Annotated in this window: 37 protein-coding genes, 4 tRNA genes and 6 pseudogenes (1 of these 47 cut by a window edge); 18 read left to right on the top strand and 29 right to left on the bottom strand. The window is 61.0% G+C overall.

Annotation, left to right across the window (positions count from 1 at the left end; translation table 11 throughout):
* On the top strand, positions 1 to 109 hold a 109-nt coding region (locus AC19YY_RS26945), incomplete at its 5' end, for an IS3 family transposase (protein ID WP_138762977.1).
* Between the two features lie 244 nt (positions 110 to 353).
* Here the strand turns inward: AC19YY_RS26945 and AC19YY_RS26940 are convergent.
* Positions 354 to 836, bottom strand: a complete 483-nt coding sequence (locus tag AC19YY_RS26940) for a helix-turn-helix domain-containing protein (protein WP_133077466.1) — start codon at positions 834 to 836, stop codon at positions 354 to 356.
* 231 nt (positions 837 to 1,067) lie between these two features.
* On the opposite strand from AC19YY_RS26940, the gene AC19YY_RS26935 reads away from it, so the two are divergent.
* The 4 genes and pseudogenes from AC19YY_RS26935 to AC19YY_RS26920 all read left to right on the top strand — a co-directional run.
* A complete protein-coding gene (locus tag AC19YY_RS26935) occupies positions 1,068 to 1,340 on the top strand; it encodes a DUF6957 family protein (RefSeq protein ID WP_133077465.1) in 273 nt (90 codons plus the stop codon).
* Positions 1,315 to 1,770: pseudogene (locus tag AC19YY_RS26930) on the top strand (IS21 family transposase); the annotation flags it as partial. The gene AC19YY_RS26935 and the pseudogene AC19YY_RS26930, both read left to right, overlap by 26 nt.
* Positions 1,763 to 2,566, top strand: coding sequence for an IS21-like element helper ATPase IstB (istB, locus tag AC19YY_RS26925; RefSeq protein ID WP_010466203.1), 804 nt, complete (start codon positions 1,763 to 1,765; stop codon positions 2,564 to 2,566). The pseudogene AC19YY_RS26930 and the gene istB, both read left to right, overlap by 8 nt.
* 1,013 nt (positions 2,567 to 3,579) lie before the next feature.
* Positions 3,580 to 4,083, top strand: a pseudogene (locus AC19YY_RS26920) (transposase); the annotation flags it as partial.
* Between the two features lie 217 nt (positions 4,084 to 4,300).
* On the opposite strand, the pseudogene AC19YY_RS26915 reads toward AC19YY_RS26920, so the two are convergent.
* The 3 genes and pseudogenes from AC19YY_RS26915 to AC19YY_RS26905 form a co-directional block, all read right to left on the bottom strand.
* Positions 4,301 to 4,603 (bottom strand): annotated as a pseudogene (locus AC19YY_RS26915) (IS21 family transposase); the annotation flags it as partial.
* Between the two features lie 105 nt (positions 4,604 to 4,708).
* The gene (locus tag AC19YY_RS26910; RefSeq protein ID WP_193790947.1) at positions 4,709 to 5,275 is read right to left on the bottom strand and encodes a hypothetical protein; all 567 of its coding nucleotides are present in this window, start codon (positions 5,273 to 5,275) and stop codon (positions 4,709 to 4,711) included.
* A gap of 60 nt (positions 5,276 to 5,335) precedes the next feature.
* Positions 5,336 to 6,247 carry a LysR family transcriptional regulator gene (locus AC19YY_RS26905; RefSeq protein ID WP_197678989.1) on the bottom strand — a complete coding sequence of 304 codons (912 nt, stop codon included), beginning with the start codon at positions 6,245 to 6,247 and terminating at the stop codon, positions 5,336 to 5,338.
* 111 nt (positions 6,248 to 6,358) lie between these two features.
* On the opposite strand from AC19YY_RS26905, the gene AC19YY_RS26900 reads away from it, so the two are divergent.
* Positions 6,359 to 7,147, top strand: a complete 789-nt coding sequence (locus tag AC19YY_RS26900) for an SDR family NAD(P)-dependent oxidoreductase (protein ID WP_057976741.1) — start codon at positions 6,359 to 6,361, stop codon at positions 7,145 to 7,147.
* A gap of 124 nt (positions 7,148 to 7,271) precedes the next feature.
* On the opposite strand, the gene AC19YY_RS26895 is transcribed toward AC19YY_RS26900, so the two are convergent.
* The 7 genes and pseudogenes from AC19YY_RS26895 to AC19YY_RS26865 form a co-directional block, all read right to left on the bottom strand.
* Complete coding sequence (locus AC19YY_RS26895; RefSeq protein WP_255312017.1) at positions 7,272 to 7,400, bottom strand: hypothetical protein; 129 nt, start codon at positions 7,398 to 7,400, stop codon at positions 7,272 to 7,274.
* Positions 7,401 to 7,460: 60 nt separating this feature from the next.
* A pseudogene (locus AC19YY_RS26890) lies at positions 7,461 to 8,159 on the bottom strand (NAD(P)-dependent oxidoreductase); the annotation flags it as partial.
* Positions 8,123 to 9,964 carry an integrase arm-type DNA-binding domain-containing protein gene (locus AC19YY_RS26885; RefSeq protein WP_133077462.1) on the bottom strand — a complete coding sequence of 614 codons (1,842 nt, stop codon included), beginning with the start codon at positions 9,962 to 9,964 and terminating at the stop codon, positions 8,123 to 8,125. The pseudogene AC19YY_RS26890 and the gene AC19YY_RS26885, both read right to left, overlap by 37 nt.
* A 226-nt stretch (positions 9,965 to 10,190) precedes the next feature.
* Positions 10,191 to 10,266 (bottom strand) — tRNA-Gly (locus AC19YY_RS26880).
* A 3-nt stretch (positions 10,267 to 10,269) separates the two neighbouring features.
* Positions 10,270 to 10,345: transfer RNA gene (locus tag AC19YY_RS26875), tRNA-Glu, on the bottom strand.
* Positions 10,346 to 10,450: 105 nt separating this feature from the next.
* Positions 10,451 to 10,526 (bottom strand) — tRNA-Gly (locus AC19YY_RS26870).
* Between the two features lie 2 nt (positions 10,527 to 10,528).
* Positions 10,529 to 10,604: transfer RNA gene (locus tag AC19YY_RS26865), tRNA-Glu, on the bottom strand.
* A gap of 358 nt (positions 10,605 to 10,962) precedes the next feature.
* On the opposite strand from AC19YY_RS26865, the gene AC19YY_RS26860 reads away from it, so the two are divergent.
* Together AC19YY_RS26860 and AC19YY_RS26855 are read left to right on the top strand one after the other, a co-directional pair.
* Positions 10,963 to 11,733, top strand: a complete 771-nt coding sequence (locus AC19YY_RS26860; RefSeq protein WP_092234781.1) for a hypothetical protein — start codon at positions 10,963 to 10,965, stop codon at positions 11,731 to 11,733.
* Between the two features lie 125 nt (positions 11,734 to 11,858).
* Positions 11,859 to 12,671, top strand: coding sequence for an alpha/beta fold hydrolase (locus AC19YY_RS26855; protein WP_169956827.1), 813 nt, complete (start codon positions 11,859 to 11,861; stop codon positions 12,669 to 12,671).
* Between the two features lie 136 nt (positions 12,672 to 12,807).
* On the opposite strand, the gene AC19YY_RS26850 is transcribed toward AC19YY_RS26855, so the two are convergent.
* The 4 genes and pseudogenes from AC19YY_RS26850 to AC19YY_RS26835 all read right to left on the bottom strand — a co-directional run bounded on the left by AC19YY_RS26850 (position 12,808) and on the right by AC19YY_RS26835 (position 17,254).
* Positions 12,808 to 13,512, bottom strand: coding sequence for a methyl-accepting chemotaxis protein (locus tag AC19YY_RS26850; protein WP_371923399.1), 705 nt, complete (start codon positions 13,510 to 13,512; stop codon positions 12,808 to 12,810).
* Between the two features lie 204 nt (positions 13,513 to 13,716).
* Positions 13,717 to 13,893: pseudogene (locus AC19YY_RS26845) on the bottom strand (methyl-accepting chemotaxis protein); the annotation flags it as partial.
* A 969-nt stretch (positions 13,894 to 14,862) separates the two neighbouring features.
* The gene (locus tag AC19YY_RS26840) at positions 14,863 to 16,287 is read right to left on the bottom strand and encodes an aminotransferase-like domain-containing protein (protein WP_170042658.1); all 1,425 of its coding nucleotides are present in this window, start codon (positions 16,285 to 16,287) and stop codon (positions 14,863 to 14,865) included.
* 205 nt (positions 16,288 to 16,492) lie between these two features.
* A complete protein-coding gene (locus AC19YY_RS26835; protein ID WP_170056988.1) occupies positions 16,493 to 17,254 on the bottom strand; it encodes an SDR family oxidoreductase in 762 nt (253 codons plus the stop codon).
* Between the two features lie 226 nt (positions 17,255 to 17,480).
* On the opposite strand from AC19YY_RS26835, the gene AC19YY_RS26830 reads away from it, so the two are divergent.
* On the top strand, positions 17,481 to 18,488 hold the full coding sequence (locus tag AC19YY_RS26830; RefSeq protein WP_169956820.1) for an NADP-dependent oxidoreductase: 1,008 nt from the start codon (positions 17,481 to 17,483) through the stop codon (positions 18,486 to 18,488).
* A gap of 157 nt (positions 18,489 to 18,645) precedes the next feature.
* On the opposite strand, the gene pyrF is transcribed toward AC19YY_RS26830, so the two are convergent.
* Positions 18,646 to 19,344, bottom strand: coding sequence for an orotidine-5'-phosphate decarboxylase (gene pyrF, locus AC19YY_RS26825; RefSeq protein ID WP_029292743.1), 699 nt, complete (start codon positions 19,342 to 19,344; stop codon positions 18,646 to 18,648).
* A 266-nt stretch (positions 19,345 to 19,610) separates the two neighbouring features.
* On the opposite strand from pyrF, the gene AC19YY_RS26820 reads away from it, so the two are divergent.
* A complete protein-coding gene (locus AC19YY_RS26820) occupies positions 19,611 to 20,360 on the top strand; it encodes a response regulator (protein ID WP_169956845.1) in 750 nt (249 codons plus the stop codon).
* Positions 20,360 to 21,400, top strand: coding sequence for a sensor histidine kinase (locus AC19YY_RS26815; RefSeq protein WP_432754447.1), 1,041 nt, complete (start codon positions 20,360 to 20,362; stop codon positions 21,398 to 21,400). The genes AC19YY_RS26820 and AC19YY_RS26815 overlap by 1 nt, the downstream gene beginning before the upstream one ends.
* A 28-nt stretch (positions 21,401 to 21,428) precedes the next feature.
* Here AC19YY_RS26815 and AC19YY_RS26810 read toward each other — a convergent pair whose 3' ends face one another.
* The 9 genes from AC19YY_RS26810 to AC19YY_RS26770 form a co-directional block, all read right to left on the bottom strand.
* On the bottom strand, positions 21,429 to 22,490 hold the full coding sequence (locus tag AC19YY_RS26810) for an AI-2E family transporter (RefSeq protein WP_169956816.1): 1,062 nt from the start codon (positions 22,488 to 22,490) through the stop codon (positions 21,429 to 21,431).
* A 71-nt stretch (positions 22,491 to 22,561) separates the two neighbouring features.
* Positions 22,562 to 23,380, bottom strand: a complete 819-nt coding sequence (locus AC19YY_RS26805; protein ID WP_169956814.1) for a DUF4892 domain-containing protein — start codon at positions 23,378 to 23,380, stop codon at positions 22,562 to 22,564.
* Positions 23,381 to 23,482: 102 nt separating this feature from the next.
* Complete coding sequence (locus AC19YY_RS26800; protein ID WP_492633564.1) at positions 23,483 to 24,337, bottom strand: alpha/beta hydrolase; 855 nt, start codon at positions 24,335 to 24,337, stop codon at positions 23,483 to 23,485.
* Entirely contained in the window at positions 24,334 to 25,137 is an 804-nt protein-coding gene (locus tag AC19YY_RS26795) for an alpha/beta fold hydrolase (protein WP_169956810.1), read from the bottom strand. The genes AC19YY_RS26800 and AC19YY_RS26795 overlap by 4 nt, the downstream gene beginning before the upstream one ends.
* Before the next feature lie 97 nt (positions 25,138 to 25,234).
* Entirely contained in the window at positions 25,235 to 25,678 is a 444-nt protein-coding gene (locus tag AC19YY_RS26790) for a hotdog fold thioesterase (protein ID WP_169956808.1), read from the bottom strand.
* A gap of 30 nt (positions 25,679 to 25,708) precedes the next feature.
* Positions 25,709 to 27,376 (bottom strand): AMP-binding protein, encoded by a 1,668-nt coding sequence (locus AC19YY_RS26785; RefSeq protein ID WP_500605119.1) that lies wholly within the window; start codon positions 27,374 to 27,376, stop codon positions 25,709 to 25,711.
* Between the two features lie 226 nt (positions 27,377 to 27,602).
* Positions 27,603 to 28,052: a phosphohistidine phosphatase SixA gene (gene sixA / locus AC19YY_RS26780; RefSeq protein ID WP_172312806.1), complete on the bottom strand. Its 450-nt coding sequence runs from the start codon at positions 28,050 to 28,052 to the stop codon at positions 27,603 to 27,605.
* Positions 28,049 to 28,396: a DUF4389 domain-containing protein gene (locus AC19YY_RS26775; protein ID WP_038447121.1), complete on the bottom strand. Its 348-nt coding sequence runs from the start codon at positions 28,394 to 28,396 to the stop codon at positions 28,049 to 28,051. The genes sixA and AC19YY_RS26775 overlap by 4 nt, the downstream gene beginning before the upstream one ends.
* Positions 28,397 to 28,406: 10 nt before the next feature.
* Positions 28,407 to 29,432 carry an NAD(P)H-dependent glycerol-3-phosphate dehydrogenase gene (locus AC19YY_RS26770; RefSeq protein WP_169956803.1) on the bottom strand — a complete coding sequence of 342 codons (1,026 nt, stop codon included), beginning with the start codon at positions 29,430 to 29,432 and terminating at the stop codon, positions 28,407 to 28,409.
* A gap of 195 nt (positions 29,433 to 29,627) precedes the next feature.
* Between AC19YY_RS26770 and AC19YY_RS26765 the strand changes: the two genes are divergently transcribed.
* The 5 genes from AC19YY_RS26765 (at position 29,628) to fabB (ending at position 36,576) form a co-directional block, all read left to right on the top strand.
* Entirely contained in the window at positions 29,628 to 31,748 is a 2,121-nt protein-coding gene (locus tag AC19YY_RS26765; protein WP_169956801.1) for a TonB-dependent receptor domain-containing protein, read from the top strand.
* A gap of 1 nt (position 31,749) precedes the next feature.
* The gene (locus AC19YY_RS26760) at positions 31,750 to 32,682 is read left to right on the top strand and encodes an ABC transporter substrate-binding protein (protein ID WP_262381072.1); all 933 of its coding nucleotides are present in this window, start codon (positions 31,750 to 31,752) and stop codon (positions 32,680 to 32,682) included.
* Positions 32,679 to 34,580 (top strand): ATP-binding protein, encoded by a 1,902-nt coding sequence (locus AC19YY_RS26755; RefSeq protein WP_170056985.1) that lies wholly within the window; start codon positions 32,679 to 32,681, stop codon positions 34,578 to 34,580. Before AC19YY_RS26760 ends, AC19YY_RS26755 begins: the two co-directional genes overlap by 4 nt.
* 248 nt (positions 34,581 to 34,828) lie before the next feature.
* Complete coding sequence (gene fabA, locus AC19YY_RS26750; protein WP_003210552.1) at positions 34,829 to 35,344, top strand: 3-hydroxyacyl-[acyl-carrier-protein] dehydratase FabA; 516 nt, start codon at positions 34,829 to 34,831, stop codon at positions 35,342 to 35,344.
* An 11-nt stretch (positions 35,345 to 35,355) separates the two neighbouring features.
* The gene (gene fabB, locus AC19YY_RS26745) at positions 35,356 to 36,576 is read left to right on the top strand and encodes a beta-ketoacyl-ACP synthase I (protein WP_170042649.1); all 1,221 of its coding nucleotides are present in this window, start codon (positions 35,356 to 35,358) and stop codon (positions 36,574 to 36,576) included.
* Between the two features lie 183 nt (positions 36,577 to 36,759).
* Here fabB and AC19YY_RS26740 read toward each other — a convergent pair whose 3' ends face one another.
* The 4 genes and pseudogenes from AC19YY_RS26740 to AC19YY_RS26725 all read right to left on the bottom strand — a co-directional run bounded on the left by AC19YY_RS26740 (position 36,760) and on the right by AC19YY_RS26725 (position 40,061).
* Entirely contained in the window at positions 36,760 to 37,623 is an 864-nt protein-coding gene (locus AC19YY_RS26740; RefSeq protein WP_407073440.1) for a methyl-accepting chemotaxis protein, read from the bottom strand.
* Positions 37,615 to 38,385 (bottom strand): annotated as a pseudogene (locus tag AC19YY_RS26735) (MCP four helix bundle domain-containing protein); the annotation flags it as partial. The gene AC19YY_RS26740 and the pseudogene AC19YY_RS26735, both read right to left, overlap by 9 nt.
* Before the next feature lie 139 nt (positions 38,386 to 38,524).
* Positions 38,525 to 38,989: a DUF3859 domain-containing protein gene (locus AC19YY_RS26730; protein ID WP_169956500.1), complete on the bottom strand. Its 465-nt coding sequence runs from the start codon at positions 38,987 to 38,989 to the stop codon at positions 38,525 to 38,527.
* Between the two features lie 67 nt (positions 38,990 to 39,056).
* Positions 39,057 to 40,061, bottom strand: coding sequence for an amidohydrolase family protein (locus tag AC19YY_RS26725; RefSeq protein ID WP_170056984.1), 1,005 nt, complete (start codon positions 40,059 to 40,061; stop codon positions 39,057 to 39,059).
* A 140-nt stretch (positions 40,062 to 40,201) separates the two neighbouring features.
* On the opposite strand from AC19YY_RS26725, the gene AC19YY_RS26720 reads away from it, so the two are divergent.
* The gene (locus tag AC19YY_RS26720) at positions 40,202 to 40,618 is read left to right on the top strand and encodes an OsmC family protein (RefSeq protein WP_170056983.1); all 417 of its coding nucleotides are present in this window, start codon (positions 40,202 to 40,204) and stop codon (positions 40,616 to 40,618) included.
* 64 nt (positions 40,619 to 40,682) lie between these two features.
* A protein-coding gene (locus AC19YY_RS26715) for a pirin family protein (protein ID WP_169956494.1) crosses the window boundary here: on the top strand, positions 40,683 to 41,474 show its 5' portion. The gene runs 75 nt beyond the window's last position; 792 of the gene's 867 nt are visible here — the first part of the coding sequence; it begins with the start codon at positions 40,683 to 40,685; its stop codon lies beyond the right edge, outside the window.

The following is a 41,474-nucleotide window of genomic DNA, read 5'->3' as shown; positions in this document are numbered from 1 at the left end:
CGATTACATCGAGATGTTTTACAACCCAAAACGACGCCACAGTTTCAACAATCAGCTGTCACCGGTAGAGTTTGAAAAGCGTTACGCAGCGAGCCTTGAGAGTGTCTAGAAAACCCGGGGCGATTCACAGAGCCGCAATGGCTAAGAAAATTTATGGTGCATTTCTGCGCTCGGGAGAAAAACCGGTTGAACAAGCTGGGAGCTGAGTTTCAATCGGCAGAGAGAGAAGGTTCAGTCATGCGAACTTCAGTGGGTTATATGTAGGTTCAGCAAACGCAACCGCCTGGGCCGAGAAAAAACTTAACATTGTGTCTGGGATTAGTTGACCACTACAGGTGCTGGTCATTTAAATGTCACGGCTGTTCGGGCTGGGTTGTTTTCAAATATCTACGAACAGTCGCTTTAGAAAGTCCCAACCTTTCCGCGATCTCAGCGACAGGCATTCCCGACTGCTTCAATCGATTGGCCTCAATGGCATTAATAGCCGCCTCAGGACGAGCTGGTCGACCAGGACGGGGCTTTCCAACCCGAGCCTGCGACTCAATCTCAAGGTCAATCCCTGCCTTTCTGATCCTTACCAGCTGCTTCGAAAGACGTTTTTGACCTTCTTTGAATGATTCGTGATTTTGCATGGAGGTCGCCATAAGCAGGAGCGTAGCCGGATCGAGGTCTAGGATTTCGGCGAGCTTCACCAAGACATCGAGTCCGATACTTACTTCCCCCCGCTCTATTCGGCTGAAATGAGAGCGCCCGAGATTGTTGATGTCCTCTTGGGACAAACCTTGGCCTCTGCGAATCCCACGAACCACGACAGCCAGTGCTTCTGCCGCATCCATCGGTTTTTCCCCTAATCAAATCGGAGGATAAAGCCACACTCGATAGAGTCATAACACGCCCAATTAGGTTCATTATGATTGCCTTCTGGCTTGTGTAGAGGTTTAATGGCTTTGCTCATGCGTCTTGGCCTAGAGAACGCAGCGCTGTTGTGGATCAGACAAGCCGTCGTGAGCAGTAGGTAGCGAGGGTTGGAATTGTCAATTTGATGGTAATTACTGAGGGGATGCCTTATGGCTAGCGTCGTAGAACCCGACTTTATGAAGGGGCCACGTACACCACTGGAAGGCCTGTCGAGCAGCTCTGATGCACGAGCGCTGGCGAACCAACGTTTTCCCGAAAAGCCTTACTGCTTGGTTCGAGACTGGACAATATTTCGCATTGAAGTCACCCGCGACGAACTCTTCAAATGCCATGCAGCGGGCCAGCTCCCGATGATCCTGTTTGCTCACAACGTGGCAGAGGACAGCCAAGGCCGTTTCCCGGGTGGTGGTCATCGCCGATGAAACGACGATTGCCAGCCACGAGCGTCTGTTTGATCGAGATCAGGTCAGTTTTGACTGGCAGCATTACATCCCGCTTATCGAGCGCAAGCCTGGAGCGCTGCGCAATGGCGCTCCGTTTGCTGATCTGCCGAAGCCGTTGCAGCTGCTAAAACGCGGTCTGAGGCGTCACGCCAATGGTGATCGAGTCATGACGCAGGTACTGGCGGCTGTTCCCATCGCCGGGCTCGACGCCATATTGGTGGCTGTGGAGTTGGTACTTGAATCAGGCAGCTTGAGTGCTGAGCACATCCTGAATGTCCTGGCTCGACTGACATCGACAGCAGCCCCTCCGTCCGCCGAAACCAGCCTTCAACTCAAGATAGCGCCTGTCGCCAATACGGCACGCTACGACCGGCTCCGTACCACCGATGAGGAGACTCGCAATGCGTGATCTTATGGCGGAACTCAAAGAACTGCGTCTGCATGGCATGGCCAGCGCCTGGGAAGAACTAGCCTCGCAAGGAGAAGCTTCGACGGCATCCTCGAAATGGCTACTTGAGCATCTTCTCCAACAAGAACATGCGGATCGAGCGGTGCGCTCAGTGAACCACCAGATGAACATGGCCAAACTCCCCATGCATCGTGATTTGGCCGGCTTCGACTTCAGCGCTTCCAGCGCAGATGCCCGCCTGATCAGGGATCTGTCCAACCTGGAGTTCACCGATACCGCGCAGAATGTCGTGTTCATCGGCGGGCCTGGAACAGGCAAAACACACCTCGCCACCGCCTTGGCTGTGTCCGGGATCACGACGCATCACAAACGCGTGCGCTTCTACTCCACGGTGGATCTGGTCAATCTGCTGGAACGCGAAAAGTACGACGGCAAGACGGGCCGCATCGCTCAAGGGCTGCTACGAACAGACCTGGTGATACTCGATGAACTGGGGTATTTGCCCTTCAGCCAGAGCGGTGGTGCCCTGTTATTTCACCTGCTATCCAAGCTGTACGAGCACACCAGCGTGGTGATCACCACCAACCTCAGCTTCTCGGAATGGTCGAGCGTGTTTGGTGACGCCAAGATGACAACGGCGTTGCTGGATCGGCTGACACACCACTGCCACATCGTCGAAACGGGCAACGAGTCCTACCGCCTGCAACACAGCAGCTTGGTCGCCCAGACCAAGATCAAATCACGTGAACGAAAGCGCAAAGACAATGATGGTGCCGAGGACGATGAGCTGTTTTGATCTGCACCAAAAATACCCTGCCGCATGCCCACATGCGGTGGGGCTTTAATGCCTCTTCCACCGGGACACGACTGCTAAGCTTATCCACAATTGCTGATGCCAAAATCAGCAATCCGCCCTGGGTCAATTTTCAATCGGCAGGGTGGGGTCAGTTTTCAATCAGCGCCGACACCCTCTATCGAGATTCTGCCCGTGAGAGTTGGAGTAATCGTGACCTCCGAGCAAATCGCCTTTTAGTGCTTTATCAGAATTCATAACATTTACCAGTTTGCTTATTTGCTGCAGCACACGGTGGTGATTACGGCAAGCTCGCATGACCCATGCCGCCCTCGCCCCCCGCCGCCTGCAAGGTCTCTCGTTTTATCCCAAAAAAAACCTTCAGGACGACCTGAAATTGCTGCGAACGAAGAGATGACGCCGCTTTAATGGAAAAAAAGCCGCTTTCAGACAAATCTCGACGAGTTGACACGCGATAATGCCGTCAGTCAGTTCAGCAGCAGACGGTTAAGCGTCCGATTTCAATGCTGCAAGGCAGGCTTTCATCCTCACTCAGCGGGAATGGCTAAATGACATTCGCGTGGGCAGGACATCGAGCTTTTTTCAGTGAACGATAGGTGTGGCAATGGATGGGCAAACGGTCGTAGAGAAAGGAAATCTAGTTAGAATTGGCACAGTCGCTGCCATCATTACTGTCGGCTTTTGGACGATCTGGATCATAGGAACTCGTCTGGCTATGGGCGGCTCATCCCCGATCGACCCCGTACTTTTGGCATTCATCCGGTTCGGAACTGCCACTGTTGTACTTGCACCGTTCTGGTGGCGCTTGAAAGGTGTTCCTAGCAGCCTGTCGGACTTAATCTGCGGATTCCACGGCCATCCGGCCACTCACTCCACCAACATCCGGCCACCTATTCCACGTTGATCCGGCCACCCCAAAGGCAGGCAGCAACGCAGGATTAATTCACTACCATCGACCTCTTTTATCGAAGCAGAGAGGTCGTCGTGGAGCGGTTACCGACACGCTACTCATAGTGGCGCAGGGCCTCACTCAAGCAGGCAACGACAAGCAACAAGTTGTCCCCATGCTGGCCGAGCTCAAGGCGCTGCCGGCATCGTTGGGCCAGGTGCAGGCGCTGCTCGGGGACTGTGGCTACAGCAGCGAAAGCAACATCGCCGCCTGCGAAGCGGCCGCAATCGAACCCTACCTGGCGGTGGCGCGCGAAGACCACCACCCCGGCTGGCGGGCGCGCTTCGCGGAACCGCCGCCGCTCGACGCCGATGCCACGGCCCAGCAACGCATGGCGCACAAGCTCAAGACTCAGCCGGGGCGCCGCCTCTATGCCCTGCGCAAACAGACGGTGGAGCCGGTGTTCGGCATCATCAAATCGGTCATGGGCTTCCGTCAGTTCCTGTTGCGGGGCAAGGACAAGGTGAGCGGGGAATGGCGCCTGGTCTGTCTGGCCTGGAATTTGAAACGCATGGCCGTTATGCGCCACAAATCCGTCCAATGCGGGTAAGAATGGGTTAAATCCGCTCGCACCCAGAAAGCCTGGGGCAAAAATGCCTGGAAATACCTAAATAGTGAGGCAAATTGCTTCGCCTCACTATTGATGCCCCGCTCATGAATTCAAGTCCGACAGGCTGCTAGGTCAGTGACATCTCGGCACTGGGTCAATTCGGCGTCGGCGCCAACAACCAGCGCAAATAGGCGACGGATTCGTCGGCGCGCTTAGCCTTGAAGGCCGAGCAGCGCGAGCCGGGTAGTTTTTTGAAGGGCCGTTGATTGAGACGATCCAGCAGCACGCCGATCTCCGTATTAAGTTCGCTCAGGGAGAAAAACTGGCGGTTGCGCAGCACCGCGAGGATCCAGCGTTCGACCACCTGCACGCCGACTTCGACCTTGGCTTTATCTCTGGGCTTACGCGCGCGAGCAGGCAGCACGGCGACTCCGTAATGCTCGGCCAGATCGCGGTAGCTGGGGTTAATGTCCGGCTCGTAGCTATGCGCCTTGGTTACGCCACTGCGCAGGTTGTCCGGCTTTTGTTCCCTTCGCCATTATGTGGCACTGGCTCGGCAGCCCCAGGAATGATGGGTGACGCTCGAGCCGAGGGGCACATAAGAATCAAAGGGAATCGAGCCATTTCAGCAAGTCGACGTCCCAGTGCCGAGCGCCTGCTTGGGAGGATGCCGCCGAGGATTGATCGGGTGGAGCGCACAGGGCGATGGCAGCCTTCCTGCTCCAGCCACTTCACGTAGCGCTTGATTGCCGAGCCAAGCCAATTGCCGCGAATCCGATCGACAGTTTGCGGCTTCAAGAAATAACGTTCCAACATGACAACCTCCATTCCATGAAACAGGGTGGAAGGTCATCATCCGACCAGAGTGAAACGTTATGTGGCGTTTACCGGCGCAGTCGCCTTGAAGTACGGCCAAACGCCCGCGCTGGGAACATAACGGCGAAGGGAACAAAAGCCGGATTATGTGGCGCGCCACATAATCCGGCACCAGGATTTCTGACGTCCCGCCGAGAAAAGCGAAGCAACGTACGTGCAAGCCCAGCCAGTCGGGCAGTTTCTGCGACCAGGTGTCGATCATGGTGTGCCAATCATTCAGATCGACGTTCTGCGCCGCGCTGGGCGCCAGAGCTAGACCGACGTTGTTGATCAGTGCCTTCACCGCCTTGAACTGCGGGGGCAACCCTTCGACCACCGCTTTCACCGCCTGATGAAATAGAGATCGCTCGGTTGACCGGTTTCTCGCTCCCCACAATCACCTGTTGGTGCCTCTCCCGCCCGACTGCGGCCCCAGCACTTCGACGATATAGTCCAAAAAACTTTGCAGCTTTTGGGTACGCAGCCGCCCCGGCGCCGTAACCAAATGCACGGGCAGAGCTGGGGCGGCGTAGTCGGGCAGCACGCGCTGCAAGCAACCCGCCCGCAAGTCGTCGGCCACCAGTGCCTCGGGCTGCAAGATGATGCCCATGCCCCCCAACGCCGCCACACGCAGCGCGTGGCCAACGTTGGCAGAGAGCGGCCCATGAATGGCAACTTTTTCGCGGCCATTGGGCCCATCGAAATACCAGACCTCGCGCGGAGACCAGTGGGTGAAGCCAAGGCATTGGTGCTGCGCCAAGTCAGCCGGTGCTTGTGGCGCGCCATGTTCGACTAGATAGGCCGGAGCCGCACAAGCCACCATGCGGTACGGCGCCAAGGGCCGCGCACGTAGGCCTGAGTCGGGCATCGTACCCACGCGAAACACTGCGTCATAGCCACCGGCAATCACGTCCACCACGCTGTCGCTCAACTCCAGCCCAAGTGTGACCTGCGGGTGACTGGAACGGTAACCGGCCAGCACGGGAGCCAAACAATGGGTGCCATAGTTGATGGAAGCGCTGATACGCAAATGGCCTTGCGCCAATTTACGGCTGTCGCGGGCAATGGCATCGGCTGCTTCCACCTCCACCAGCACGATCTTGCAGCGCTCGTAGTAGTTGCGCCCCACTTCCGTCAGGCTTTGGCGGCGGGTGCTGCGGTTGAGCAAAGTCACACCGAGCTGCTGCTCCAACTGGCGCACATGCTTGCCGACCATGGGGGCAGAGAGCTCCAGCGCATCAGCGGCAGCTGCGAAGGAGCCACTCTCTACCGCCTTGACGAAGACCATCATGCTGCTGAACTTGTCCACAGGATTAGAAACCAATAGTTTTTAATCAAAATATTATGCGCGCATTTATCTTTTATCGGGTCGTTTCTACAGTGACTGCATAGCAACCACTCACTGAGAATACTCACCATGCTGAACATCGACTTAAACGGTAAGACTGCCGTCATCACGGGTTCCACTGCTGGCATTGGCTTGGCGATTGCCAAGTCTCTGGCTCAGGCTGGTGCAAACGTTGTGGTCAACGGCCGCACGCAGGCAGCGGTGGACAAGGCTGTAGCCGCCGTGCAGGCCCACGCACCAAGCGTTGAGGTGCAAGGCGTGGTTGCTGACCTGGCCACGGCCGAAGGCTGCCAACAGTTGGCGGTGCAAGCGCCGCACTGCGACGTTCTGATCAATAACCTGGGCATCTATGGCACCGTGCCGTTTTTTGACATCAGCGACGACGAGTGGCAGCGCTACTGGGATGTGAACCTGATGTCTGGCGTTCGCATGTCGCGGGCCTACATGCCGCAGATGCTGGAACGCAACTGGGGCCGCGTGGTCTTCATTGCCTCTGAGTCGGCCTACAACATCCCGGCGGACATGGTGCACTACGGCATGAGCAAGACCGCCATGTTGGGCTTGGCTCGCGGGCTGGCCAAGATGGCCGCAGGCACAGGCGTGACCGTGAACAGCGTATTGCCCGGCCCTACGTTGTCTGAAGGCGCGGCCCAGATGCTGATGGCAAATGCCCCTGCCGACCAGACACTGGAAGAAGCGGGCATTGCATTCGTCCAACAGCACCGTCCCTCCTCGATCATCGGCCGCGCGGCGCAGCTGGACGAAGTGGCGAACATGGTGACCTACGTGGCTTCGCCCCTGTCGTCGGCTACGACGGGCGCGGCACTGCGAGTGGAAGGCGGGATTGTGGACAGCATTTAAGCCTTCATCGCACCTCGTTCTGGTGGTTTGAACAGCCAGAAAACTGATGCCCCATGGTTCAAGAACCATGTTTTTTTGGGGTGCGCCAGGCATGGCGCGTTGCGCGCAAGCGCAACCAGTTTGGCTATGGTGGCCACGCTGGTGACTTGGAGGTGACGGTGACAATGAAAATCAGCGCGAGAATGACGAACCGGCGACGCCCGACATGGGCCTTTTCAAGCGGGATTTCTAACGGTGCGGTCTTGGAGGTCATGGGGCTCTCCGGCTTCCCTCGCGGGAAGTTTTATTGTTGGAATGATATGTAGAGCGTGTCTCAGCAAGCGACCGCAGCAGGCAGCGGTGAACCCGCAAAACAGGCCTGCAGGTTGACCAACACGATTTCGCCCATGGCCAATCGGGTCTGCTCGGTAGCGCTGGCGCGATGCGGCTGCAGCACCACATTGTTCAACGAGCGCAGGGCATCCGGAACGCGAGGCTCATCGACAAAAACATCAAGGCCTGCACCGGCGATGGTGCCGTTGCTCAAGGCAGCAATCAGCGCTGGCTCATCAACCAACTTGCCGCGTGCGACATTGATCAGATAGCCATTGGCGCCCAGTGCCTCGAGTACCGTTGGAGTGATGATTGCGCTGCCTTGATCGGCAGATGCCGCTAGCATCAGCACGTCGCTGCGGCGCGCCAGCTCGATCAGATCCGGAACAAAGGTGTAGCCGCTTTGTGGCTGCTCACGCAGATCGGTGTAATTCACCGTCATGTTGAAGGCTAAGGCGCGTTTGGCGATGGCATGTCCAACCCGGCCCAGCCCGACGATACCCAGCTGAATGCCGGTAACTTTTCGCGCCAGTGGTTGTACGACGGAGCCCCAGTGGCCTTCGCGCACGATGCGGTCGCCGGTGCCCAGATCACGTAAGGTCATGATCAGCAGGCCCATGCCCATGTCTGCGACGTCGTCGGTCAGCACACCAGGCGTAGTCGTCACCTGAACACCGCGTTGAACTGCGTGTGCAAGGTCTCGCTACTCTTCAAAGTAAAGCACGCGGCCATAACAGCCTCATGGAAATTCGCTGACGTAACGCCCTCAATCGGCGTGCGGCCATCCAGCACTCCATGGGGATTCAGTAATGCTCGGTAAATCGCCCAGGAATCAGCGTCCTGCGAATGCTTCAGAACAGCCTGCACCAGCTTATGTTTCAGGGGATCTAGGTGCCAATCTGGAACGCGCCGCCCCTGGTTACCCAGGCTCAACGCAAGCACTCTTTTGGCCTGAACCTCGTAACTGATCCATCTGCGTGATTTACCAGCCATCTCAGCAAACACCGCCACCGGGAGATTATGTGGTGCGTTGAACATCTCCAGCATTTCCATTCGCTCTCGCTGTATATCCGAAAGCCCAAGCGCTAGTCCTGAAACAGCCGATATGCGTTGAGCGGCTGCAGGCAGCGTCGGCATTGTGCTTCCTGCGCTTGTCGCCCCCAGGATGGGAGCGCGCGTCGCGGTAGGGACCACTTCGTCAAAACCTCCCGCCAACTGCGGAACACCTTCTAGGCGAATGGTGATCGGCATGCTAGCCGCTTCAACCCGGCACTGCTCGAAGAGATCCAGTCTATCGGCCCAATCCTGCATCATGCGCCGCCGCTGCTCCACGTACTCGGCATGGTTGTACGCCGAGCTCACCTTATCGGGATCTGAATGAGAGAGCTGCGCATCGATCCAAATCTTCGGGTAGCCAATTTCGTTGAGGCCGGTGGAAATAGTTCCCCTGATGCCATGACCTGTCAGTTGATCCTTGTACCCGATCCGTTTTAACGCGGCATTAAGCGTGTTTTCGCTGATACGCTTTTTCAAGTCACTGTAGTGAGCGAACAGGTACCGCTGGGCTGGCTTCACTTGATCGAGCAGGTGGCGAACGACCTCCACAGCTTGCACAGAGAGCGGCACGATGTAGGGCGGGATACCACCGGAACGCTTGCCCTCCTTCCGCAGTTCAAGCTGCAGCTGTTTCACCACTTCAGGGGGGATGATCCAGAGGCCTTTATCGAGGTGGAACTGATCCGGCGTCGCCAGCCGCAACTCCCCCGTACGCACTCCCGTCAAAAATAGCAACCGAAGGCCAAGCTGGGTCTGCAGCTTACCGGGATACTGACGTAGTATTTGGAGCATGGCCGGGAGCTCGGGCATGCGCAGGAATGGATTATGGCGCACAGGTGGCTGGGGCAACGCGACGACGTCCAGGTCGAACGCCGGATTCAGCGGTAACCCGGGGACGATGATCAATGCGTAACGGAACATCTGCCGGAACCAGGTCCGGACCTTCTCGGCGCTAGTGAGCGCCTTTCTGCGCTCTATCCTCGCCACGACCTCCAGCAGGTCGGACCGCTGGATTTCGTAGATTGAGCGCTTCCCAAGAGCAGGAAGTACGTCTTTGACAAAAATACGCTGGATCTGTGAGAGCGTGCTCTGCCGTCCTTCCTTGAGAACGAGTCTACGATGCTCTACCCACGTGTCGAACACTGCCTTGAATGTGTTTTCGTCCGCGAGACGGACGGACTGCCGCTTCTGCTTACGGTGTGCTCGGGGGTTGATGCCCTTGGCCAAAAGAGCTCGGGCTTCGTCGCGCAAAGAACGAGCCTCCCGGAGACTGACCTCGGGATAAGTGCCCAGCGACATGCGTTTCTGCTTACCGGCCCAGTAGTAGCGGTAGTGCCACGACTTGCCGCCTTCAGGTGCCACCGCCAGGGATAGCCCATCAAGGTCGCCGAGGGTGTAGGGCTTTCCGGTTGCTTTTGCTTGCCGGACAGCCAGATCTGAGAGTGCCATGCTCTAGCTCCTGAACTCTTGGTCAGGACTAGATACTGGTCGCGTAGGCCTCGCCCCTCCAGCAACAATCCGGAAACCGTGACACCCGTATTGATGGACTTAAAAATGGACTTAAAAGTCGTGGCTGTCGGTGGTTTCCAGTGGAACTCACTGGAACGAAAAAAGGACCCTAAGGTCCTGATTTCAACGACTTACAGAACTCAACGGAACTCTGTAGATCATAATTTGGAGCGGGAAACGAGACTCGAACTCGCGACCCCGACCTTGGCAAGGTCGTGCTCTACCAACTGAGCTATTCCCGCAAATGGCGTCCCCTAGGGGACTCGAACCCCTGTTACCGCCGTGAAAGGGCGGTGTCCTAGGCCACTAGACGAAGGGGACACGCTAACTGAAACACATGGTGTGTATTCCAGTGCCCAGAGGCCTTGTCCGAAGACTTGGTCCTGGTTTCACTCAGTGCCGCCCGAAAGCCACACTGTTTAAAAATGGAGCGGGAAACGAGACTCGAACTCGCGACCCCGACCTTGGCAAGGTCGTGCTCTACCAACTGAGCTATTCCCGCAATGGCGTCCCCTAGGGGACTCGAACCCCTGTTACCGCCGTGAAAGGGCGGTGTCCTAGGCCACTAGACGAAGGGGACACACGTACAACATTCACTCCCTACCGCGTTTCGCTGTGTGCTTTACGCTGTAAGTGGCGCGCATTCTATGGATGGATTGAAAGGTCGTCAACCCCCAAGGATAAATTTATTTAAATCAATGACTTCCCCCTGCTTTCCAGGCACTCCCGGGGTTTCTCGCCGTCCAGGCTTTGGCGCCTATATTCTGGCGCCCGACAAGGCGTTATAGTCCCCACCCGCGAATGATGGCAATGTGCATCTATAAAGACGATGCCTACATATACAGATGAAAGCACCGACTCATCTCGTCGAAGAGTCCTATCCGCCGCATGCGCCAATCACTACACTTCAACGCACATCCCATAAAGAGGTCACACCGGTGACACCACTCATGATCACCCTGCTGGTAATAGCCGGGATCGTAATACTGATCGCCATTGGCTACATGAACCACGTGGTGGAAAACAACAAACTGGAAAAGGCCCGTGCCCAGATCGAACTCAACGATCGGCTGCGCCGCTGTGGCGAGATCACCGAGACGTTCCCTGGCCAACTGATGACGCCGCAGCTCAAGCTGCTGCTGACCCGCCTGGAACTGAACGTCAACCAACGCATGCTTCACCTGAACAAATCCAGCGCCACTATCAAGGCACGTATTGCCGAGTTGGAAGCACTGGTAGGCCAGGGCGAATCGATCCCGGTGAACAACCCCCCGGGACCGATCCAGACCGAAGCCAAGGCCAAGGATGTGCGCTTTCTGCTCGAAGCCCTGCACGGCCAGGTCACCCGCGCCGCCCAGGACGGCTTTTTGCCGACCAATGAGGCCAAGCACTGGATCCGCGAGATCCGTCACCTGCTGGTGCTGCTGCACATCGAGTTCTTCAACAATCTTGGCCAGCACGCGTTGCAACAGGCGCAACCCGGCCAGGCGCGCCTGGCGTTCGAGCGCGGCGTGCAATACCTGCGCAAGCAGCCTGAGCCGGCCACCTACAGCCAGCACCTGCAACTGCTGGAAAAACAATTGGCGCGCGCCAACTCCATGGTGCTGACCAACAGCCAGCAAACCGCAGAAGAGGTCAATGAACTGACCGCAGGCTTGAAGGCCGATGACGCGGATGCCGAATGGAAAAAGAAAGTCATCTACGATTGACCCCCTCCTGTACTTAAGTCACCGGGTGCATTTCCTGCACTCGGTGCCATCATCCTGCGGCTATCCCCCCTTCTATAATTCGCGTACAAAAGTGCACTTCATGCACTTAACCAAGGAGGCAAGCCGTGCCTATCGCCATCATTGATGATCAGCCCTTGCACTACGTGGACCAGGGTTCTGGCCCAGCTGTCCTGCTCGGCCAGAGCTACCTGTGGGACCAGCAGATGTGGGCACCGCAGATCGCCGCCCTGTCGCAACAGTACCGAGTGATCGTGCCAGAGCTGTGGGGCCACGGCGAGTCCGGCCCGCTGCCAGCATCGACCCAGAGCCTGGACGACCTGGCGCGCCAGGCCCTGGCGCTACTGGACCACCTGGGCCTTGCCAAGGTCAATCTGGTGGGTTTGTCAGTCGGCGGCATGTGGGGTGCCCCGCTGGCGCTACTGGCGCCCGAGCGGGTCAATAGCCTGGTGCTGATGGACACCTACCTGGGCGCAGAGCCTGAGGCGACCCGCGAAAAGTATTTCGCGCTGCTCAGCGCGATTGAAGCCACGGGGGCTATCTCAGATGCGCTATTGGATATCATCGTGCCGATCTTCTTCCGCCCCGGCATCGACCGCGACTCTGCGCTGTATCAGGACTTCCGCCAATCCCTGCGTGACTTCCCCAAGGATCGCCTGCTACAGAGCATTGTGCCCCTGGGGCGCCTGATTTTCGGTCGGGGTGATGCGATGGCAGGCCTGTGCCGCCTGAACTCCGATACTACGTTGGTGATGTGCGGTGACGAAGACCAGCCGCGCCCACCCGCAGAGGCGCAGGAGATGGCTGAGCTGATCGGCTGCGATCTGGTATTGATCCCGGGTGCAGGGCATATCTCCAGCCGGGAAAATCCGGATTTCGTCAATGAGGCGCTGCTGACCTTTTTGGCTAATCACGCCTGATCACACCTTGCGTATCTCCAACATCGATGAGATGCCGAGGCACGCAGCTACATTCCCCTGTGGGAGCGGGCTTGCCCGCGATGTACACCTCAGGGTGTCAGCTCCCACAGGGAACTCGTTCCGGTCCTGAATATGATTACAGCCGGAAATGCCCCACCATCCCCTTGAGTTCCGCCCCCAGTTGCGCCAACTCGATGCTCGACGCGGCGTTACCCTGCATGCTCAGCGCCGACTGATCGGCACTGGCGCGGATGCTGGTGACGCTACGGTTGATCTCTTCGGCCACTGAGCTCTGCTGTTCGGCGGCCGCCGCGATCTGCTGGTTCATCTGCTGGATCAGCGAGACCGCCGCCGCAATGCTGCCCAAGGCGCTTTCGGTTTCCAGGGCATCGCTGACGGCCAGTTTCACCAGCTCGCCACTGTGCTGGATATCCCGCACCGAGGACTGCGCTGCACTGCGCAGGGTGCTGACCAGACGTTCGATTTCTTCCGTCGATTGCTGGGTGCGCCGGGCCAGGGCCCGCACTTCATCGGCGACCACCGCGAAGCCGCGCCCTTGCTCGCCGGCGCGTGCCGCCTCGATGGCCGCGTTGAGTGCCAGCAGGTTGGTCTGCTCGGCCACGCTTTTGATCACCTCCAGCACGCTGCCAATGTTCTGGATTTCCGCGCTCAGGCTCTCGATGCTGGTACTGGCGGATGTCGCCGAACTGGCCAGCAACTCGATGCGCTGCAAGCTCTGGCGCACCACCTGTTGGCCGCTGTCGACCTTGTCGTCGGCGGTTTGCGCCGCTTGGGCGGCCTGCTCGGCATTGCGCGCCACATCATGCACCGTGGCGGCCATCTGGTTCATGGCGGTGGCGACTTGCTCGGTTTCTTCTTTCTGGTTGCTGACTTCGAGATTGGTCTGCTCGGTCACGCTGGACAACGACTGGGCCGAGCTGGCCAATTGCGCAATGCCCGCCTGCAACCCGCTGACCATGCTGCTCAGGCCCCCGCCCATTTGCTGCATCGCCTGCATCAACTGGCCCATTTCGTCCTGTCGGCTCACCTCCATGCGCCCGCTGAGATCCCCGGCGGCAATCTGCCGGGCCACGCCAATCACGCTGCGCAGCGGCAGCACGATCAACCGGGTAATCAGCCACGCCGCAATCACCCCCACCAACAAGGCCAGGGCCGACGAAACAATGATCAGCAAGCTGCTCTTGGCCAACTGCGCCTGCATCGACTGGTCCTGGGCGGCATAGGCCTGGTTGACCTGCGCCACCACCTGCGCCGCCCGCTCATGCAACTTCTGGTAGACGATCTTTTCCTGGGCCAACAGGCCGGTGTATTCGGTGAGTTTTTCGCTGAAGGCGCCGATGTGCCCGACCACTTCATTAAGCACCGTCTGATAGCCGGGGTCCTTGACCAGGGTCTTCAGTTGTTCGGCCTGGGCCAGGGCCTGGTCAGCCTGTTCGATGCGGCCTTGCCCGGCACTGTCCTCATCACCCTTGCGGCTTTGATCCAGACGCACCCGCGCTTCGTTCATGGCCTGCAACATCAGGCGCGAGACCTGCGCCACCTGGCCGGCCTGCTCGATAAACTCGGCGCCCTCCCTGCCCTGGCTTTCCTTGAGGCCATAGGCCCCGTCGTCGGCCAGGCCGGCCTGCAATACATCAAGGTTGTTGGCCACGCTGGACACCGACCAACTGGCCATTTCCAATGCCAGGTCCTTGGCCTGGGTCAGCTCGACAAACTCGTCAAACGCCTTGCGATAGGCACCCAGGGCCTGCCCGACCTCGCTCATGTTCAGCGTCAGCGCCTCGGCCAACAGGCTATCGACCCGCTGGTGCAGGGCCTCGACCGACTTGGCGTCGGTGCGCAACGCATACTCCTGCTCGATCAGGCGCACGTTCAGCAGCCCTTCATTGAGCGAAGACATGCCCTTGAGCCCCACAAAACGCTGGCCAACGGTTTGCAGGGACCACACGCCAATCGCCGCCACCAGGGCCGTCAGCAGTAATACCAGGGCAAACCCCAGCCCCAGTTTCCTGGCCAGCCCAAGGTTGGCAAATCGTCGTTGCACGGCCAAAATCATTGCGCAAAATCCTCTTGGCGTGGCGAATGCCAGCAAGCCCGGTATCCATGCAACGAGATTCGCAACCCCGGCCCCCGCAACACAAGACGTTGGCGCCACAATAATGGCAAAAAGCTACATACCCGTCGTTTTCAGAATGGTGGAGGTCGATCCTGCAGGCCCCATCGCCTTGAACAACGCCAGGGCCCGGTGATCACAGGCATAGGCCACGTTGATCCGTAGCCAATCGGCGTGCTCGCCGGTCGGGCTGAACAACTCCCCGGAAGACAGCAGGACCCCAAGCTGCCGCGCCCTGGCATGCAACCTCGTGCCATCCACTGCGCCGGGGCGCGCCCACACAAACATGCCACCTGCAGGTACCGCAAACACCTCCCACTCTTCGTCCTCCAGCACCTGCAACGTCTTCGCCATCTCCGTGCTCAAGCGACGGCGCAGGCGTTGCACCCATTTGCGGTAGGTGCCGTTGGCCAGCAGGCTCGCTACCATCGCTTCGGCGAAGCGCGAGGTGCCCAGGCCCGTCAGGGTCTTGAGCTTGAGCACTTGGCCGATCAAGGCCGTGCTGGCAGTGAGATAGCCGACTCGCAGGGCGCTGCTCAGGGTCTTGGAAAAACTCGAGACATAGATGACCCGATCACCATGGGCCAATGCCGCCAGCCGGATACAGGAAGCATGTTGCAGGTCGCCGTAGACATCCTCCTCGACAATCAGGAAGTCCCGGGCGTGGGCCAGGTGCAGCAGGCGCTCGGCCACTGTCCGCGAGAGGCTACTACCGGTCGGGTTGTGGTAGAGGCTGTTGATGAACAGGCACTTGGGGCGGTGGCTGGCCAGCAGCGCCTCCAGGGCCTGGATGTCCGGGCCACTGCGGGTCCTGGGGACCTCCAGCAACTTGACGCCGTGGAAGGCCAACTGACGATAAAGGTTGCCGTAGCCAGGGGTCTCAACTACCACCGTATCGCCGGCCTTGAGCAAGGTGCGGATCAGCAGGTCCTGGGCATGGCTGGCACCATGGGTGGTGAGAATGCGCTCGGTACTGCTGGCCACCTGGATCTGCGTCAGGCGCTTGTGCAATTGCTCACGCAACACCGGCAACCCCAGGGGCGTGCTGTAGTTGAAAACCCCTGCGGTATCGGTACGGCTGATTTCGCGAATCGCGTAGCTGATGTCATCACTTTCACGCCAGGAGTCCGGCAGCCAGCCGCACCCCAGCTTCAATTCGCCCAACTGGTTATCGGTAAAGGCTCCCCACCTGCGCTCCGCGCCCTCGTACCACTGGCACTCTGCCAGTGGACTGCTGGCCACAGGCTGTTCGGCGATAACAAACCCCGAGCCGGCCCTTGAGGCCAACATCCCTTCGGCCACCATGCGCTCCAGGGCCTCGATCACATTGGATTGACTGAGCAGGTTGTCATGAGCCAGTTGCCGGATGGACGGCAGGCGCGTTCCAGGGCTGACCCCGCTCTCTCGGATCCATGCGGCAATGGCGCTGACAATTTGCTGAACCACCGGTACAAGGGCTTGTCGATTGATCCCTAAATCCATGAGCCACCCCCTTCAACTGTTTGGCTTTTAACTCAAAACAGTTAAGCACAGAAGGTCCGGATCACCCCGCTCATAAATTTATTAAATCATTGATTTTATTGAATTATTTACCTATTGAAACACAATAAACCAAGGCATCTTGCCACCTGCGGAAACGCCCCACAGGGCCTCAAATCACTTTCCCAGTGGTGCACGGCAGCAGGTCCTAAATAGCGGTCGCCCCACCATCCACCGCCAATGCATGCCCGGTGGTGAACGCCGCACCATCGCTGCACAAATACAGGACCGCACTGGCGATTTCCCCGACCGTACCAATACGCCCGACCGGGTGCATGGCGGCGGCAAATTCGGCCTTGCGCGGATCGGCTTCATAGGCGCGGCGGAACATGTCGGTGTCGATCACCGCCGGGCACACGGCGTTGACGCGGATTTTCTTTTTCGCGTACTCGATGGCCGCCGACTTGGTCAGGCCAATCACCGCATGCTTGGACGCCGCATAAATGCTCATCTTCGGCGCAGCCCCCAACCCGGCCACCGACGCGGTATTGACGATCGCCCCGCCGCCCTGGGCCAGCAGCAACGGCAACTGGTACTTCATGCACAACCACACGCCCTTGACGTTGACCCCCATGATCGCGTCGAACTCATCCAGGGTGCCGTCGGCCAACTTACCTTGTTCGATTTCGATGCCGGCATTGTTGAACGCATAGTCCAGGCGGCCATAACTGTTCAACACCTGCTGCATCAGGTTCTTTACATCCGCCTCCAGGGTGACGTTGCAGCGCACGAACACCGCCTCACCGCCCACCTCGCGGATCAGCGCGACCGTGCCCTCGCCGCCCGTCACATCCAGGTCGGCGACCACCACCTTCAAGCCTTCCTCGGCAAATGCCAGTGCCGTGGCGCGGCCAATGCCGTTGGCGGCACCAGTGACCAGGGCGACCTGGCCGGAAAACGTCATGCTCATAGCTTTTATCCTTGGATGAATACCCGTTCGCCCAGCATAGCCAGTGCCCGGCGCCGCGCGTCAGCACTATCAGAAGGCCGGTTGAACGCCCATGCGTGGCAGTGATAAGTGTGCCGTGCCCACTATCAAGCCAGCCTATCGACGGGCATTCGCAGGCATCGGCCGAACTTGCTCCTGGCGCCTGGAAGGTCTATCACTTGAGGTTCATTTACCCAGAGTCCTTGCCATGACTGCCCAGACCAACCGCCAATTCCTGCTTGCCAAACGCCCGGTCGGCGCGGCCACGCGGGACACCTTTACCTTTCAGGAAGTGCCAGTGGGCAACCTGGCGGACGGCCAGGTACTGGTGCGTAATGAGTACCTGTCCCTCGACCCGGCCATGCGTGGCTGGATGAATGAAGGCAAGTCCTACATCCCGCCGGTAGGCATCGGTGAAGTCATGCGCGCCCTGGGCGTAGGCCAGGTCATCGCCTCGAACACCCCGAAATTCGCCGTAGGCGATTACGTGAATGGCGCCCTGGGCGTGCAGGATTACTTCCTCGGCGAGCCGCGAGGTTTCTACAAGGTCGACCCGAAACTGGCGCCGTTGCCGCGCTATCTGTCGGCGCTGGGCATGACCGGCATGACCGCCTACTTCGCGCTGCTCGACACCGGCGCGCCTAAGGCCGGCGACACCGTGGTGATTTCCGGCGCCGCCGGGGCGGTGGGCAGCATTGCCGGGCAGATCGCCAAGATCAAGGGATGCCGCGTGGTCGGGATTGCCGGCGGCGCCGACAAGTGCAAGTTCTTGCTGGATGAACTGGGGTTCGATGCGGCCATCGACTACAAGCACGAAGACGTGCCGACGGCCCTCAAGCGCGAATGCCCGAAAGGCGTGGACGTGTATTTCGACAACGTGGGCGGCGATATCCTCGATGCCGTGCTCAGCCGCCTCGCGCTGAAGGCGCGGGTAGTGATCTGCGGTGCCATCAGCCAGTACAACAACAAGGAAGCCGTGAAGGGTCCGGCCAACTACTTGTCGCTGCTGGTCAATCGGGCGCGCATGGAAGGGTTTGTGGTGATGGACCACGCGGCGAACTTTGCCGCCGCGGGCCAGGAAATGGCCGGCTGGATGGCGCAGGGCAAGCTCAAGAGCAAGGAAGATATTGTCGAGGGGCTGGAGACGTTCCCGGAGACGCTGATGAAGCTGTTCAACGGCGAGAACTTTGGCAAGTTGGTGCTCAAGGTCAACTGACACCCCACAGAGCCCTTGTGGGATTGGGTGCCAGCCGACACACAATAAGCAAATGTAGGAGCTGGCTTGCCTGCGATAGCATCACCTCGGACTGACTGAAAAACCGAGGTGCCTGTATCGCTGGCAAGCCAGCTCCCACATTTTTAGCGCAAAGGCATCAGGCGATTTCAGCAACCACCGCCGCCAGGGCCTTGGCCGGATCAGCCGCCTGGCTGATCGGGCGACCAATCACCAGGTAATCAGAACCCGCATCCAGCGCCTGGCGCGGGGTAAGGATGCGGCGCTGGTCGTCCTGGGCGCTGCCCGCCGGGCGAATCCCCGGAGTCACCAACTGCAACGCCGGATGGGCGGCCTTCAACGCCTGGGCTTCCAGCGCCGAACAGACCAGGCCATCAAGGCCGGCCTTCTGCGCCAGGGCCGCCAGGCGCAGCACTTGCTCCTGGGGCTCGATATCCAGGCCGATACCGGCCAGGTCTTCACGCTCCATGCTGGTCAGCACGGTTACACCGATCAGCAGCGGCTTGGGACCGCTGCGTTGCTCCAGCACCTCACGGCACGCGGCCATCATGCGCAGGCCGCCGGAACAGTGAACGTTGACCATCCACACGCCCATCTCGGCAGCGGCCTTGACCGCCATTGCGGTGGTGTTGGGGATATCGTGGAATTTCAGGTCGAGGAACACCTCAAAACCTTTGTCCCGCAGGGTGCCGACGATTTCTGCGGCGCAACTGGTGAACAATTCCTTGCCGACCTTGACCCGGCAGAGCTTGGGGTCCAACTGGTCAGCCAGCTTCAGTGCGGCGTCACGAGTGGGGTAATCCAGGGCGACGATGATAGGAGTCTGGCAGACGGACATTGGAATGGGCTCTCAGGCAAGTCGAAATCGGCGCGGATTGTAGCGCAAGCAGCGGCTTTGCGGGATCCGATGATCGGTAAATCCTCGCCGACTGCCTACTTTTCTGGGAGAAGCGGCTAATATTTCAAAGTCGATACATTCACGACACGCCTGCAACATGCCCCGCCAGTAGCCTCGCCCGCATGCCCCGACACGGCGCCTACGCTCAACGCACCTACCCCGTCGCCGCCCCTGGGCCGACGGTCAACCAGGCAGATGATCGCACCATGCATACCCCTTGCGCCCTGAACCACGAGCCCGCCACCGAGGACAAGCGCTGGAACACCCGCGCGCTGATCGTCGACGACGATGTGCCGATCCGCGAACTGCTGATCGATTACCTGGCCCGCTTCAACATCCTCGCCAGCGGCGTGACCGATGGCGCCGCCATGCGCCAGGCCATGCTGGCCGAGACCTTTGATGTGGTGGTGCTCGACCTGATGCTGCCGGGCGAAGACGGTTTGTCGATTTGCCGCTGGCTGCGGGCCGAATCGGATATCCCGATCCTGATGCTGACCGCCCGCTGCGAACCCACCGACCGCATTATCGGCCTGGAGCTGGGGGCTGACGACTATATGTCCAAGCCGTTTGAACCCCGGGAACTGGTGGCGCGGATCCAGACCATCCTGCGCAGGGTTCGTGATGAGCGCACCGAGCAGCGGACCAACATCCGCTTCGATAACTGGCGCCTCAACAGCGTGCTGCGCCAACTGGTGGCCGACAACGGCCTGGTGGTGCCGCTGTCCAACGCCGAATTCCGTTTGCTGTGGGTATTTATCGAACGTCCGCGCCGGGTGCTCAGCCGCGAACAGTTGCTGGATGCCGCCCGTGGGCGCTCGATCGAAGCCTTTGACCGCAGCATCGACCTGCTGGTCTCGCGCCTGCGCCAGAAACTGGGGGACGACCCCAAGGCCCCGCAACTGATCAAGACCGTGCGCGGTGAAGGCTACCTGTTCGACGCGCGAGACATTGGCTGATGCGCAACGCCTTCAACACGTTGTTTGGCCGCCTGTTCGGGGTGTTGCTGGTGGGCATTGTGCTGGCCCATGTGCTGGCGATCCTTTGGTTCCAGCATTACGGCCCGCCGCCACCACCGCCTGTCACAACGCTGGTCGAACAAGCGGACGGTACCTTGGAGCCCCAGATACAGAGCCGTCCCAGACTCAGAGGCGCGGTGGTGCTGCTGTCCTTCCAATGTATCTCGCTGATCATCGCCGCGTGGTTCGGCGCCAAGCTGCTCAGCCGCCCGATCCAGCGCTTGAGCGCGGCGGCCGAGCGCCTGAGCCTGGACCTGGACAGCCCGCCCCTGGACGAATCCGGCCCGCGCGAAGCCCGCCAGGCTGCCTCGACCTTCAACCTGATGCAACGGCGCATCCGCGAACAAGTCAGCCAGCGCGCGCGCATGCTCGGCGCAGTGTCCCACGACCTGCGCACCCCGCTGTCGCGGCTCAAGCTGCGCCTGGAGCAGATCGACGATATGCGCTTGCAGGGCCAGATGCGCCACGATCTGGACGACATGATCGGCATGCTCGACGCCACCTTGAGCTACCTGCACGAACAACGCACCGGCGAAAGCCGACAGTGGCTGGACGTGCAGGCACTGGTGCAATCTTTGAGCGAAAACGCCCAGGACCAGGGCGCAGACGTGCAGTGCCTGGGCCAAAGCGCCCCGCTGCAAGTGCAACCCATGGCCTTGCGCTCGTGCCTGAACAACTTGATCGACAACGCCCTGCGTTATGCCGGTACGGCGCGCATTGAACTGCAGGATAGCCCCCAGGCGCTGGTGATTCGGGTGATCGACCATGGGCCGGGGATTGCCGCCGAACAGCGGGAAGCGGTGTTCGAAGCGTTTTTTCGGCTGGAAGGCTCGCGCAACCGTAATTCCGGGGGCGTGGGGCTGGGGATGACCATCGCCAAGGAGGCGGTGGAGCGGTTGGGGGGTAGATTGAGCCTGGAGGAAACACCAGGCGGTGGGTTGACGGCAAAAATGTGGCTACCCAGAAGCGAACCCCTGTAGGAGCCGGCCTGCCGGCTCCTAGCAGAGATCAGTTTGTCTTGTCCTCGCGACGAACCTGCGCCTGGCTGGCGCTCCAATCCGTCAACAGGCTATACGCCACTGCCAGCAAGGTCGGCCCGATAAACAAGCCGATAAAGCCAAACGCGATCAAGCCACCAAATACCCCCAGCAGCACAATCACCAGCGGCAGGTTGCCGCCGCGGCTGATCAGGTACGGCTTGAGCACGTTGTCCACGCCGCTGATGATGAATGTGCCCCAGACGCCAAGGAACACCGCATAGGTGTAATCGCCCTTCCATACCAGCCAGGCCGTGGCCGGGATCCATACCAGCGGCGGGCCCATGGGGATCAGGCTCAGCAGGAAGGTGACGATGCCCAGCACCAGTGCCCCCGGCACGCCGGCGATCAGGAAGCCGATCAGTGCCAGCAGTGCCTGGGCGGCGGCGGTGCCGATCACGCCGTTGACCACCCGCTGTACGGTACCGGCGACCAGGTCGATGTAGTACCCGGCACGCTCACCAATCAAGCGTTCCAGCAAACGGTGGACGAACATCGCCAGGCGCGGCCCGTCGCGGTAGAAAAAGAACACAAACACCAGGCTCAGGGTCAGCTCCAGAATGCCGCCGCCGATCTGCGCGCTACGGGCCAGCAGCCAGTTGCCGACCTGCCCCAGGTACGGCTTGATCGTGACCATCAAGGCTGCGCCCTGTTGGTCGATGCTGTCCCACATGCCCACCAGCCGCTCTCCCACAAACGGGATGGAGCCCAGCCAGGTGGGCGCCTCGGGCAGGCCGTCGACCTGGACGTCCTTGATCAGCGCCACGGCGTCGCGCACGTGGTCGGCCAGGTTGAAGCCCAGCCACACCAGCGGCACCGCCACCAGCAGCATCCAGCCCAGGGTCAGGATCCCGGCGGCCAGGGACTCGCGGCCACCCAGGGCGCGGGTCAACAGGCGCATCAGCGGCCAACTGGCAAACGCCAGCACCGCGCCCCAGAACAGCGCCGACCAGAACGGCGCCATCACCCAGAAACTGGCACCAAACAGCACCAGGAGCAGGATCTGCACCAGCAGGCGATCATTGTTGAGCATGTGGTTTCTCGAAAAAAGTCTGTAGAGGAAGAGCTTAGGCGAACGGCACGGGACCGTTCGCCCTGGAACGATCAGCGGATCACTTGCAGATGCAGGCCCTTGGCCTCGCTAGTGGCGGTTTCCAACCGCGCCGCGCGTACGCCCTTGTCGATCAGGCCCTGGCGCCAGGCTTCGGCGTTGGGCCCGCTCAAACTGACCCGCAATGTGGTATCGAGGTTCAATCCACGGGAAATCAGGGTCAGCCACGTGGCGTCGGGCTCAGCCCCCAGCGAGGGGAAATCCAGCTCGTCGGTGCTTTTCAGTTCGCGCAACAACGTGGCCGAGGTTGGCAGCAATTGCCCCAAGGGCGCGCTGGCGTCCATTTGCTCCACATGCAGGTACGCCCGGCGATTGCCGCGAGTGATGCCGTACAGCGCCACCAGGGAGTTGTCCTGGGGGGCGGCCAGGCGCAGCAAGAGGAATTCCTGCTGGCCATCGGCGCCCACCAGCTTGGCATTGCCCAGGACCTCGTTGGCCCACAGGCTGCTTTCGCCACAATCGCGGGCCTGGCACCAGAACAGCAACTGTGCGCCCTGCTCTTGCAAGGCCTCGCGCGTGGATTTGAAGGCCGCGCTGGAACTGTGCTCGGCGGGCAGTTCATAGGTGATGGCGGTCACTTGACCACGCGCCGTGGCCTGGCCTTCGTAACGTAACTGGCCGCTGATCTTGCGGATCGCGCCCATGGGGTAGATGCGTTCTTTTTCTTCGGCGGGACGGTAGTCGACAATCTGCGCATCCACCTGACGGGCCACGCTGGGCAGATCCTGGCTTCCCGGTAGATCAGCAGCGAAAACCAACGGGCTGACGCAGCACAGCCCAAGCACACGGATAATTCCCTTGGCACTACTCATCGGATCGGTGCGCCTGGGCCGGTGGATGCCTTCGCGGTATTCGGATTGTTCATGGTTGACTCCCTTTCAATCCGCCCAGCCTCGACAGTTGCCCCCGCCAAGTCAAGGCGCGGTGAAGAACCGATTGAAACAGTCTGCAACAAGAGCGGCCCCCGGCTCGTCATTCAGGTGCAAATGATGGCCACCTGCAAGGGTCGTCACGCTGAACGGCAGCTGCGAAAGCAGCTCGGGATGCTTGGCCAGCATGCCCTCTTGTGCGACCACCAACTGCGTAGGGCAAGCTACCCGGCGCACGAAGGCCATGGCCTGTTCTTCCGTCAGGCGCATCGGCGAGGCCAGGGTCAGGCGGCTGTCGCTGCGCCAGGTGTAGCCACCCGGTACCGGCATCAAGCCGCGCTGGGCCAGGAGTTCCGCGGCTTCACGGCTGACGGCGACCACACCTTTCATCCGCGCCTCCACCGCCCGGTCGAGGCTGCCATACACCGGCTTGCGCTTGTCTTGCAGGTTGATTTGCGCCTGCAAGGCCATGCCCAGGCGCTCGGCGGCGTTCTCGCCGGTGGCGGTCGGCGGGATCACGCCGTCGATCAATGCCAAATGCGTCACGCGCTCCGGCATGGCCCCGGCCAGTACGGTGGAAACAACCGCACCGAGGGAGTGGCCAAGTAATGCAAAACGTTTCCAGCCCAGTTGTTCGGCCACTTGCAGTACATCGAACACGTAATCCCATAGCGCATAACCTGCGCCGGCCGGGCGATGGGACGAGTGGCCGTGGCCGGCCATGTCCAGGGCGACAATACGCAAGCCGTGCAGCTTGGGTGCCAGGCGCGCGAAGCTGTTGGCGTTGTCCAGCCAGCCATGCAGGGCGATCACCGGCAGGCCGTCTTGCGGGCCGAACAGATGGGCCGCCAGCTCGATATGCGGCAGGCTCAGGCGCACTTCTTCGACAGGCACGGTCATGCGCAGCTGCGCTCGCGGGCTTGCCAGCGGGTGAACAGGTTCTTGATCAAGGTCGCCGTATCCTGCGGGCGCTCCAGGGGAAACATGTGGCCGCCGGGCATGGTCAGCATCTCGCCCATGGGCAGGCGCGCGACGCCGCTGGCGTGATGGCGCATCACCACCCGGCTCTGCCGGCCGCGTACCACGGCCAGTGGCACTTTCAATTGGCGAGTCTGGCCAGGGCTGGTGTGTGGCACGCCGCGGTAGATGCTGATTTCCGTGGCCGGGTCGAACCGCAGGCGCAGGCGATCGCCGACCTGGTGCAAACCGTGTTGCAGATAGGCCTCCAGGCAATCCGGGTCAAACCCGCGGAACAACGTCTTGCCGGAAAAATACTGGCGCGCTGCCTCCAGGTCGGCGAACTCTTCGCGCCGGCCCAGGGTGCGGCCCGCCGGGGTCAGGCGGTCGATCAGGCCAAAACGCTTGGCCGCACGGATCACCCAGCGGTCGGCCAGGGTCAGCACCGGCGAGTCGAGCATCACCACCCCGCGATACAACTGCGGGCAGCGCAAGGCCGCGTGCAAATGCAATACCCCACCCAGTGAATGGCCGACGCCCCACACCGGCTCCGGTTGCTGTTCCAGGTGGTGGATCAATTCGTCCACCAGGTTCTGCCAGTTGTCATCCACCGGAAACCGCGGATCGTGGCCGTGCTGTGACAGGTGCGCCACTGCGTACTCCGGCGCCAGGGCCGCGAACAATTTGCCGTAGGTCGCCGAAGGGAAGCCATTGGCATGGGTGAAAAACACATGTTGCGACATAGCCTGCCCATCTTCAAAAACAGAAATCGATTGTCCCCACCCCCGGTCGCTACAGCAATGACTGTAACTGCCAGGAATGATGACACTCACGCCACGCCTATCGCGCTGGCGGGTTCTCGCCCAGCGGCACCACGGCCATGGTCAGGCGCGACACGCAACTGGCCTTGCCCTCGTCACTGGTCAGGCGAATGTCCCAGACATGGGTGGTGCGCCCGATATGGATCGCCCGGGCCACCGCCGTCACCCGCCCGGACCGCAGGCCGCGCAGGTGATTGGCGTTGATCTCCAGGCCCACGCAGTAGAACTTGCTGGCGTCGATGCACAAATAGCTCGCCATGGAGCCGACTGTTTCGGCCAACACCACCGAGGCCCCACCGTGCAGCAGGCCATAGGGTTGATGGGTGCGGTGGTCGATCACCATGCTGGCGGTCAGGGACTCGTCGTCGAAGCGTTCGAAACGGATGTCCAGCACTTCACCAATGGTGTTTTTCTGGATGGCATTGAGTTGCTCGATGTTGGGAAGGGTGCGCCACAGGCTCATTGCAGTGTCCTTATTGATTTTGTTGAATGCTCAATCCTGCCACAGCACCGCCTCGGAGCGCGCGCTCCAGGCCTGGAACTGTGGACCGTAGGTTGACTCGATCACGTTGCGCTTGATCTTCAGGGTCGGCGTCAGAAAGCCGTTTTCCACGGCCCAACTGTCTTTCACCACCACCAGTTGACGCAAGCGCTCATGTTTATCCAGCACCTGGTTGACCTCCTCCAGCAGGCGCTCCAGGCTGCCGTGCAAGGATTGCCGGGCCTCGCTGGCCGCCTCTTGCAGACCCACCGCAGACAGCACGCACAAGCCCATCGGCGCGCTCAGGCCATCGCCGACCACGCACACCTGCTCGATGCGCCCGTGCTCCGCCAGGCGGTTTTCGATGGGCGCCGGGGCCACGTACTTGCCCTTGCTGGTCTTGAAGATTTCCTTGAGGCGCCCGGTCAGGCGCAAGCGGCCTTCGGCATCCTGCTCGCCCTTGTCGCCGGTACGCAGGAAGCCGTCCTCGGTGAGGGTCTCGGCGGACTTCTGCGGGTCCTTGAAGTAGCCGAGCATGGTCGCGCCGCTGCGTACCTGGACTTCGCCAGCCGGATCGATGCGCACCTCCACGTCCGGGCATGGCAGGCCGATCCAGCCGATCTTCTGCTGGCCGGGGCGACAGACGTGGGAATAACCACAACTTTCGGTCATGCCATACACCTCCAGCACGTCCAGGCCCAGGCGCTGGTACCAGCGCAGCAGCGCCTCGGGCACCGGCGCGGCACCGGACAGGGCCACCCGGACCGCGTCCAGCCCGAGGCCGGCAAGGACCTTGTGGCCGACACGCTTGCCGATAAATGGCAAGCGCAGCAGCAGGTCCAGGCGTTTTTCCGGGATTTTGCCGTACACCCCCATCTGGAATTTGGTCCAGATCCGCGGCACGCCGAACAGGGCCGTGGGCCGGGCGCGTTGCAGGTCGGTGAGGAAGGTGTCGAGGCTTTCGGCAAAAAACACCGTTTGCCCGGTGTAGATCGCCGCCATCTCGACAAACATGCGCTCGGCCACATGGCACAGCGGCAGGTAAGACAGCAGGCGATCGCCCTCCCCCAGGCCGAACAGCTCGGTACCCCGGGTCGCCGCGAACGCCAGGCCGCCGAAGGTATGCATTACGCCCTTGGGCAGGCCAGTGGTGCCGGAGGTGTAAATGATGGTGGCCAGGTCCGTGGCCGCAGGCGCGGGGTCATCCTGGATCGGCGAGCAGGCTTGCAGGTCGGCCCAGGTGAAGTCGAACTCACCTTCGGGGCACAGCGGCAGGCTGATGGTCGCAAGCCCGGCCTTGATGCCTGGGGCCATGGCTGGCCAGTCGTCAAGCTTGCCGATAAACGCCAACGCGGCCTCGGAGTGCTCCAGCACATGGGCCACGGAATCGGCGGTGAGGTTGGGATACAGCGGGACCGAGACATGCCCGGCCATCCAGATCGCCAGGTCGGCGATGATCCAGTGCGCGCAGTTTTTCGAGATCAGGGCAATGTGCGAGCCCTGGGGCAGCTCCCGCGCGCGCAGCCAATGGGCGACACAACGGGCCTGGTGACCGGCTTCGCCCCAGGTGAGCGTCTGCACCTCGCCGCCGCCCAGGGGCTGGACCAGGAAGCGCTGGCGCGGATGGCGCGCCTCACGTTCAAAGAAGACCTGCAGCGGCAAACGAAAAGCGACAGACATGGGACGCGCTCCTGTGTGTTTTTATCGAAATCAACCAACCAAGCACTTGCTTGGTAGACTATTCCATGCACAAAGGGCGCTGCAAGTTACTTGCAGGCACAACACAAATAAGTGTGGGAGCGGGCTTGCCCGCGATTGCGATGGGTCAGTCAATAGAAATGTCGACTGTTACACCGCTATCGCGGGCAAGCCCGCTCCCACAGGTGATTGTGTTGTGCCTGAAAAATCAGGGGTTTTTGACGCTATTGAGGCTCATCAGCCCCGCCAACGGAAAGTCCCCTTCCAGCTCCGCCAGGCTGGCGGTGTGCATCGGTTGCGGCTGGCGCTGGTGGCCGTGCTGCAAAAAGCTGATCAGGTTGCCCACCAATGGCTGATGGCTGACCAGCAGCACACTGTCATCGGTGTCGAGTTTTTCCAGCACTTGCAGGGGGTTGCCGTCCGGCGTCAGCCACGGCACGGTGCGGATTTCTGGCACAAACCCCAGCGCCTCACGCACCAACTGCGCAGTCTGCTGTGCCCGCGCATAAGGGCTGGCAATGATTGCGCTGATGGGTTGGCCGATCAGGTGCGCGGCGCTGTGCAGCACTTCTTCGCGGCCCCGCTCGGTCAGGTTGCGCTGGGCGTCGCTGGACGCATGGGACTCGGCCTCTCCGTGGCGCAATATCCACAGTTTCATAGCTTGGGCTCTTCATCGCGCACCGGGTGCGGGGCTGGCGGCACGCTGTGGGCGGCCTCGCCTTCCGGAGCGCGCGGGGTTGGCCAGTCGGCGAAGGGCCAGGGTTTCTGCTCGCTGTGGAAGCTGCCAAAACGGCCAATCTGCGCGAGGAACTGGCTGAGGCTGTCGCCAAAGTTCATCAGGCCCAGGTTCGGTGCGCCGTAGATCAGGCGGTAGATCAACTGCACCACCACCAACGCCCCGAGGATGAACTGCGCCACTTGCCAGACCAGGGCAAACACCAGCATCCACAGGATGCGCAGGACAATGGATTCATACTTGGGTGCTGTTTTCGGATCGTTCATCGCGCGTTCCTCAGTTGAAACCACTGGTGGAAATAAAGTCGACATCGGTCTTGGGTTCGGCACGCATCAGCAACTCGATGACCTGGTTCAAGGTGCGCCCTTCGAACAGGATCGCGTGCAGGCCGGCGACCAACGGCATATAGACCCCGGTCTCCTGGGCCTTGGCCTTGAGCACCTTCAGGGTGTTGACCCCTTCGGCCACTTCACCCAGGCGGGTGACGGCATCTTCCAGGCTCAAGCCCTGGCCCAGGGCAAAACCCACTTGGTAGTTGCGGCTTTTCGGTGACGAACAAGTGACGATCAGGTCGCCCACCCCGGCCAGGCCGAGGAACGTCATGGGGTTGGCGCCCTGGTTGACCGCAAAGCGGGTCATTTCCGCAAGCGCGCGGGTGATCAGCATGCTCTTGGTGTTTTCCCCCATGCCCAGGGCCACCGCCATGCCGGCGATGATGGCGTAGACGTTTTTCAACGCACCGCCCAGCTCCACGCCAAAGCGATCGGCACTGGCATAGACACGGAAGGTGCGGCCATGCAGCACCGCCTGCACCTGTTCGCACAGGGCCTCGTCTTCACTGGCGACCACGGTGGCGGTCAAGGCGTGTTCGGCCACTTCCCGCGCCAGGTTCGGCCCGGAGAGCACGCCAATACGGGCCTGGGGCGCGATGTCCTCGAGGATTTCGCTCATCAGCTTGAAGGTCTGGGCCTCGATGCCTTTAGTCAGGCTGACCAGCATCTTGCCCGCCAGCCGCTCGGCATGGGGCGCCAGCACCGAGCGCAGGGCGCTGGAAGGCAGCGCGACGAAGCACAGGTCGCAGTCATCAAGGGTGGCCTGCAGGTCCGTGACCGGCGTGACCGCCGCATGAATCTTGATGCCCTTGAGGTAACGGGGGTTTTCCCGGTTGACCCGGATGGCCTCGGCCTGTTCGGGATCGCGCATCCACTGACGCACCTGATGGCCGTTCTCGGCCAGCAGATTAGCCACGGCGGTACCAAAACTTCCGCCTCCCAGGACCGCAATTGGGCGCTGTTCAGTCATATGCAATCCGTTAATCCATAGCAGTGGCGATGGCGGCATTATACGGGCCGGCCCGATGGCGGCCAGCCCTTCCGTAATTTCCCGCGATTGTCGGAAAATGGCCGGATAGACCACAGTAATTGCGATAGCGCCGACTGGCAAAAGCGCCCGCCTCAGTTAACATGGGCGGCTATCCGCAATTATCAAGGCCGTGCCGTGTATTTGGGCCCTCCTCCTCGTTCATCTGTGTTTCTGGCGCTGCTGGTCAGTACGCCATTGCTGGCCGACGATCTGTTCCTCGACAACCAACCGCTGCCCCAGGTCCTCACGGCGACCCGGCTCAAGCAGTCGGCCGCCGCCGTGCCTGGCAGCATGACGGTGATCGACAGCGAACTGATCAAGGCCAGCGGCGCGCGGGATATCGCCGAGTTGCTGCGCCTGGTGCCGGGGATGATGGTGGGCTACACCTCGGGCAACCAGGCTGCCGTCAACTATCACGGCACCAATGCCAGCGAAGCACGGCGCATGCAGGTGCTGATCGATGGCCGCTCGGTGTACCGCGCCGGCCTCGCCACGGTGGACTGGAGCGATATTCCGGTGGCCATGGAGGATATCGAGCGGATCGAGGTGTTCCGTGGGCCCAATACCGTCAGCTACGGCGCCAATGCGCTGATGGCAGTGGTCAATATCCTCACCCGCTCGCCGGCCAACAGCCTGGGCACCCGGATGAAAATGACCCGGGGCGAGCGCGGCATCAATGATTGGTATGCCAGCCAGGGCCTGGGTTGGGACACCGGCAACCTGCGGCTGTCGCTGTCCGGGCAACAAGACGACGGTTTTGACAGCGACCGGGTGGGTGCCGACTACCGCGATAGCCGGCGCCTCAACCGCTTCAGCCTGAAAGTCAGCCAGACCCTCGACCAGCAGCAAAGCATCGACTGGCAGATCAACGCCAAGGAAGGGACCAACCAGCGGCCGTACACCTACAAGCCGGTGTTTGCCGGGATTACCGATGGTGGGACTGATTCCGACGTCAGCGCCAAGGACTACGCCGCCTCCCTGCGCTGGAACTTCGACTTCAATCCCGACCACAGCCTGTATATCCAGGGTTCGGCGCAGCAGTGGGATCGCCGCCAGGTGTGGAAAGCCTGTGACGCCAAGGTCTCGTTCAGCCCGCAGTTGACACAGTTGTGGCAAATGAACCCCAACTACGCTGAAAAGTTGGCGCGGCACATGCAGGATTACCAGGGCGGCACCCCACCGCAGGGTTCCGCAGCCGAGCAGGCGCTGGCCCAAGAGGTCATCGAACAGTGGAATCAAGGCGGCAAGGAAAGCGTCTGCGGCAACATCGACCAAAGCACCAAGGAAAGCCGCTACGACCTGGAAGTACAGGACACCCTGAGCCTGTCCGACAGCCTGCGCCTGGTCAGCGGCATGAATTACCGCTACGACCGCGCCGACTCCGACACCTACTTCAATGGCCGGCTGGACGACACCACCTGGCGCCTGTTCGGTCATCTGGAATGGCGCGCCAGCGAACACTGGCTGTTGCAGGGCGGGGCGATGTACGAAAGCACCCAATTGAGCGGCAACTCGCTCACGCCCAGGGTCGCGGTCAACTACCTGATCAATCCGCGCCATGGGCTGCGCGCGGTGTACTCCGAGGCCATCCGCTCGCCGGACATGTTCGAGAACAATGTGAACTGGAGCTACCGGGTCACCAACCTCAGTTCCCCCGTGTACGGGCAGAACTCCGGGCAGTATTTCGTCAAGACCCGGGGCCCGGGTGACCTCGACAAGGAGCTAATGCGCTCCCGGGAGCTGGGCTACAACGGTTTTTTTGCCGACATTGGGCTGAACCTCGACGTCAAGCTGTTCTATGACGAAATCACCGGCATGATCAGCGAGCCCTTGCGCAACAACCAGTACATCGCCAGCAACAGTAACAGCTCGCGTTTTACCGGGACCGAGACCCAGCTGGACTGGCACTTGAGTACCGCCGACCGCCTGCGCCTGACCTATGCTTACGTGGATGCCGACGCCAGCAACGCGCTGGACCGCCAACAGACCGCACGCAACAGCGGCTCGGCCGGCTGGATGCGCGAGTGGGGGCAAGGCTGGTCCAGCGCGCTGTTCTATTATGGCAACGATGCACTCAATCAATATCGCTTTGAACGGGTCGACATGCGAGTCGCCAAACGCATCGCCCTGGGCAAGGCCAACCTGGAGCTGGCCGGCATGCTGCAACAACGCCTCGACCACCAGCCCACCACCCAGGTCGACAATAACTACGACCAGCGCCACGTCCTCTACTTCAGTGCGGAGTTAGAGTTCTGACATGAACCCTGCCCAGTCAAGGATGACCGCCCTCTTCGGCGCCAGGTTCTGGCGCCGCTGCCTGCTGCTCGCCAGCCTGGCATTGGCCAAGCCCGTGTGGAGCGCCGAAATCCTGCTGACCGCCGCCGAGGATGGCCCCGGCGTGCAGGCATTCACCCAGGCCCTGCGCGAGCAACGCCCTGCCGATAGCGTCACCTTCAAGGCCCTGCAAGACATGCCCGCCCCTGGCCAACTGCCGAGCAGCACCCGCCTGGTCCTGCTGGACCCGCCCAGCCTCGACTGGCGCCTGCAGGATCCCCAGGGTCCGGCCACCCTGGTGCTGCGTATCAGTCGCCTGCAAGCCCGCGAGCGCCTGGGCAACCATGTGCCTGGCAAGATCAGCCTGCTGTGGAGCGACCCGCCCCTGGACCGGCAGTTGCGTCTGATCGCCAACATCCTGCCCCAGGCCCGGCGTATCGGCGTGCTGTACGGCAGCGAAAGCGAATTCCTGCTGCCAGAGTTGCGCCAGCATGCGTCGGCCCAGGGCCTGGAAATCGTCGCCCAGCACTGGGACAACATTAATGACAGTCGCCCGTTGCTGAACCTGTTCAAAAACAGCGATGTGTTGCTGGGGCTGGATGATCCGCAGTTGTACAACCCAAAGACCGTGAAAAACCTGCTGCTGAGCAGCTACGCCAGGCAGTTGCCGCTGATCGGGCCCAACGCCGGCTTCGTACGGGCCGGCAGCCTGGCCAGTACCTACAGCGACCAGGCCGACTGGCTGGATGTACTTGACCGCCTGCTCGATCGCCCGCCGGCCAGTTGGCCGCGCTCGCTGTACCCGGAACACTTCAAAGTCGTGGGCAACCCGCAAGTGGCGCGCTCGCTGGGGATCGAACAGGTGGACGAGACCGCCGTCGCGACCCGATTGGCCGAAGGGGAGAAACACCCATGACCTTGCGTCGCCGCTGGGATATCAACACCCGCACCCAGATCATCACCCTGGGCCCGGCCCTGTTGCTGACGTTGCTGCTGATCAGCTTCTTTACCTTCGTGCGGATCCAGGATCTGCGCCAGGAACTGGACCACACCGGCCAACTGATCGCCAACCAACTGGCCCCGGCCACCGAGTACGGGGTGATCTCGGGCAACAACGACGTGCTCGACAGCCTGCTGCGGGCGACCCTGGCCACGCCGCACGTGCGCTTCCTGGAAATCCAGGACAGCGCGGAAAACATCCTGGTGTATGTGGAGCAGCCATCGGAAAAGCACGACCGCTCGCTGTCGGTGAAAATCTTCCAGGCGCCGATCCGTCTGCAGCATATCCAGCTGGGCAACGATTTTTTCCAGGACAGCACCGCGCAATCCAAAGCGCCACGGGCCGACTACCTGGGGCGGGTGATCGTCGGCATGTCCAATGACGCCTTCAGCCAGCGCCAGCAGGAAATCCTCTTCAAGGCCGCGATCCTCGCCCTGTTTGCCCTGCTCTTTACCTTCCTGCTGGCGCGGCGCCTGGCCGCCAGCCTGTCGCAGCCGATCAGCGCCATGGGCCATGCGGTCAAGGCGATCCAGCAGGGTGACTACAGGGCCCCGCTGCCGATTGTCGACGACTCGGAGTTGGGCGATCTGTCCCGGCATATCAACAACCTTGCCGAAGGCCTGCACCACGCCAGCCGCGAACAGCAGCAGGCCATGGCCCAGTTGATCCAGACGCGCGAGGAAGCCGAGCGCGCCAACAGCGCAAAATCCGACTTCCTGGCGATGATGAGCCACGAACTGCGCACGCCGATGAATGGTGTGCTGGGCATGCTGCAACTGCTCGAAACCACGTCCATGACCGACGAGCAGACCGAGTACGCCGCGCTGGCCTCGGAGTCCACCGAGCACCTGCTCAAAGTCATCAACGATATCCTCGACTTCTCGCGTATCGAACGTTCGGCCCTGGAGCTTGAACATATCCCGTTCAACCTGGTGGACCTGATCAACAGTTGCGCCCAGGCCTTCCAGCACAGTGCCATACAGCGCGGGCTGGTCCTGGAACTGCCGATCCCGCCGGGCATGGAGGCGTTGCGCGTGCAGGGCGACCCGACGCGGATCCGGCAGATCCTGGTGAACCTGATCGGCAATGCGCTGAAATTCACCGAGCAGGGCACGGTCAGCGTCGAGCCCAACTGGCAGACCCTGGACCATGAACTGCTGTGGTTCACCTGCACCGTGCGCGACACCGGGATTGGCATCTCGGCCGAGCGCCTGGAACTGATGTTCGATGCTTTTCAACAGGCGGACAGCTCTATCTCCAGGCGTTACGGCGGCACCGGCCTGGGCCTGCCGATTGCCCGCACCCTGGCCGAGCGCATGGGCGGCACCTTGCGCGCCAAGAGCGAAGAAGGCCTGGGGTCGGTGTTCACCCTGGAAATCCCCCTGGCGATCTACCAACAGAGCCTGCCGCAGATCGCCGCAGCCACCCAGCACAAAGCCAGTGCCGGTGAAGGTCGCAATGTGTTGCTGGTGGAGGACAACCCGGTCAACCGCACGGTGGTCCAAGCCATGCTGCGCAGCCTGGGGTTCGAGGTGAGCATCGCCACCGATGGCGCCGAAGCGATTCGCAGTGCCGAAAGCCTGATTTTCACGGCGATCCTGATGGATTGCCGGCTGCCGGTGATCGACGGCTATGAAGCCACCCGCCAGATTCGCCAATTGCCCGGCTGCGCCGACCTGCCGATCATTGCCCTGACAGCCAATGCGTTACAGGGCGATCGCGAGGCGTGCCTGGCCGCTGGAATGAACGATTACCTGGCCAAGCCGTTCAAACGCACGGATTTGCAGCAAATCCTACAGCGCTGGGTACATTAGATCAGCACCATCAGCCAACTGCGACTGGCGTGAAACACGAAAGTGCGGCAGTCTTAGGCACCCGAGCGGGCCTATAAATGAGTCCGGTTTAAAATTTCAGTGCACAAGTGTACATTCATGTCCTTGATGCTGTGACTTTCACTACAACGCAATAGTCTACCTGTAGGCTGCCGACGTGAGGCAAGCACGCTTCAGTCGGTCGGGAAGATTTACCCGGCCCTGCCGCATGGGATTATTGAGGAGCTCGCATGACCAAACAAAACGCCTTTACCCGGGAAGACCTGCTGCGCTGCAGTCGCGGTGAGCTGTTCGGCCCAGGTAACGCGCAACTGCCCGCCCCTAACATGCTGATGGTGGATCGCATCACCCATATCAGCGAAGAGGGTGGCAAGTACGGCAAAGGTGAATTGGTCGCCGAGCTGGATATCACCCCGGACCTGTGGTTCTTCGCCTGCCATTTCGAAGGTGACCCGGTGATGCCAGGCTGCCTGGGCCTGGATGCCATGTGGCAACTGGTCGGTTTCTACCTCGGCTGGCAAGGCCTGCCGGGCCGCGGTCGCGCCTTGGGTTCGGGCGAAGTGAAGTTCTTTGGCCAGGTCCTGCCGACCGCCAAGAAAGTCACCTACAACATTCAAATCAAGCGCGTCCTCAAGGGCAAGCTGAACCTGGCCATTGCCGACGGTTCGGTGACTGTCGACGGTCGCGAGATCTACACCGCCGAAGGCCTTCGCGTCGGCGTGTTCACTTCCACTGACAACTTTTAAGGGTTATCCGCATGCGCCGCGTCGTTATCACTGGTCTGGGCATCGTTTCGTGCCTGGGCAATGACAAAGAGACCGTCTCCGCTAACCTGCGTGCAAGTCGCCCTGGCATCCGCTTCAACCCGGAATATGCCGAAATGGGTCTGCGTAGCCAGGTTTCCGGCTCCATCGACCTCCCCCTCGAAGAACTGATCGATCGCAAGATCTATCGCTTCGTTGGCCACGCCGCAGCTTATGCCTACCTGGCCATGAAAGACGCAATCGCCGACTCCGGCCTGAGCGACGACCAGGTGTCCAACGTACGCACCGGCCTGATCGCAGGCTCCGGTGGCGCGTCGACCTTGAACCAGATGGAAGCGCTGGACATCCTGCGCGAGAAAGGCGTCAAGCGCGTTGGCCCGTACCGCGTCACGCGGACCATGGGCAGCACCGTTTCCGCATGCCTGGCCACGCCATTCCAGATCAAGGGCGTGAACTACTCGATCTCCTCCGCCTGCGCCACCAGTGCTCACTGCATTGGCACCGCGGTCGAGCAGATCCAGCTGGGCAAGCAAGACATCGTATTCGCCGGTGGCGGTGAAGAAGAACACTGGAGCCAATCGTTCCTGTTCGACGCCATGGGCGCGCTGTCCACCCAGTACAACGAAACCCCGGAAAAAGCCTCCCGTGCCTACGACGCCAAGCGTGACGGTTTCGTCATCGCCGGTGGTGGCGGCATGGTGGTGGTCGAGGAGCTGGAACACGCCCTGGCCCGTGGCGCGAAGATCTACGCGGAAATCGTCGGCTACGGCGCGACTTCCGACGGCTATGACATGGTTGCGCCAAGCGGCGAAGGTGCCATCCGTTGCATGCAGATGGCCATGTCCACCGTGGATACGCCAATCGACTACCTGAACACCCATGGCACCTCCACTCCGGTGGGCGATGCCAAGGAAATGGAAGGCGTGCGTGCGGTATTCGGCGACAAGGCTCCGGCCATCAGCTCCACCAAGAGCCTGTCGGGTCACTCCCTGGGCGCCGCCGGCGTTCACGAAGCGATCTACTGCCTGCTGATGATGGAAGGCAACTTCATGGCCGGTTCGGCCAACATCGAAGAGCTGGACCCAGCCGTGGCTGATATGCCGATCCTGACCAAGACCCGTGAAGATGCCACCATCAACACGGTCATGAGCAACAGCTTCGGCTTTGGCGGCACCAATGCCACCCTGGTGCTCAAGCGCTGGCAGGGTAAGTAATACCCCGCAGGTTGTGCTTATGAAAACGCCCCGACTGGTTCGGGGCGTTTTTTATTGGGCGGGGGTTATTCAAGACCGAGTCGTCTTCATCGCAGGCAAGCCAGCTCCCACATTGATCGCATTCCAACTCGATCAACTGTGGGAGCTGGCTTGCCTGCGATGGGGCCAACCCGGTTTAAAGCCCTACACCGAAAACCGCGCCACCATGGTGTTCAAATCCACCGCCAAGCGTGACAGCTCATGACTCGCCGCACTGGTCTGGTTCGCCCCCGCCGAGGTCTGCATCGCCAGGTCGCGAATATTCATCAGGTTGCGATCCACCTCCCGCGCCACCGCTGCCTGCTGCTCCGAGGCGCTGGCAATCACCAGGTTGCGCTCATTGATCAGGGTAAACGCCGAGGCAATCTCCTCCAGCGCAGTGCCCGCTGACTTGGCAATGTCCAGGGTCGCTCGCGCCCGACCGTTGCTCTGTTGCATGGCGCTGACCGCCTGATCGGTGCCCTGCTGAATCCCACCGATCATCTGCTCGATTTCCCGGGTCGATTGCTGGGTGCGATGGGCCAGGGCCCGCACTTCATCGGCCACCACCGCAAAACCACGCCCGGCCTCGCCGGCCCGCGCCGCCTCGATTGCCGCATTCAGCGCCAGCAGATTGGTCTGTTCGGCAATCGCGCGGATTACATCCAGCACCTTGCTGATGCCGTACACCTTCTGCGCCAGGTCCTCGACCTGGGTGGCGTTGGCGGTCACGTCGTCGGCCAGGGACTCAATCGACAGCACCGTCTGATGCACCTGCTCGCGCCCCTGCTGGGCAATGCGATCGGATTCGCGCGAGGCCTGGGAGGTAGCCACCGCGTTACTGGCCACCTCCTCCACCGCGGCGGTCATCTGATTGACCGCCGTGGCGGCCTGTTCGATTTCCTGGCTTTGCTGGTGCAGGCCACGGGTGGCGTCTTCGGTGACCGAACTGAGCTCCTCGGAAGCAGAGGCCAATTGGCTGGAGGATTGGGAAATACGCAGGATCGTCTCGCGCAGGTTTTCCTGCATGCTCTTGAGCGCCTGTTGCAGGCGCGCTGGCTCGTCCTTGCCGCTGACGGTGATCTCGCCGGTCAAGTCGCCGCTGGCCACCCCCTGGGCGACCCTCACCGACTGCGCCAGTGGCAATACGATGCTGCGGGTCAACAACACCGCCAGGCCCACGGTAATCAGCGCGGTCAGGGCAATCATGCCGATCACCCAGACTCGCGATTGACTGAACACTTGCTGGGCCAGGGTGGCCGCCTGGTTGGCGCTGACCTTGTTGAGGGTAACCAGTTCGCCGAGGGTACCGGCCAACGCGTCGGCCAGGTGGTTCATCTCGCCGTTGACCACCTTGATCGCGTCTTCCACCTGGTTCTGCCGGGAAAACGCCATGACCTGCTCCTGGCGTTGCAGGTATTGCTGCTCCTCGAGTTTGAAGCGGTCGAACAGCACCCGCTCCTGGGGCAGGACGATCAGGGCATCGTACAGCGACTGCGCGTTGTGCAACTGCTTTTTGATATCGAGGATTTTCTGTTCATTCTGCGCCACCGCCTGTGGGTCGCGGTTGACCAACAGTCGCAAGGTCAAGGCCCGTACCCGCAGCAGGTCCTGATTCATTTCGCCGACGGCCATCACGCTGGGCAGCCAGTTGGTTTCCACCTGGTCCGACTGCGCACGCATATTGGCCATTTGCACCAAGGCGAACCCGCCGAGCACAAACACCATCAACGCCAACAATCCAAAACCCAGGCCTGCACGTGGAGCGATATTGAGACTTCGGATACTCATTGCTCGGACTCCTTCCAAGAGCGCTGCATCCACCTGCAGCGGGTTGCTCTTGAAAGGTATCGGCGTCTTCGACTTTTTGCGTAAGACGAAAACGCGATATCAAAACGCCTTTATCTGCCTAGCCCATGACTGTAGCGATTCAGCGCACGGTAAAGCTCTTCTGGGTCAGCAGGCGATCGCCCTGGAACACCATGAATCGCCACTCGCCCGGCACCACCTCGTGGCTTTCGGTGAACTCGTAGGCCATCACGTCCTGAGGCGCACCGGGCACCAGTTTCTGGGTCACTTCGAATTTGTCATGCCGCTGACCATCAGCCGTGCGGATGCCTGGGGTGAAATAGAGCAAGGTCAGCGGCGTGTCTTCGGCGACCTTGCCCAACAACTGATAACGCAGGCCGAACTTGGTGCCCAGCTTGGCCGGCACCACGGTAGTGGCCTGGATCTGTTCGTTGCTGCGGCGCAACACACGCTCGCCCGACTGCAACTCGGCTTTCGGGCCTTCGAACACGCCGAACTCTACCGGGCCTTCGATACGGACTTCGGCGCCAGCCAGGCCGCTGATCATCATCAATGCCGCCAGGGCGCTTAAACGGGTGAGGTGCATAGTGGGCTCCTTGAGTGAGATGGCGGGAGCTTATGACACCGGTATGACGGGACGATGACAAACCCGATCAGCGCGCCTTGGGCAAGATCGCCAGGAAATTGTCCCGTGCGACTTTTCGCGCGACGTCTTCAGGCAAGGCATCGAGGAAGGGATTGAAGCTGCGCATTTCCTTACCCAACTTATTGAACCGCCCTACAACATCAGACCCCAGCATAAAGCGCTCCGGGAAGCGCTCCACCAGTTTCAACCACTCCGGCCGGGGCTTTCCCGCATCGTCGAGCAAGTACGGCGTGAGCACGCTCCAGGACAGGTCGATGTACAGGTTGGGATACGCCTCAAGCATGCGGCTCAAGGTCGGCAACAGGAAATCCAACTGCGTCTGGTGCCGGTGGATTTCCATGCTGGTGCCGGCATGGGCCCAGATAAACCGGGTGTGCGGATGATTGCGCAGTGGTTCTTCGATTTCTGCCAGATACAGGGGGTTGCGTTCGCGCTTGGAGGTGATGTTGGAATGCACCAGTACTGGCAGGTCATTCTCGGCGGCCAGGTGATAGATGCGCGTCATGGCCTCGTTATTGGCCCGCGGCGTGTCACCGGAGGTCAGCGCGGTCAGGTCATCGTGGCGGGTGAACACTTCGCCGATGCCCTGCCACAGGCCCGGATAGAGGTCGAGCATGCGCTGGATATGGGCCTCGGAGTTCTTGTCATTGGGGTTGAAGCCGCTGAGGAACGGGTGCAAATGCTGGCGCTGCTCGGGGGCCAGCTTGCTGACCGCTGCGGCGACGATCACATCGGTGGCGCTGTACCAGTAGGCATCCGCGTCATCCCCGGCGTAATAGCGCGGGCGCTTGGGTTCGTCTTCATGCCATTTTTTCGCCACCGGGACGCCGGAAATCATCACATGCTCAATGCGATTGTCGGCCATGGCCTTGAGCAGCTTGTCCATGCCAGCTGTCTCCTGGAAGAAGTCGACGTAATGCAGGTGCGCGTCGCTGTAGGCATAGTCGCGGGCCTGTACGGCAAGGCTGCTGGCGGCAAGCAACAGGACGAGGGGCAGGCGGGTCCAGGGCACGGTAAAACCTCAACAGGGGATAAGTGCGGTAGACCTGCGACGGCGTGCCGGGGTTCATCCGATAAAAAACGCGGAACACTCAGGTGCCAGCATGCTCTATAACTGCATGACCTTCATCCTGCCACCTAGTGAGGCTTGCCATGCCTGTTATCGTCAATACGCTGAACACCGAGAACTTTCGCCATAGCGTCAACATCAATAACCATGAGCTGTTTACCGACCTGCCCAAGACCCTGGGTGGCGACGACTCGGCGCCCTCGCCCCACGATTACTTCGACGCGGCGCTGGCCTCGTGCAAGGCGCTGACCGTCAAGCTGTATGCGCAGAAAAAGGACATCCCCCTGACCGGTGTGACCGTGGAAGTCACCCACGAAAGCACCGAGGAACAAAAGGGCAAGTACAAGCTCAACGTCAAGCTGACCCTCAAGGGCGTGCTCACCGATGAGCAGCGCGCCGAGCTGCATCGCGTGGCCGACAAGTGCCCGGTGCATAAACTGATGACTACCGCCGAGATCAGCATCGAGACCCGGCTTGCCGAAGGCGCGTTCAGCCAATAACACCGATTCCCTGTCTGGCGGGTTATGCTCAAGCCCTACAAACCCGCTCAGACAGGGACGCTCCATGACCACCGTGACCGTGATTCGCCCGCGCGCCGAAGATGTCGAAGGCCAACCGATCCTGCGCCCGCTGCCCTCGCGGGAATGCCGCAGCGTCGGGCCTTTCGTGTTTTTCGACCATATGCTCCGAACCCGCTACGCCCCCGGCAGTGGCATGAATATCCGCCAGCATCCGCATATCGGCTTGTCCACTCTCACCTACCTGTTTGAAGGCGAACTGCTGCACAAAGACAGCCTCGGCTCCGATCAAGTGGTGCAGGCCGGTGATGTCAGCTGGATGACCGCCGGCAGCGCCATTGCCCACGTCGAACGCACACCCGACGCGCTCAAGGCCAAGGGGTTCGAGCTGCATGGCCTGCAGGTGTGGCTGGCCTCGCCCAAGGCACACGAGCAAGGGCCGGGGCATTACAGCCATCACCCTGCCAACAGCTTGCCGGTCAGTGACAACCTCGGCGTGGCGATCCGCATGATCGCCGGCAATGGCTTTTGCCTGGAATCACCGGTGCCGGTGCTGTCGCCGACGCTGTATGCCGAGGCTCATATGCAAACCGCCACCACCCTGCTGATTCCTGATGAGCATGAGGAACGGGCGGTGTATGTGCTCGACGGTGATGCGCAGTTGGATGGCGAACCTTTGGCAGTCCATAGCCTGGTGGTGTTGCCGGCGGGCCAGAGCATGACGCTGTTTGCCGAAACCGACTGCCATCTGGTGATCTTCGGCGGCGCGCCGCTGGATGGGCCTCGGCGGATCAACTGGAACTTTGTCGCCAGTGATCCGGCGTTGATCGAACAGGCT

This window comes from Pseudomonas sp. MF09156 (assembly GCF_059862305.1).
Note: the sequence above shows the minus strand (reverse complement) of the source record. Positions and strands in the feature narration are given on the sequence as shown.

Bases quoted from the DNA above. Each gene is read 5' to 3' on its own strand.
- AC19YY_RS26775 (WP_038447121.1), bottom strand. From the start codon at position 28,396: ATGAACGATCCGAAAACAGCACCCAAGTATGAATCCATTGTCCTGCGC.
- AC19YY_RS26820 (WP_169956845.1), top strand. From the start codon at position 19,611: ATGCATACCCCTTGCGCCCTGAACCACGAGCCCGCCACCGAGGACAAG.
- AC19YY_RS26850 (WP_371923399.1), bottom strand. From the start codon at position 13,512: ATGGCCGCCACGGTGCATGATGTGGCGCGCAATGCCGAGCAGGCCGCC.
- fabB (WP_170042649.1), top strand. From the start codon at position 35,356: ATGCGCCGCGTCGTTATCACTGGTCTGGGCATCGTTTCGTGCCTGGGC.
- AC19YY_RS26760 (WP_262381072.1), top strand. From the start codon at position 31,750: ATGAACCCTGCCCAGTCAAGGATGACCGCCCTCTTCGGCGCCAGGTTC.
- AC19YY_RS26730 (WP_169956500.1), bottom strand. From the start codon at position 38,989: ATGCACCTCACCCGTTTAAGCGCCCTGGCGGCATTGATGATGATCAGC.
- AC19YY_RS26770 (WP_169956803.1), bottom strand. From the start codon at position 29,432: ATGACTGAACAGCGCCCAATTGCGGTCCTGGGAGGCGGAAGTTTTGGT.
- AC19YY_RS26815 (WP_432754447.1), top strand. From the start codon at position 20,360: ATGCGCAACGCCTTCAACACGTTGTTTGGCCGCCTGTTCGGGGTGTTG.
- AC19YY_RS26830 (WP_169956820.1), top strand. From the start codon at position 17,481: ATGACTGCCCAGACCAACCGCCAATTCCTGCTTGCCAAACGCCCGGTC.
- AC19YY_RS26785 (WP_500605119.1), bottom strand. From the start codon at position 27,376: ATGTCTGTCGCTTTTCGTTTGCCGCTGCAGGTCTTCTTTGAACGTGAG.
- AC19YY_RS26885 (WP_133077462.1), bottom strand. From the start codon at position 9,964: ATGGCACTCTCAGATCTGGCTGTCCGGCAAGCAAAAGCAACCGGAAAG.
- fabA (WP_003210552.1), top strand. From the start codon at position 34,829: ATGACCAAACAAAACGCCTTTACCCGGGAAGACCTGCTGCGCTGCAGT.
- AC19YY_RS26940 (WP_133077466.1), bottom strand. From the start codon at position 836: ATGGATGCGGCAGAAGCACTGGCTGTCGTGGTTCGTGGGATTCGCAGA.
- pyrF (WP_029292743.1), bottom strand. From the start codon at position 19,344: ATGTCCGTCTGCCAGACTCCTATCATCGTCGCCCTGGATTACCCCACT.
- AC19YY_RS26740 (WP_407073440.1), bottom strand. From the start codon at position 37,623: ATGCAGGAAAACCTGCGCGAGACGATCCTGCGTATTTCCCAATCCTCC.
- AC19YY_RS26835 (WP_170056988.1), bottom strand. From the start codon at position 17,254: ATGAGCATGACGTTTTCCGGCCAGGTCGCCCTGGTCACTGGTGCCGCC.
- AC19YY_RS26805 (WP_169956814.1), bottom strand. From the start codon at position 23,380: ATGAGTAGTGCCAAGGGAATTATCCGTGTGCTTGGGCTGTGCTGCGTC.
- AC19YY_RS26800 (WP_492633564.1), bottom strand. From the start codon at position 24,337: ATGACCGTGCCTGTCGAAGAAGTGCGCCTGAGCCTGCCGCATATCGAG.
- istB (WP_010466203.1), top strand. From the start codon at position 1,763: ATGCGTGATCTTATGGCGGAACTCAAAGAACTGCGTCTGCATGGCATG.
- AC19YY_RS26755 (WP_170056985.1), top strand. From the start codon at position 32,679: ATGACCTTGCGTCGCCGCTGGGATATCAACACCCGCACCCAGATCATC.
- AC19YY_RS26810 (WP_169956816.1), bottom strand. From the start codon at position 22,490: ATGCTCAACAATGATCGCCTGCTGGTGCAGATCCTGCTCCTGGTGCTG.
- AC19YY_RS26720 (WP_170056983.1), top strand. From the start codon at position 40,202: ATGCCTGTTATCGTCAATACGCTGAACACCGAGAACTTTCGCCATAGC.
- sixA (WP_172312806.1), bottom strand. From the start codon at position 28,052: ATGAAACTGTGGATATTGCGCCACGGAGAGGCCGAGTCCCATGCGTCC.
- AC19YY_RS26895 (WP_255312017.1), bottom strand. From the start codon at position 7,400: ATGACCTCCAAGACCGCACCGTTAGAAATCCCGCTTGAAAAGGCCCAT.
- AC19YY_RS26795 (WP_169956810.1), bottom strand. From the start codon at position 25,137: ATGTCGCAACATGTGTTTTTCACCCATGCCAATGGCTTCCCTTCGGCG.
- AC19YY_RS26840 (WP_170042658.1), bottom strand. From the start codon at position 16,287: ATGGATTTAGGGATCAATCGACAAGCCCTTGTACCGGTGGTTCAGCAA.
- AC19YY_RS26935 (WP_133077465.1), top strand. From the start codon at position 1,068: ATGGCTAGCGTCGTAGAACCCGACTTTATGAAGGGGCCACGTACACCA.
- AC19YY_RS26790 (WP_169956808.1), bottom strand. From the start codon at position 25,678: ATGAGCCTGTGGCGCACCCTTCCCAACATCGAGCAACTCAATGCCATC.